A 47,748-nucleotide genomic window follows, 5' to 3' on the forward strand; every position below is an offset into this window, starting at 1 on the left:
GGTCGCACGAGGTGGAATCAACCAGGACGATGATTGACCGCGTCGAGCGGCGGCGTGATCTCAAACCTCGACGTCTTGCAGGCGACACCGCGTATGGCTCAGCGGCGATGCTTGCCTGGATGATCGAAGAGCAGGAAATTGCACCACATGTTCCGGTCTGGGATAAAACCGCACGCAAGGACGCGCTTATTTTCTGGACGCTCATATGAACAACCCCAAACGCATCGACCCGCGTCTGGTCCCGACCCACACGATCCGAGCACCGCGTAGCGCGAAAAAGACCTGCAAGACCTGAATCGCCGCAGCCGCGTCCCGCATGGTCCAGAACAGTCTGGACCTGGAAGTCGTTGAGCATCCGCACGCGGCGCTGGTCGAATACAGCGGCATTGGCCGTGCCGCAAGTAACTGGGATTGCTTCGATCGGACCCTCGCTTTATTGAAGGACCTGAACGAAGACGAGACGCTGCCGATTCAATCGGGCAAGCCGGTCGGTGTGTCCCGCACGCAGGCGGACGCACCGCGCGTGTTGCCGGTGAATTCGAATCTGGTGCCGCATCGGGCGACGTGCAAACACTTCTACGAACTCGACCGCAAGGGCTTGATGATGTACGGTTGGATGCCCGTCGATGAGCATCTCTCGCCAGGCTGCAGTTTGTCTTCGTTCATACCCAAGCATTGAGCAGCGGCTTTGGCGTGGTGACTCTCTGTCATTGACCCCAATGCAACGCTGGGGCTGCCGCTTTGTGCGGATCGCCTCGAGAACCGCAACGCGTAGTTCGATGCACGGCATAAACAGCCGAAGGGAATGGCCTCGATTCCGAAGCCTACCTACGCCACGTTATCGCTCGTATCGCTGAGCATCCATCAACCGCGTTGACGAATTGCTGCCATGGGTCGTTGCCGACCTGATCTACGTCGACGCCGCCTGAACTCAACACGCTGCCTTTAGCTGTTTAATATAAACACGCTATCGTTAACAATCGTGGGCGGACCGTTACGGCGCATCCCTAAGGTTCCCGTACCACCGTCCTTTCCTCAAAACAGGCTCTCACGGGTTGCCTCCCGTAGGTGCTGCGCGTTCGAGAGGCGTTGCTTTGCCTTATGCGGTCAATTCGCAGCATGTGGGTCGAATAATTTATTGACCGAAATAGATCGGCTTCATGCCGTCACAGGACGAAGTCGAGCAACTGGCGCCAGATGCTGATGAACCAGTGGCCGTTCCGCCGACGCCGCTGGTGTCAGCAACGCTCACGGCTGTTTCGTTTTGCTTGGCTACGCGTGCTTCAGCAGCCTGGATTTCAGCCGGATAGGTTGCGTCATTGCTGGCGCCCGGGTTATATCCTGCCTTTTCGAGCTGGACCAGTTCGGCGCGCACCTCAGCGCGGGTTTTCGGCGCATTCGACTGAGCAAACGATGTAAGCGGTGCGACAAGCGCTAGCGTGATAGCAACTGCTTGAATAAGGGTCTTCACGATGATTTACCTCGACGTTTCGGTTTTCTGCTACGAACAGCCCTGTTCGTAACCAGTGACGACAGTTTAGGTAAGTAAAAGCTTAAAATTAAGAGGTCTACGGGAAAAGCAGTTTTCCATTTTTTTACGGTAAAGCTCATCAGAATGAAGACCGATGGCGGGCCGACTTGATGTGCGCGCGTCACTGTTGTGGCCGGAGTCTTGGGCAGGAGGCGCGATGGCGAATGTGGATTTCCTCGGGATACCGACAGCCTATTGCGAGGGCGACAACGAGTTGAAATAAGCGCAAGCCAGAGTGCGCGGCTGTCCTGATTGCGCAGTTGATCTGGTCGCAGCCAGCCACGGGAAACGGATAAGGAAAAGCCAGTCGCGCGCGACGGGCTTCGAAAGAACATGCGAAAAGCGCAATAGCGCTCTTCTTATCAGCAGACAAAAATTAGAACTTGTGGCGCTGTCCGAGGCTAATGAGTTCCTGCGTGTTGGTGCCCGGGTAGCCGTACCAGCCCACCGAAGCCTGCGCATTGACTACGCCAGTACCGCCGTTAAGTGTTTCCCCACTGGCGTGCTGCCATGCACCGACCAGATAAACGTCCGAACGCCTAGCGCTGACCTCAGCTTCCCTCCCACTACCGCGTCAGCCGTTTAGTGCATTGGGCCGACTTTGAGCCGTTAGCAAAACTTCGCCACCTGAACTCCCTACGGGCGGATCGTCGGCCACGGCAATCCGGACCATGATGTCCAGGTGCACGCACGAATGAATGCCCGAGACGATCCATTGATTAATTTCGTATGACCATTGATAGGCTTATTTCACATCGTGCTCGACGAGGAAGATCGAGATCGTCTCGCGCAATGTCCGTGCTTCCTCGCGTAGGCTTGCCGACGCCAAAGCGACGCCCTTCACGTGCTGGACATCGCGCTCCAGCATCGCGTCCATCTTGTCCATGCCATGACTAAACTGATCGACTTCGCGGCTCTGAGCATCAGTTGACGTGCTGATATGCTCGATCAGGCTGGCGACGTCTCCCACATGGCCCACAACGTGCCGCATGGCCGTGCCGGCGCGTGTCGCGAGCGTCGAGCCGTGCTCGACGCGCTTCAAAGAATCGCCAATCAGGCCTTTAATTTCACGCGCAGCACTCGCGCTCCGATGAGCGAGCGTACGCACCTCCTCGGCCACCACCGAGAAACCTCGCCCCTGGCTACCCGCACGCGCGGCTTCGACCGACGCGTTGAGCGCGAGGAGGTTAGTCTGAAATGCTATGCTCTCGATCATCGCGATCATGTCACCCATCCGATGCACGGCCTGATCGATCTCGCTCATCTTGTCGACCACCTCGCTGACGATTTGTTCGCTTTGCTGTGCCGCAGTTGACGTTTTCCGCGCGAGACTGTTTGCCGATGCCGCATGTTCCGCACTTTGCCTGACCCGTTGCGCGATCTGCCCCATCGCAGTGTTAGTCGAGTTGAGCGTTTCGGCTTGTGTGGCGAACTCCTGCGACAAGACGTGGTTTTCCGCAGCGATGTTGTCCGATGAAGCAGCCATCTGGTCGATTGTCCGGGTAATTTCCCGCATCGCATCGTGGATTGCGTTGAGCGTGTCCTTGAATGTGCGACTACTGGTTCCCTCCAGCTTCATGGGCGGAAGGCGCAGGTCGAATTGGCCCTCTAGCAGGCCGTTGAAATATCCGTCGTTGATGCGCCCAGATCCATTACGACGGATGCTGGGTTCGCACTTTTGAAACGCGGAACACGTTTGCGGGCATTCGACGTTGCTCGCGGGTTCGCCATATCGATGTTATCCATTGCTTCCTGCCCCTTAACCGGCAAGTGTGCGCATACGCGTCAGGTTGTAGCCGACCTGCGTCAGCACGAAGAGCTGGTCTACGCGTTCAAGTCCTCGATACATCGCTTGTCGAATTCGTCCGACTGTCTTGCCCCATCCGAACACCTGCTCAATGCGTTTACGTTTTTGCTGGCTGACCGCGTAACCCGGCCAACGCGTAGTTCGCTCGTCAATTGCTGAGCCTCCTGGACGCCCATCGTTTTGCGCCACATGCGGCGTGACACGATTCGCGCGACAACTGCCGACGAAGCCGGCGGTGTCGTAGTTCTTGTCCGCGCCGACCGTGATGGCACGCGACGCAACACTCGCGGCATCAGCAAGCATCTGCTCGGCCGCGTCGCGCTCGGCGGTGCCCGTCGCCAGCGTCACCTGTGCGTTGACCACCAGGCCGTGCCGGTTGTCGGTCAGCACGTGGCCCATATAACAGAGCATCGCTCCGGTTCCTTTGCTCTTACGAAACAGGCGCGCCTGCTCGTCCGTCGTGGATTGGTGCGTCTCGTTACTGCGCTTCTGTCCATGCCAGTTGTCATTCGGCGCGGGCGGTTCGTCTGGAGGCGTGTCGTCTTTGTCCGGACTTGCCTTGGGCACAAAGCTCTTGTGCCCGGCCCATGCCTGAATCAACGTGCCGTCGACGCTAAAGTGCTCCCCAGAAAGATATCCGCGCTCGCGCGCGGTCTCGACTGTCTCGTTGAAGGTATCCGTCAGCGCATCCCGTCTTGAACGCGCGTACGTGCGGTGCGAAGGTTGTTGCCATCGTAACGACGGAGCAATGCGATGGACGATGCAACGGGAGAGGCCGTACCGACGGGCGCACGACGCCCCCGGCAAGGCGAAGCATTCTGGCGCGAGATGGTCATGGCATGGACCACAAGCGGACTGGGTCTTCGACGTTTCTGTCGTGAGCAGGGGCTCGCCGTTAGTACCTTCGGACTATGGCGCAAGAAGCTGTCGGGCGACGCAAGTGTAGAGGCGCATCCGCTTGCTGTCACGCCAGACGCGGCATTTATCGTTTCCCATCCGGACGCCGCACCGGTCACTCTGACGCAGCCACCGGCGCTGGATGCTTCTTCATCTTCACGTGATCGGGTGACGTTGTCGCTCGCCGGTGTTCGCATTGAACTGACTGGTGCTCACGCCGAACGCATCGTGCGTTTCGTGCTCGGACAGCTCGGTGGTGGTCGATGCTGATCGCAGCCGATGTCCGTGCGTATATCTGCCGTGAGCCGGTCGACATGCGCAAATCGATTGACGGGCTGTCGTATCTGGTCGAACCGTTGCTCGCCCAGAACCCTGTCTCGGGCAATCTGTTCGTGTTCGTCGGCCGGGACCGCTCGAAAGTCAAATGCCTTTACTGGGATCGCACCGGCTTCGCGCTCTGGTACAAGCGCCTTGAAAGGGGCCGCTTTCCCTCACCGCTGGCGCTCGCGCAACGCGGCTTCACGCTCGCCGAACTCAACGCATGGCTCGAAGGTATTGAGATCCCGGCGCGCGAGCCGCATCGCGCCGTCGCGGTGACGCGCGTGATCTGACGTTGCTGCCGCCTGCGTAGAGTCGCTGCTACCGACGCTTGTAAACATCGCGCGAGTTGGGCATCATGATAGCCATGCCGCCCACCGCCATCACTGTCGCGGAGTTGCCGGTCGAGCCCGACGCGCTGCAAGCCTTCGCGCTCGAACAGAACCGGCTGGCATGTGTGCTGTGGGAGCAACTGGAAACGCTGCAGCACCAGATTGCCCAGCTGAATCGCGCGCACTTCGGGGTGAGGTCCGAGCGGCTGGCGGGCCAGGCGGAACTGTTCGATGCCACCACGGAGTTGCCCACTCCTCCTGAGCCGGCGGAGGTCCCGGTCGCGGGTCACACCCGCAAAGGGCGTCCGGCTTTGTCGAAGGACCTGCCGCGCAAGCGGGTTGAATACGATCTGAGCGACGAACAGAAGGCCGCATTCGATGCGCTCGAGCGTATCGGCGAAGAGCGCAGCGAGACGCTGCACTACGAGCCGTCCAGGCTCACCGTCATCGAGCACATCCGGTTCAAATACGCGGCAAAGAAGGATGGTGAGTCGACCATCGTGACCGCAAGCGCCCAGCCTTCTCCGCTGCCGAAGAGCAATGCGAGCGCGAGCCTGCTGGCTAACATCCTGGTCAATACCTACGTCGATCATCTGCCTTTGAACCGGCAGGAAATGCGCTATGCGCGACGTGGTGTGCATCTGCCCCGGGCAACGCTGTGCGAATGGAAGCTGGCGGCAGCGGAACTGCTCGAAGTGCTGCTGCCACCGCTACGGTCTCACCAGTTGCAGGCCCCGCGCATGCACGTGGACGACACGACATTGCCGTTGCTCGAGAAGGGTCGCAAGGCGACGCGCACAGCGCGATTATGGGGCTATCTTGGCGCCGGCCAACGCGAGGAGAACGGCGTCTGGGTCGACCACCCGCCGGCGGTCGTGTTCGAGTTTGCCGAATCGCGCGCGGGCTCACATCCGCTGCGGTACCTGCAAAAGTACAAAGGTTATCTGCAGGCGGACGCGTACAGTGGGCATGGCGCGCTCTACGAAACGGGAGACATCGTCGAGGTCGGATGTTGGGCCCATTGCCGCCGACGCTTCTTCGAAATCGCGAAGGCGCAAAGCAAACCCGGACTGGCAGCGCAGGCGCTGCAATGGATCGCCCGACTGTATGCAATCGAGTCGCGGATCAGGGACCACACGCCCGACATCAAATATGCGGCGCGGCAAACCGAGGCGCTTCCGGTGCTCACGCAGTTCCGGCAATGGCTGGAGGGCAACGTCATCGGTTTGCTGACTCAGGCACCGCTCGCGAAAGCCTTCGGCTATGCATTACGTCATTGGCCGGCGCTCATTCGCTACACTGAAAACGGCATCCTGCTACCGGACAACAATGCGCTGGAGCGTCAGATTAGACCCATTGCAATCGGAAGGGCCAACTGGATGTTCGCCGGCTCGCCTCGTGGCGCTCGAGCGGCCGCCACAATGTATTCACTGATCGGTACAGCTCGCCTGAACGGGGTCGAGCCCTATGCGTGGCTTGAGCGCACGCTTGAGCAGTTACCATCGTATCCTGTCAACCGCGTGCACGAACTGTTGCCGCTCGCCCGATAAACACCTTACCGCCCATGGACATTCTCGACTCGCTTCGGCAGGCACCCAGCGCCGAGTTGTATCGCCTCTATCTAGCCATCGGCAAAATGCTGGACGACCCGCGCCGGATCCTCGAAGTACGTCAACGCTTGCACCTGGGAATGGAGGTCAGCTATATCGGGGGCGATCCGCTCGCACCACCTTCGCACGGAACAGTGGTGGAGTTGCGGCAAACCCAGGCGGTAATCCAGGACAACCAGAGCCGTCAGCGTTGGTCAGTGCTATACGCGGCGGTTATCCCTGACACGACGAGCGGCCCAACTCACGCGCCCGCGTCGCCACCACCGCGCGCGCAACGAGAGGAATTCTTCATTGGCGACACCGTTGGCTTCACCGACAAACATCTGAGCGAGCGCGTCGGCATCATCGTCCGGCTAAACGTGAAAACCGCGTCTATCGCCGTTAATGATTCGGAAGGCCATTGGCGAGTCTCATACGCTCTGCTGCGAAAGATTGTCGACATCTAACCGCGCGATACCGTCAACACGGGTTCCGCTGACGGATACCGTTGAAGAGCAACACCAGCACATCGTGTTCGAGCAACCGGTCGCGGTTCTTGCTGAACGTCGAGTGGTCCCACACGGTCCCGTCCATCGGCAGGCCGACGAACCAGCGGAACAACATGTTGTAGGAAATCTGTTCCACCAGCATGCGCTCGCTACGAATTGAGTACAGCACCTGCAGCAAAAGAGCTCGCACCAGCTTCTCCGGCGCAATACTCGGCCGACCTCCTTTCACGTCAGCCTCGTACATCCGCGCGAACACATCGTCCATGCGTTTAAGCGCGTCATTGAGCCAGGTGCGAATCGGACGCACCGGATGGTCCTTCGGCACAAAATCGTCCAGCTTCAACACCGTGAACATTGATTCGGTAAAACCATCTGGCCCACGCATCCGTTCCATCTCGCTCTCATTGATGACATACGTTCAACGTTTACGCCTGCGTTCCGGATGACCGCTACATGAGGTATTTCACCGGCCTGCTAGACGTGAAAGATTCTCGCCAAGAACGGCGAGTTCCAGGCCCGTTTGTGCGTCAGCCTTCATGTGATGCGCGATGAAGATCAACAACCCGGCCTGGACGACTACGTAGGCCGCATGTAACAGCACGGTCGACCATGCTGGCTCAGTGAAGCAATAGGTGTCCAATCCGGCGAGTTGGAGATAGTTGAACGTGAAGTGGTGCGCCGCAATAACGCACGCGGCACAGAAGATCGGTCGCCAGTCCCGATAGGCCAGCAGGAACGACATCAACACAAAGATGCCGAAGTGCAATTCAGTCAGGCCATGCTCCTGATGAATCTGCAACCCAGCGAATGTCATCAGGCTGGCAGCCAGGAAGAGCCGCGTCGCGAGTGCACCGGAGCACCAGTATGCCAGCATTGACGCGACGGCTGCGGTCGGCAATCCGACCCACAGTACGGCCTGCAAATCGTAGTCACGTAACGCCAGCAGGCAAGAGATTGCGAACAAGCCCCAAATGACAATAATCATGAGTCTGTCGGCTTTCACATAAACCGTGTGCAGCAGCTCGTTCGGTTGTTTCATGTGGGTCTCTCAGCTATTCGTTCTTATTGGTCTGCTACGGTGCGCCGTGTCTGCATCCCCTGGGGGGCCTCGCATGCGGTCTGCTGTCGCTTCTGAGAAGCGCCGGCGCGCGCTCCCGACACATTGAGAACAACCGTTTAAGCACGCACGATTGTCGACACGGACTTTTCCAGGAAATATGCATAACGGCGTGCACGAGCGCTTCTTTAGACAAGCAACAAGTGGCACTTCGTCGCTCGTCAGCGCACGTTCGCCAAGCCGACCGTGAAGGACCGTTCGTGGCCGACCTCTGCCCGACGCGAACGACCGCCCGCGATTTAATCCTCTCATCCGTGTCTCCGTGAAGCGGACCACTCGCGTACCTCGGCTAGTGTTCCGTTCCGCTGATTCGCGAACAAAGTCTGTGTAGTTTTTCGAGGATGGAATCAGCGGAAGCAGTCCACATGAATGGCTTGCAGTTTTCGTTGTAGTGGGAAACGAACTGATCGATACGCTTGATCAGTTGTTTGACCGAGCCAAACGAGCCCCTGCGGATGGCCTTGTCGGTGATCAGCGCAAAGAAGCGTTCGACCTGGTTAAGCCACGAACTGTAGGTAGGAATGAAATGCATGTGCCAGCGGGGCTTTGCTGCGAGCCACGCCTTGACTTTGGGATGCTTGTGACTGCCATAGTTGTCCACGATGCAGTGCACGTCGAATTCAGCCGGTACGGCCTTGTCGATTTCGCGCAGAAACGACAGGAACTCCTGATGCCGGTGACGCGGCTTGCAGGTCGCGAGCACTGCGCCGTTGAGTACGTTCAGGGCGGCGAACAGCGTGGTGGTGCCATGACGAACGTAGTCGTGGGTAACGCCTTCGACGTAGCCGAAACCCATCGGCAGCATGGGTTGCGTGCGTTCGAGCGCCTGACACTGGCTCTTCTCGTCCACGCACAGGACCAATGCATTCTCGGGCGGGCTCAGGTACAGGCCAACCACGTCGCGCAGTTTCTCGATGAAGAATTGATCGGTCGAGAGCTTGAAGCTTTCGCTGCGATGCGGTTGCAGGCCCAGCAGCTTGAAGTACCGGTGCACACTCGTGGGCGAGATAGCCGTTTCGGCGGCGATCGTGCGCACGCTCCAGTGCGTGGAGCCATCCGCTGGCTTGGTGTGCAGGGTCTTGTGAATCAGCTGCGCCAGCCGCTCATCGTCAATCGTGCGCGGCTTGCCGGGACGTACTTCGTCATACAGCCCGTTGATGCGATGCTCCAGGAACCGGAGACGCCACTTGCCCACCGTGGCACGCGTGAGCTGAAGACGCTGGGCAATGGCGCTGTTGGGTTCCCCGACAGCAGCAGCCAGCACGATGCGCGCACGCGTCACCAGCGCCGCCGAAATCGAGCGCGAACGCGCTATCGAAGTCAGTTGCGAGTGCTCATCTTCACTCAACACCAGTTCGGCCTTCGGTCGTCACATGGGCATGCTGGCATCTCCCGTTCCGTTGATACCAGCATGCTACGTGAACATAGATTAGTTAACAACAGAACGGCACACTAGGACTACGACGTGCGCCTGAAAACACCATGTATCCGGGGTCTGCCACTAGAAAACGGCGCAGCCTTGTGAGCTGCGCAGGTGAAAAACTCGAAAAGCAATCCGAGGGTGTAATGGAGCTCGAGAGATTTTTGCGAGTGTTGCTGTCATCCGACGTGCCGGTATCGCCACGCCGGCTGACGTCACTTCACGACACATTGCATTTCGGCATTGTTTTGCACTCCAACAGATATGGCAAGTACCTAACGACACCGTCAGATTCACGAAGTCTATTCTCTGTCTGTTTATTGACCTACTAAATATTGCCGCGCGCGTCGCATGTGCCACGCGCCACCGGCTAGCCGTATAGGGCATCGGCCAGCCATCCGCTTAGAACTTACCACCCGAGGTTGTCTACAGTTGGATCGTCAAGAAATGGTCCGTGCGTACGCCCGTCAGCTTCGATTGCTGCTCCCACACGACGCATCGTGACGATTCAGGCCGTCCCTCCCCCATCGACGCTGATGTTCTGTCCGTGGATATAGTGACCGGCCGGTGATGCCAGCAGCAACGCGAGGCCCGCGACGTCCTCTGGTTCGCCGATTCGGCCCATCGGGATGCTCGCGATGGCTCTCTTTTCACGTTCGGGATCTTCCCAAAGCACACGCGAAAAGTCGGTGCGCACCGCGCCTGGGTTGATCGAATTGACGTTAATGTTCGACGGCCCGAGTTCGAGTGCAAGATTACGCACCAGTTGGTCAATTGCAGCCTTCGACATTGCATACAAGCCGAGAAGTCCCGATCCACGCTTGGCCGCCCGGCTCGACATGAAGATGATCGACCCCTCTTTGCGCGCGATCATCTGAGGCGCCAACGCCGTGACGAGAGCGAAGCTGCCACGCACGTTGTCGACCATGACCTGGTCGAGTTGAGCAGCGGTATGCTCCAGAATCGAACCGGTTGGCGGGACGCCTGCGGCGCTCAGCACCAGAGTGTCGATGCGACCGAATGCCCGAAGTGCCCGTGCAGCGAACTGGTCAACACTCGCAGGATCAGTAATGTCACAGGCGATCGCCTTGACGTCGATGCCGTCCGCATCGCGCAGCTTAGCCGCAATCGAATCGGTGACTCCCTGGTCGCGACCGGAAATCACCACCTTCGCCCCGGCCGTGCCTAGTGCACGCGCGATCGACAGCCCCATACCCCTGGTTGCGCCGGTTACGACGGCCACGCGGCCGCTCAGATCAAAAAGATCATGCATGATTGTTACTCCATATTCCAGGTGTTGTTCACGTTGCGTCTCCTGCTCCAACCGCAGGTCACGCGAGCAGGTGTGGCTCGATTGCGGTCCGTCACAGATACCAGCCACGAAACCCATGGCCTGCCCGCAACAACGAAGAAAATTCCTATTGATACTTGTACCTGCGCAATCCCTGAAGCAGCAAAGCGGGCCCGGCGTGCAGCCTATAGATGGTCCTTGACGCGTTTACTCTGTCCAGGGTGCAAACCCGCTCTCGAGGACGGCGCGCAGCGCCTTACGCAAATCGGCGGCCTCACGCACGCCGTACGATGCTTCGAATTGCTCCTGCACGGCGCTCCATAAAGGCAACGCCCGTCGGAAAAGCGCGAGGCCAGAAACCGTAATGTGAGCCTCACGTGCCCGACGATCCTCGCCCGTCCGTACCTCAAGCAAACCATCGCGTTCAAGCGGTTTCAGATTGCTCGACAGCGTTGTGCGGTCCATCACAATCATCTCAGCCAACCTTCCGATCGCAAGCGGACCGTATCTCGACAGCTTGTAGAGGATCGAAAATTGCGTCGCCCGCAAACCGACCGGGCTCAGTGCCTGATCGTATGCGGCGGTGAGATAGCGTGTCGCTTGGCGAGCTGCCAGACAATTGCAGCGGCCTTCGATGTCTTCCACGGGTCTGCTACGCGTTGCCATTAGTAGTGGCTCACTCAAATTCGTAAACTAGCGAAAATACGAGTATATACTCCTTTTTACATGAAGAGGGTCTAGCATAGAACCTAGGCAGATCGCCGCCATGCGACGGCCCTTCGGCGTGCCTTGCACAATGCCGGCAACGTGTGCCGCGCAAGCTGCAGACTCTACGATTTCCACAAATTCCTGCTCAGTCCGACAAGCAGTGTGCGCATGAACCCTGCAGGAGGAAGTTGCGACCCGCCTCGCATCTCAACTACCCTTCGACGGCTTTGGCACCGGGCGCAAACATCCCTAACCGCCTCAAAGCGGCTTCTGCTAGATTACGTGTATATGCTCGCATATGCACGTACACTGCATTTAATAACGGAGGTATTGAACCGCCCCGGATTTGGTGGAGGCTCCAACTCTTGAGAGAATGGAGCTATGAACAAGTCGAACAAGTTTTCTGCTGAAGTCCGCGAACGTGCTGTGCGCATGGTGCAAGAGCATCGGGGCGAGTATGCCTCACAGTGGGCAGCGATTGAATCCATCGCCCCCAAGATCGGCTGTACGAGCCAGACGCTGCTGGGATGGGTCAAGCGAGAAGAAGTTGATAGCGGTGAGCGTGAGGGTGTCACCACGTCGGAACGTGAACGCCTCAAGGCACTGGAGCGTGAGGTTAAGGAACTGCGCCGTGCCAATGAGATTCTGAAGCTGGCGAGCGCATTTTTCGCCCAGGCGGAACTCGACCGCCGCCTGAAGTCCTGAAGGCCTTTATCGACCAGCATCGCGACACCTTCGGGGTCGAGTCGATCTGCAAGGTCTTGCGGATTGCCCCGTCGGGCTATCGGCGTCATGCCGCACAGCTTCGCGATCCGTCGCGGCGCTGTGCCCGAGCGAAACGCGATGAGTTTCTGAGTCCAGAAATCAAGCGAGTCTGGCAGGCCAACATGCAGGTCTACGGCGCGGATAAAGTCTGGAAGCAGTTGAACCGGGAGGGTATTGCGGTGGCACGTTGCAGCGTCGAGCGGCTGATGAAGCAACAGGGTTTGCGCGGTGTGAGGCGTGGAAAGCGAGTTCGCACGACTATCCCCGATGTATCGGCTCCACGCCCGCTCGACCGGGTCAACCGTCAGTTCAAGGCTGACCGGCCGAACCAGCTCTGGGTGTCGGATTTCACGTACGTCTCGACGTGGCAGGGCTGGCTCTATGTCGCATTTGTGATCGACGTGTTCGCTCGGCGCATTGTCGGCTGGCGCGTCAGCTCGTCGATGACCACGGACTTCGTTCTGGATGCACTTGAACAGGCGCTGTACGCTCGACGGCCGGACAATGACGGAACACTGATCCATCACTCCGATAGAGGTTCGCAATACGTCAGCATTCGCTACAGCGAACGGCTGACCGAAGCAGGCATCGAGCCGTCGGTTGGCAGCCGAGGCGACAGCTACGATAACGCGCTGGCTGAAACGATCAACGGCCTGTACAAGGCCGAACTGATTCATCGTCGTGCGCCGTGGAAAACGCGTGAGTCTGTCGAGCTGGCGACGCTGGAATGGGTCGCGTGGTTCAACCACCATCGGCTGATGGAACCTCTCGGCTATATCCCGCCCGCTGAAGCTGAGGCAAACTACTACCGGCAATTCAGCAATACCATCGCTGTGCCGGCATCAACTTAAACCAACCAGCCTCCACGATTCCCGGGGCGGTTCAGAGTGCTGTTCGGGCCAAGTGTGATCGTCAGTTATAAACCCGCGGCGCTAGTGCGACGAACTCAACAACGCCGTGTCGTGATGACTTGTGTCGATCTCCGGCAATGCGCAAAGCATGTGCCATGCGGCTAACGTTCTCTGGGCTCCAGAATCCGGCCAAGATATTGCTATCTAAGGACTGCAAATGCACATCGCCGTGAAGGCATGGCGCAACGCTATACGCTATTGATGTGGTAGTGAAACGTTATCGCAGGGGTCTTCGGTCTGGATTAAGATGCTTCGGCAGTGCTGCAGTGAAAAATTAGGCGTCCGGCTATGAGTGAAGGAGTGGTGCTTTGAGCAACAAAATGGTTTCGAAGGCAGCAGTGTGTCTGGTTATCGCACTGGTGCTGTTTACGGTGTTCAAGCAGTTCGACAAACCCCGTGTCCAGGAAGGCGTTTCCTATTCGCAGTTCATGGACGACGCGAAGAACGGCAAAGTCAAGAACGTCATTGTCCAGGGGCGGAACCTCACGGTCACTCCAGCAGACGGCCAGAAGTACCAGATCGTGTCGCCCGGCGACATCTGGATGGTTGGCGATCTGATGAAGTATGGCGTTCAGGTGAGCGGCAAGGCTGATGACGAACCGAATGCGCTGGTGTCGGCGCTGTACTACCTCGGACCGACGATCCTGATCATCGGCTTCTGGTTCTACATGATGCGACAGATGCAGGGAGGCGGGAAAGGCGGTGCGTTCTCGTTCGGTAAATCCCGTGCACGTCTGATCGACGAAAATAACAACGCTATCAATTTCACTGACGTCGCCGGTTGCGACGAAGCCAAGGAAGAAGTTTCCGAACTGGTCGACTTCCTGCGCGATCCGCAGAAATTCCAGAAGCTGGGCGGACGAATTCCGCGCGGCGTGTTGCTGGTCGGCCCACCGGGAACGGGTAAGACGTTGCTGGCGCGTGCTATCGCCGGTGAGGCGAAGGTGCCGTTCTTCAGCATCTCGGGTTCGGACTTCGTGGAAATGTTTGTGGGTGTCGGTGCGGCTCGTGTGCGCGACATGTTCGAGCAGGCCAAGAAGCATGCGCCGTGTATCGTGTTCATCGACGAAATCGACGCGGTCGGCCGTCATCGTGGCGCCGGCATGGGCGGCGGTAACGACGAACGCGAACAGACGTTGAATCAGATGCTGGTCGAGATGGACGGCTTCGAAGCGAATTCGGGCGTGATCGTGATCGCTGCAACGAACCGTTCGGACGTGCTCGACAAGGCGCTTCTGCGTCCGGGCCGTTTCGACCGTCAGGTGTATGTCGGTCTGCCGGATATTCGTGGTCGCGAGCACATCATGAAGGTCCACCTGCGCAAGGTGCCGATTTCGAACGACGTCGACGCAGCGGTGATCGCACGCGGCACGCCGGGCTTCTCGGGCGCCGATCTGGCGAACCTGGTCAACGAAGCAGCGCTGTTTGCGGCTCGCCGCGGCAAGCGCATCGTCGAAATGACCGACTTCGAAGACGCGAAGGACAAGATCTTCATGGGTCCGGAGCGCAAGTCGGCTGTGATTCGCGAAGAATCGAAGCGTGCTACGGCGTATCACGAGTCGGGTCACGCGGTCATCGCCAAGTTGTTGCCGAAGGCCGATCCGGTACACAAGGTCACGATCATCCCGCGTGGCCGTGCGCTGGGCGTCACGTGGCAGTTGCCGGAGCATGACAACGAAACGTATTCGAAGGACTACCTGCTGGGTCGTCTGACCATTCTGTGCGGCGGCCGGGTGGCGGAGCAGCTGTTCCTGAACCTGATCAGCACCGGCGCATCCGACGACTTCAACAAGGCAACGGCTATGGCCCGTGCCATGGTGGCCCGCTTCGGCATGACCGACGCGCTCGGAACGATGGTCTACGTGGACGACGAGAACGACGCTACAACCTCGGGCCGGGGCTTCATGCGGACCATTTCGGAAGCGACGCAGCAGAAGGTCGACGCGGAAATCCGCCGTATGCTGGATGAGCAGTACAACCTCGCGAAGCGTCTGCTGGACGAGAACCGCGACAAGGTCGAAGCGATGACTGCGGCCCTGATGGAATGGGAAACGATCGACGCCGATCAGATCAACGACATCATGGCCGGCCGTCCTCCACGCGCTCCGAAGACCACCTCGACGTCGCCTGCAAGCGACACGTTGTCAGGCGGCAGCGCAGGTATCGAGGTGAAGCCGGGCAATGCGCCTGCGCCGGCCTGAGCGGATCCGCGTCCCAAGCACGGGCCGGTGTGATTTCACTCCGACCCGGTTTGCATTCATCAGCATTTGTCTATCTGTATGTCCCGTCACATGTTGAACACCGCAACATCTTAGGTTGAGGCGCAATTTGCGCAGACGAGCGAGGAGATTACCTTCCTTTGTGGTCTTGACGAGCCGAAAGATACAGCGTCCAAATCGGGGGCGCAGAAGTATATTGGAGATGCGCTATTTTCAACTAGAGTACCGCCTAGCTCCGCTCATACATCTGTGAAGGTTCTACGTTCACGATGCGTTTGTTCGGTGCAATTCTGTAAGAGAGACGTAGCCATTTTTGGCACCACCAGGCTCTTTGACGGGAACGGAACAAGGGAGGAAAATCTGGAATCGTTCGCGACAGATATTCTCCCGCTATTTTCCGCATCGCAAATCAATTTCATGTCAGGGCAACGCGTCCAACTGGGAGACAACGACTACATGTCGAACCCCGACGGCGATGTTGTATATGACGATCATGCAAATGCCCGCCACGTTTATGGCCGGCTTTCAGGAACGAAGAACGGGCGCATGCCACAGCGTGGGGCTTACTGGTCCCTTGCGATGTTAAAGATCTTTAGCGATTGGATGAGGGATGGGCTCCAGCCATGAGACTTATCTTTGTGCGACGCCCCTACGTTCGGACAAGTCGCCACTCTTGCAGCGCGGCCGAAATCAACCGCCCTTTCTTCGCGGCTCAGCTCTCGAGTGTCGTAATGCTGTGCGCGCAAACCGCCGGTGTGAACATGTCACGAAAGATGTCGAATTCGCCGTTGCTGAGCGTATGTTGGGCGAGCGGGCGCGCTGCATGCACGCCGCTCGCCCGCATGCCGACCAGATCGAATACCCGCAAATATTCCGTGTAGGCGCCGGCAATCCCGCTGAGTTCGCCGAAGCCACACGTGAAGCGCAGTGCTGCTATGCCATGAATACGCGCATATCCGTTTGCGGGATACGCCGCGTTGAACTCGTGGCAACCGCCGATCCATCGCATCGTGTTGTCCGCATACAGTGCGCCCTCGATCCACAAAGCGTAGACGCCCACGAGGCCGAATACGCACTTGATGTCCAGCTTCTTTATGCGAAAAAACGTGCTGGATAACGGTCTTACTCACCTTTGCTCTCCTGTTGAGATCAATTTCGGCTCAACCGAGCTATAGTTGCGACATGCCGTTATATATCTGCAAAGCGCACCATAAACATAGGGGGCGCGCCTGGACCATCGAGGCCCGAGGATGGGCTTTCTTTGCGTCCGCGTGGCGGCATAAGACGATCGGCCGCCATTCCCACCGCACTCACACGCTCGTCCCTCGTTTGCCCGACAAACTGACAGTGCCTACCGCTCGACGACCAAGCCCTTGCGTGACGCAGCTGCGTCAATTTGCTTACTCAAGCGCCGCGGCGAGGATCATCTCTTCACAATTGACGGGACGAAGTCGACCCCGCCCGCGTGGTTTGAAGACCGCGTCCCCACTTTGAATGCGCTGGCCGGTCAATGCACAGTACCCGCTGCTGCGGGCCGTGACCCGGCTCCAAACCTGGTCGACGTAGTGACACATCGTAGGATCGCACCATGAAATCAGCACGCTAGTATCGTCCTGCCGTTCGATCGCCGTAATCTTGCTGCGGGGGGCTGGAACTAACGTAGTCTGATAAGGCGTGCCCGGCTTCCCTATCCGTGCTGCTTGTGCGCCGCGCCTGCAGGCGGCACGCCATGGCTCTCCAGCGGCGCTATCAACGCCGCTGGAGAGACGTGACAACAGCGAGACTACCTGACTCCAAGGGTTGACCTGTTCCATGTCGGCATGCCTCTCAGATAAGAAACGCTAACAAAATGAGCCGAAGAGGCTGCGAAACCGAGCCAAGCGTTATGAGGTCACGCAACTTCTGCGACTGATCGACTCTATTCGCCGGTGCGCGGCAAGTTCGTCCGACCGCTGCCGAAACCGCCAAACGCGCAAGGAGATCTACGACCACGACAAATGCGCTAGGCCGCCACATGCTACTAATATCGCGACCTAGGTGGCCCGTCGAGGTAAGCCCCACGGCGGTGGCCCTGGCAAAACTCGATGAATCGTTGAGCGCACAATCGCGTCGCTGCATAACATCAGTCGCCCGCGCATTCGTGTCGAACACTCCACCCTCAATCATGACGCGTTCGTGAACGTCGCCTGCGGCATCATCTGCTGGAGGCAACTCCAACTTTCATTGCACTAGCGCCTTTACTTGGCCGAGACGGAGGTGGCAGCTTGCTCGATGAGCTTGGCTGTTTCCTTCGGCTTGGACAAATAGGCCACATGGCTCGCCTTCACCTCGACGGTCGTGGCATTGGCACGCTTGGCCATCCTGCGCTCATTGTCCGGATTGATCGACCGGTCGTCGCTAGCCACCATGTACCAGCTGGGCTTGGTCTTCCAGGCGGGTGTCGTAATCTTGCCGGTGAAAGAATCGGTGGAGATCGGCACCTGCGACTGGGCCATCAGGTGCGACACGGACGGTGGAACGTCGGCCGCAAAGTCGGCCGCGAAATGCGCCTGGTCTATCCACCAGTTGCCGTTGCTGTCCGACTTGAACGCCTTGGAGGCCTGCGGCATGGCCTGTTCAATCGTCGCGGCGCTCTCACCCACATCAGGTGCAAAGGCAGCGATGTAGACCAGTCCCGAAACCTTCGGATCGTTACCGGCCTCGGTGATGATAGCGCCGCCGTAGCTATGGCCGACGAGGATCACCGGCCCATCCATGGCGTCGACGGCCGCCTTCGCATACTTCACGTCCTCGGCATAGGAAGTCTCGGGGGGCTGCGCTATCGACACCGTGTAGCCGTCCTTTTCGAGAATCCTGGCAACGCTCGCCCAGCCGGAGCCATCAGCAAATGCCCCGTGCACCAGAACGACATTCTTGACGCCGGCGGGCGATGCTGATTGCGCGGAGGCGACTTGCAGCGTTCCCCCCATCAACGTAGCTGCAAGCGCAGCAACCATGTAAATCTTCTTCATGACATTTGTCCTGTACAGAGTTCTAATGAACCGTCTCGAGTCCGACACGCACATAGATATCCTGTTAGCGCGTTGGCGTCTTGCCGAGACGGTTTCTTGTTCGAACGGCGGCGTTTTGACCGCTTGTGGAGCCGCCGGATCAAGCGTGTTCTGGAGATTCGGGCGACTCTTCGTCGCAGGGCTCTCTTGAGGCGTTACCCCGCGCTTTCTTCGAGCGTGAGCTTGACGTCGATGTTGCCGCGCGTCGCGTTCGAATACGGGCAGACAATGTGGGCCTTGTCGACCAGCGACCGGGCGACCTCAAGTGGCATACCGGGCAGCGAAATCTTTAATTCAACCTCGATACCAAAGCCAGTCGGAATCAACCCGATTCCCACGCTGCCGTTGACCGAAACGTCGGTCGGGATTGCGATCTTGTTCTGCGCAGCGACAAACTTCATGGCACCCAGGAAACATGCGCTGTAGCCCGCGGCAAAAAGTTGTTCAGGGTTGGTACCTTCGCCGCCTGCGCCCCCGAGCTCGCGCGGGGTGGTCAGCTTGAAGTCGAGCTTGCTTTCCGGCACAACCGCACGGCCGTCACGGCCTCCGGTGGCTTGAGCGTGAGCGCGGTAGAGAACTTTTTCGATGGACATGATGTATTTCCTATCTGGAGAGTTAAGTAAATTTATCTATCACTAGATCAACTTCTGTGCGGACTCCCCCGCACCCGGGAATCTGATATTATCCTGTTATGAATCTACCTGTAGATAGACAGAAGGATAAATGACAACAGGTTATGACCGCCTTTCGGTACTGCGTCACTTGCTGACCTTCCACGCGCTTTCGATATTCTCCAGACGCGATCTTGTTTGAAACAGACGGCTCGCCAGCGCACAGCCTTGATATGCTGCGAAAACCGTCCGGGCAGCGCACTCCGGCTTGCCGTTGAACGCTAGCGTACCTTCTTTGGCGCCCTGCGAGAGCACCTTGGCCAGCCAGTTTTCGTTGGCCTTAAAGAATGTCTGCACCGCGTGTCGTACGTTATCTGGTAGCGACTCGATATCGGCGGCGAGCATCCCGCATAGACAGATCCGATCGCCGTCGCCAAGAATCTTGCCAAACTTCTTCGTGTACTTCGCCAGTTTTGCATCGGCAGGCAACGATGCGTCGATCGAATGAACGTCGCCGAGCACCTCTTTACTGTACTCGTTAACTGCCTCCAGTACCAAGTCATCTTTCGCCGGAAAGTAGTAGTGGATGCTCGAGGTCTTCACGCCAACGAGTTCAGACAGATCACGATAGCTGAATCCGTTATACCCGCGCAACATCATCAGCGTGATAGCGTGCCGGACTATTTGCTCACGTACTGTCGATGTAGTGTTCATGTGCTGAACTTTATCTATCACTAGATAGACTGTCAATTGAAATTTCCAATCATGCCGATTGCTCAAACCATCGCCTGCTCTAGCTACACCCGTGACGTGGTTGCTAAAAGCAGCAGTCTACGGTGCCTACCGCACGTGGCCATCTCTCACATGCTACGCCCCGGCTATACGCTGGTGCCGTTGATGGGGCTCGCGTCTTTCACTAAGTGCGATGGATACGCAGCAACGACACCAGGAAACATGCGAACTGAAGCGTGATCGTCGATATGATGGTGATGGAGGGAGGCGAACACGCGCGACTGCGTTTCGGCTGTTGGCAGCGGTGTCGCGAACCCCTCGCGAGTCCCAATGCAGGGGCATCGCCTGCGGTTGCGGCGAAACGGCACAGATCGCCCCGACGTGCCTCAGCCGTGATGGTGGAAAACCCGAACGAGCCGACACGAGTACGCAAGACAGTGAGGCGCTGCATCAAGCCGGCACGTCAACGGCATCATTTTGGTGTGGCCCGCAATCGGATGAGAAATTCGCTTATCCGTGGCAGTACCGTGCCGTCCTCAGTAGAGGCGTGCGATTCGCACGCAGGTCTTCTAGACTTAGGAGCGCGTGACAGACGTTCGACTGCTAGAGAACATTTCCAATTAATTTAGGTATCCTTTCATAAATTTCGCATGGCATTCCATCCAACATCTGGATGTAAACGTGAAGGTTCCGTTTCGCTGCGTCAATATACTCGAGCGGCGGAAAGCCATACCAGACGACACACGGAGACAGCGTAGGGTGGTGGCACAGGGGCAAGCGGCGTTAGCGCACGGCCCATGCAGTAGCCCATCGAAGCTGTCCGGTCCGATTTCGTCCCGAGGTATTGCAGCGCGCCAGCAACATCCTGCGAGGTGACCTCCGCGAAGTCGAGTCTGTTCATCAGATGATTCGCCTCTTCTTCAATCGTCGTCTTGCCACGAAAGAGATCGGGAACGAGCGCGAAACTGCCTGCGCTCGCAACAAGCCGGTCCGCGACCCCGCGTATCTGGCCGATAAGCCCCCACCATGCCTGAAAAACGAGTACGGCGGGTGGGCCTGTCGGATCGTCCCGCACGGATAGATACCCGTCGAACTCGCGGCCCTCCGGGCGTTGAAAGTCGACCATTGAACAGCGTGATATTTCATCATCGGTGCTCCTCTGGCACATGCTGACGAGACCACATGCTTCCAGAGTAGTGGCCTCGCACCGTCACCGCCTCCTGTCGCGCTGAGAAGTCCTGAAATCTTCTGGTATCAGGCCGCGGCGTTATTCGCTCGCGATGCGATCGCAAGAAGCAGATCAATGGGTTCGTATGGCACTGGCAAAGTCGATTGCGACATGTTGCCCTGAACCGGCGATTTTCCGTTGAGTTTTCGTAACCGTTCGAGGTTCCCCTCACAGCGCACTTCCCAAGCAACGAACCCTCGACCGCACGCGACATACAATGTATTCAGCCAGATGCGCGATGGCGTCGGGCTTGCCCCGCAGAAGCATGATCTCTGCTTTCGCCCGCACCAGTTCTACCCAAGAAAATAGGTCCTTTACAGTTGCTGCCCTGCGATCGCGCGAGCGACCAACACGGTTGCATCGCGGGTTCGGCAGAACTTGAACTGCCCCCTAAAAGTTGGACGGTTTTTTGGGGGAATTTTTGTGAAATACAGCGAGAAGACAAAGCTGTCTGCGACGAAGGACTATTGCTCCGGGCATGATGGTTTGAAAAGGGTTGCCGAACGGCACCGTGTGGATGTCTCGTCACTTCGCAGGTGGATTGCGGCGTATCAGGCGCATGGCGAAGAAGGTCTGCAAAGAAGAACGAGCTGTGCGCGCTACAGCGTGAAGTTCAAACGTGCGGTTGTGAAACGGATGCGGAAGGAAGGCCTTTCATTCCGTCAGGTCGCAGCACTCTCCAACGTTCGCAATTTCAACATCATTGGGGTGTGGGAGCAGCAGTATGATGACGGCAGTTTGGCCGAGGGACGCTCACGGCCCGCAACTTCAACTGTCAGAATGCCAAAAAAACCGATATCGAAAAAGAAGCCGGCTGCGGATGCGGACCGCAACCACGAGGATCTGCTGGCCGAAGTGAAGCATCTGCGCATGGAGAGCGAATATCTAAAAAAGCTCAACGCCTTGGTTCAAGCGAATGCGAAAGCAGCGCGGCAGAAAAAGCGCAAATCGTGCTTGAGCTAAGGCAGCGTTACCCGCTCGCAGATCTCCTTAAGGTGGCCGGTTTGGCCCCCAGCACTTTCTATTACCAGCAGAAGGTACTGCAGGCCGGGGACAAATATGCGAGCTTGAAGGACCGCATCCGTGCGCTCTTTGAGCAGCACAAGGGCCGCTATGGGTATCGTCGAATCACGGCAGCTGTTCGGAGCCAGGGCGACAGAATCAACCACAAAACGATACAGCGTCTTATGGGCCAGTTGTCCCTGAAGTCGTGCATTCGACCAAAGAAGTATAAGTCGTTCAAAGGGAACGTCGGCAAGATAGCTCCCAACGTGCTGAAGCGAAAATTTGAAGCGTCACGTCCCAACCAGAAGTGGGTGACAGATGTGACCGAGTTTAACGTCGGTGGCCAGAAGCTCTATCTTTCTCCGGTCCTCGACCTCTACAACGGCGAAATCATTGCCTACGAGATGGCACGACGCCCGCTATTCGACATGGTCAACACGATGCTGAACAAAGCCTTCGCGAAGCTGGGGCCACGTGACAAGCCGATCCTGCATTCGGATCAAGGCTGGCAGTACCAGATGCCTGTCTATAGCCGTCGGCTGAAACAGCGGAAAATCAAACAAAGCATGTCGCGCAAAGGCAATTGCCTCGATAACGCTACGATGGAGAGCTTCTTCGGAACGCTCAAGTCCGAATTTTTCTACCTGAACAGGTTTCGCAACCTCGACGAGCTGCAAGCCGGCATCAAAGACTACATACACTATTACAACCACGATCGAATCAAGCTAAGATTGCGAGGACTGAGCCCAGTCCAATACAGAATGAAATATAAGCAGCACTAACGTCAACGTGTCCAACGTTCCGGGGTCGGTTCAATAGCCAGGTGGACACTATGGAAGCAAAGAGAATTCGTCGTACACATCGGGCAGAACTGAAGGCGGCGGTAGTCGACGCCTGCCGCCAGCCAGGTGCATCAATCGCGGCCGTGGCATTGGAACACGGCATCAACGCAAACCTCGTTCACCGCTGGCTGCGCCAGGCCGAGTGCGCTGTGAACGAGGCAGAGGTCGTTCCCGCACGTATGGAACTGGCCGGCGGCTTCATGCCGCTGTCGTTGCCCCAGTCGACGCCGGGCGATATTCGCATTGAAGTACGGCGTGGCGGCAGTGTCATCTCGGTGAGCTGGCCGGTGCAGGCAGCCAGCGAGTGCGCGACGTGGTTGCGCACCTGACTCAAGTGATCCGTATCGATGCGGTGTGGCTGGCGATCGATCCGCTAGGCGGTTATCGTCATTTTCTCGTGGTAAGCCGAGTCTGGCGGAACGTCCGGAAGATCGACCGCACGGCCATCGACGTCGAATTTCCAGCCATGGAACACACAACGCAGGCCACACTGCTCGTTGCGGCGTAGAACAGGTCGGCACCCCGATGCGGGCAGTGCGGTTCGACGAGACCGACCCGCCCGCCGGTGTCGCGGAAGGCGACCAGGTGCTCACCGAGAACCTGAACCCAGATCGGCGGTCCGTCGTTCTCCGGCAATTCCCGGGACAGGGCTACGGCTTGCCAGAAGCGACGGAACAGATCGCCCATCGATGTGCCGGGGCCCGCATGAGTCATGCATGTGATTGTCCTGCGTATTCAACATTTCTGGTTCGCTCTGTCAGTATTCAGATTGCTGGGTGCAACTTCGTCCGGTTACGGCGTTTGCGCGACTATCGTCCGATTTAGTAGGGCGCCGCCCAGTCCAGACATGCATCAGTGTCCGCTGTGGAAGGCGAGTACTCGCAACCGATCCAACCCTGCCAGCCGAGCCGTTTGATCTGTTCCAACAGGAACGGAAAACGGATTTCACCTGTGCCCGGCTCGCGGCGCCCGGGTACATCACCCGCCTGGATATGGCCTACAAGCTGGAAGACGGCCTCCAGATGTTCTGCAAGCGCGCCCTCCTCGCTTTGCACGTGGAACGTCGTAGCAAAGCTTGACGTTGGATCGGCCCACAGCCTCTATGACCTGCACCGCCTCGTCGAGCCGGTGATAGAAATAGTCGCGAAAGCGGACTCGGCAGCACGGTTCCAGGATGACCTGCGTCGACCATCTTTGCAGCCGCTTCCGAGCGCAAAGCCCGCAACAGCCACGATCACGGGCTTGCACACTCGTCGACGCTCGGTGCGTGATGAGTTGTACTTGTAGACGTCCGTCGTCGAGGTTTGAAGCGCTCAACGCAACTCAGGCACCCATGACTTCCGGAGGATGTTTCGCCACATAACGCCCCGGCGCCGGCTCGATCGGCTTGTACTTCGCGTTGCCCGGCTTCTTCGGTGCAGCGACCTGCTTGCCCGCATGCGCCTGCAACCAGTCGTTCCAGTGCGTCCACCAGCTTCCGGGTTGCGATTTCGCCGATTCCAGCCACGCCTGCGGATCGTCGCCGAGCGTGCCGTCGCTCCAGTAGCTGCGCTTGTTCTTCGATGCCGGGTTGATCACCCCCGCGATATGTCCGCTCGCGCCGAGCACGAACTGCGTGTCACCGCCGACGAGCTGCGTCGAACGGTACGCGCCCTTCCACGGCACGATGTGATCCTCCTGCGCGCCGAAGATATAGCTCGGCATATCGATGCTGCCCAGGTCCACCTGCATGCCGCACATCGAGAGGCGCCCCGCCTCGCACAGGCTGTTCTCGAGATACATGTTGCGCAGGTACCAGGCGTACATCGGGCCGGGCAGATTGGTGCCGTCGGCGTTCCAGTAGAGCAGGTCGAACGCTTGCGGCGCGCCGCCCTTCAGGTAGTTGTTCACGACATACGGCCAGATCAGGTCATTCGCGCGCAGCGTCTGAAACACGAAGCCGAGTTCGGCGCCGGAATAGATGCCACCCTTGCCGATCGTCTGCTCGCGCTGCGACACGCCCTGCTCGTCGATGAACACGCCGAGGTCGCCGGGATCGCTGAAGTCGAGCATCGTCGTGAGGAGCGTCACGCTCGCGACCGATCCGTCGCCGCGCGCCCGAAGCACCGCTAGTGCCGACGACAGGATCGTTCCGCCGACACACCAGCCGACCGTATTGACCTTGTCGGCGCCGCTGATTGCACGGCCAACTTCGATCGCCTTGATCGCGCCGCTCTCGACGTAATCGTCCCACGTGATGTGGCCAAGTTCCGCATCCGGGTTGCGCCACGACACAAGGAACACCGTCTGCCCTTGCTCGCACGCGAAGCGCACGAACGAGTTCTCGGGCTGCAGATCAAGGATGTAGAACTTGTTGATGCACGGCGGCACAATCACGAGCGGCCGCTCGGCGACCTGCTCGGTGAGCGGCGCGTACTGGATCAACTGGAACAGTTCGTTCTCGAACACCACCGATCCCTTCGATACCGCCACGTTCTTCCCCACTTCGAACGCGTTTTCGTCGGTGATGGAGATGCGGCCGCGTCTCAGGTCTTCGAGAAGGTTCGCAAAGCCCGCGCGCATGCTTTCGCCCTGCGTCTCGAAGGCGGTCTTCATCGCTTCGGGATTGGTCGCGGCGAAGTTGGCGGGGCTCATCGAATCGATGAACTGGCGCGCGTAGAAACGCAGCTTGTGCTTCTCCTTCTCGACGACGACCGCGGACTCGACCATGTCGTTGAGCAGGCGCGAATTGAGCAGGTACGTCTGCTTGAGCGCGCTGTACCACGGATTCTCGCGCCAGGCATCGGCACTGAAGCGACGGTCGCCGCGCTCGGGTTCGACGGCGGGCATGGGCTTTTGCCCAGTCGCGCTCGCCACCATCCCCATGTACAGCGCCATCTGCCGCTGCCAGTAATGCGCCTGTGCTTGTGCCAGCGCGAGCGCCGGCATAGTAGCGGGGGTCGAAGGCGCTTCGCCGATCTTGCCAGCCGTGCCGGTGTAGGCTTGCAGCAGCGTCTGCCCCGATTTAAAAAAACCTTGGACGAACTCGTCCGGCATGTTGAACGGTACGGCCATGCTGCCTCCTGAGAATTAAGATTACACGCTGCTGCCCGTCCCGCGATGACAACGCACCGCTCGCGCGACGGGCCATGGCACGCTAACTACGTATGGAAGTTAGCTGCTTACACTCACCCCGGGCGGGCACTCCCTGACGTCGGCATCACGAGCGTCGCCATCGATCACCACTTTTTCCTGCACTGCGCACACGGTCGTCGACACGGCGCCCGCTTAGTCCGAATCAGTTTCTTGACTATCACCGCGGTGCGCAAGGCGTCGCCCGACCGGTATATTTAAGATTGCCTCCTTCTGTCTTTATGCACACGAGCGATTCATCCCGTCCCCGATACAGGTCTACGGATGAGCACCACCGGCTTGCGTGGGACTAATATTAGCTTCGCTTGAGACATCGTCTAAATACCGATTTTTGATCGAGCCATACTACGGATTTATGGCTTGTCTCAAGGCCTGAGATCGGAAGGAGCCGTCGCCGCATTCCTTTCCGGAGGTTTAACCTGCACTTAAGCCTCAAAGGCGCTCGAACACCGCGGCGATTCCTTGGCCGCCGCCGATGCACATCGTCACAAGCGCGTAGCGGCCGCCGATGCGTTGCAATTCGTAGACCGCCTTGGTGGCGAGAAAGGCGCCCGAGCAGCCGATCGGATGACCGAGCGCGATCGCACCGCCGTTCGGGTTGGTCTTTTCCATGTCGAGTCCGAGCGCGCGCGCCACCGCGATGGCCTGCGCAGCGAACGCTTCGTTGCTCTCAATCACGTCCATTTGGTCAAGCGTAAGGCCGCCCTTCTTGAGCGCCAGCCTCGTCGCGGGAATCGGGCCTTCACCCATGATTTCGTTAGGCACACCGGCCACCGCGTAGGAGACCAGTCGTGCAATCGGCTTATGGCCGGCCGCTACCGCCACTGCTGCGTCGGCCAGCACAAAGAAGGCCGCGCCGTCGTTAATGCCCGAGGCGTTGCCGGCGGTCACCGAGCCGTCGTTCTTGAATGCTGGCTTCATCTTGGCCAGCGTTTCCATTGTCGTGTTTGGCTTCACATGTTCGTCGGTGTCGAATAACACGTCGCCCTTTTTCGTCTGCTTCACGATGGGAACAATCTGCGATTTGAAGCGCCCTTCGGCGATCGCCCGCGCTGCTCGACGGTGCGACTCTACGGCCAGCGCATCCTGCTGCTCGCGCGTAATTCCCCATTTTGTGGCCAGATTTTCCGCCGTGATTCCCATGTGACCTACACCGAACGGGTCGGTCAATGTGGCGACCATGGTGTCGATCAGCTTCGTGTCGCCCATGCGTGCGCCGCTGCGCATAGCGGTAGAGAGATAGCCGCCGCGGCTCATCACCTCGACCCCGCCGCCGACGCCATAGTCGCAATCGCCGAGCAAGATGTTCTGTGCCGTCGTCACGATGCTCTGAAGGCCGGACGAACATAGGCGATTTACCGACATCGCCACCGAATCCATAGGCAGCCCAGCTTGAATGGCTGCCACGCGCGCCACGTAGGCGAACCGGCTATCCGTGGGAATCGTGTTGCCTACTGTTACGTAGTTGATCGCTGTCGGGTCAACGCCGGATCGCGTGACCGCCTCCTTCATCACAATGGCTGCCAGCTCCGCCGGTTCAATGTCCGCAAGGGACCCGCCGAAAGTCCCAATAGCTGACCGGACCGCGCCCAGCACCACCACATCACGATTGCTCACGATTACTCTCCCAGACAATTGAATGACGAAAACTGACCCATGGCCTGATTAAGACGTCACGCCGCGCCAATGCCTTGAGGCAGAGCAGAGCTCAGCGACTGCGTCGCGAAGGCTGCCATACTTAGAACGGCGAGGGCGTGCTCCAGTGCAGGCGACCACCTTCGAAGAGCGCACAGAACCATCACCAAGGTTCTGGATCTTCGGCGTGCAATGACACCTTCCTTATCCCGACACGCCCCCTCCCGCGCGAACACTGGGGGGGACTGCTTCCGTCAAATGAGTCGGATGCCTCGACGTCAATCTCTGTGATAGATCGAGAATTCTTGTGCAGCAGCCCGCTCCGTCCGCAATTTATTTTCCTCGGCCGATAGGTCCTCATAGCCGAGCGCCATGCCGGAGAGCAGCATCTGGTTCTCTGGAATATTGAGAACTTCGTGCACGATGCCACCATACTCGCACCACGCCTGCTGCGCGCATGACGCAACTCCATAGCACTGTGCGGCGATCATCACGTTTTGCATAAACATCCCACTATCGAGCCAGGAGCCTGCGAGGAGATATTTGTCCATCGTGAAGAACAGGCCAACGGGCGCACCGAAGAACGTGAAGTTGCGAAGCATTGCCTCCTTTCTCGAGGCGTGATCTGAGCGTTGAATACCGTAAAGACTATAGAGATCAAAGCCGACCTTACGCCGTCGCGACAGGTGGGAACCACTACCCCCTTTGGCCGGCCTGTAGTCCCAGATGTATAGATGTGAATGAAAGGTGCATCCCCGCCGAGTGCTGCGGCGTTTACCGCTGCCGCCTCGGTGGTGAGGACCGATCGAAAGGTGGCGTCGTACGGATGCGAAATATCTCCTTCCGCCCCACCGATCACGACAACGCGCCAAGCGGGGTTTTCCGGCATGTCTTCGATGGAAGCTAATTTGGGGAGTTGTGCCAAATCGCAGATTACGACCTTCGCGCCGCTGCCAGTAAGCCTCAGCGCAATGGCCGGCGCCGCAAATGCTGTAAAAAGGGGCACGTGCACCGCCCCCAACCTCCAGATACCGATCAATGCGACGAGAAATTCCTGACTCTTGCCGGCAAGGGTTGCAACGCGATCTCCCTGCTTTACTCCGAGCGCCGCCAGACCGGCCGCAAACGCCTCAGATTGGCGCCGCAGCTCACCATAAGTCATTCGTGTTGTCTGAAGTTTGGCATCGACTATCTCATAGGCCACGCTCTGAGGATCGTGCCTGTCGCAAAGCAACCAGGCGACGCTGACAGCAGGATCCGCATACTGGTTTACCAGTTCGCTAACCCGCTTGTTCGGGTCGCAGGGGGATGCATTGAATTCCATACTTGTCTCCAGATGTTTCGCAAGACTTCGGTTGATCCAAACCCGGTTAAATAGAATTGTTATTCACTTAACATTAATGGTGCAGCCGCCCTGCTGTCAATCGCCGTGATGTAGGCATTAACACTGACGTCTCGAAGCTGTCGTCCGCTCAGAAGGGATTGACAGCCGACTGCGCGTGCAATAATGGGGGTGTTTGGCCGGACGTTGACCGGCCAGCCGGACCGCGTGCGAGATGCACATTGACCCAGGACTGAAATGGACGATCTACTTAGCGTACCGCGCGTTCGCATTCGCCGTCGTGGCGCCGACAAATATCCGCTGATTCTGGAAGCCGCGCGAGGGCTAGTAGCGGAATCTGGATTCCGTGAGGCACAGATGTCGTCAATAGCAGACGCTGCCGGGATCGCGATCGGAACGCTGTATCGCTACTTCCCGTCGAAAACCGAGTTGATGGTCGAGGTTGTAAAGACGACGGCGCAGCGAGAGGTAAATGTCGTCGCGGGAATTGCAATGCGTGATGGAACTGCGCGTGATCGACTCGGCGCGGCGGCATGGACGTTTGCGAGCAGAGCCTTGCGAGGACATCGCCTTGCTCATGCCCTCGTTGCCGAACCGGTGGAGCCGGATGTTGAGGCGGCTCGTCTGGTCTATCACCGCGCGTTGTCACGGGTCTTCAAGACGATCATTGAGCAAGGGGTTGCCGCTGGTGAGTTTCCCGTCCAAGATGCCGCTGCCTCAGCAGACTGTATCGTTGGCTGCCTATTTGAAGGCTTGGTGGCGCCGCTGACAAACGACCCGGCAAACCGTCCGCCACAGCAAACTACCCATGCGTCTGCGATCATCAGTTTTTGCTTGCGGGGAGTTTCCGGAAGTTTGCTGCCGTTCGCCCCTCCCAGTCATTGACGTCAATGGGCTTCGAGTCGATCACCTTCCTGTCCGCCAAAACTCGATAAATCCGCCAAACGCGCCTTTGGCAGTACGCTGTGGACGCCGGTACAAACCAAGCCGATGATTCCAAAAATAGGTCGTTTGCCGCCGCCTTAATCGGGGGCACATTAATCACCACGAGTTGCGACCCCATTACTTAGAGAATACTTCTAAGTAGAATTCGCGTTCTCTTAAAGCCTCCAAAGATCTGGCTTCTACGCAGGGTTCTGGTGCAAATGGAGGATGTGAATGGGTTAGAGTCGTCGAATTACACGAACTGATGACGGACGATGAGTAAGCTGAAGAGGAGCCTGCACAAGCTGCTCGATGGGCGACACTTTGATCGCGAGATCATCCTTCTGTGTATTCACTGTGATGGTTCGCGGACCGATACACTGGCGATAGCCCCGGTCGAACGCTGGTAGACGCCTCGAGCTTCAAGTGACGGATGGAGTCGCGAAATTTAGTAACCCTTCGATCGGAGTCTGGAACCGCAGCCGTCAAGCCACCGCGGCTAGATTCGCCAGTGGCTGCTTCGCGAGCGCCGATACACGCGCGCCATGCTTATGGGCATTGACCGCTTGCCGTTCGGGACGCAGACCACGCATTGCGTGCTTGACCCGTCGAGACTGTTGCGAGCGCCAAAAGGGGCTCGTATCAGACCCGGAGCCAGCCCTGCGCGGCCTGCTGGGCGGAAGCACATCTTATAGCATCAGATGATGCTATAATTTAAGCCTAGATTGCGGAGGCATTTATGCGTACTACGATTGCCCTGGACGACGACCTGATCGCCAAGGCGCAAGCCTACACGGGGCTGGACGAAAAGGCCGCGCTGGTCCGGGAAGCACTCAAAGCCCTAATTCAACGTGAGGCCGCACGTCGGCTGGCAAACCTCGGCGGCAGCCAGCCGGGGATTCAAGGGACACCGCGTCGTCGGCAGGATGTTGAATGATCCTGGTCGACACGTCCGTGTGGATCGACCACATTAACGCGTCTGACTCGATGTTGGTGACCCTGTTGTCAGAGGAACGCGTACTCGCCCACCCCTACGTGATTGGCGAGATATCTCTTGGCAGCTTGCGCAACCGCGACGTCGTCCTTGGTGCGCTGCTGGATCTTCCGCGCGCCCTCATCGCCACGCCAGAGGAGGTTGCCTATCTCATCCAGAGCGAGCAACTCTTCAACCGCGGAATTGGATATGTCGATACTGCACTGCTTGCGTCCGCGCGGTTGCAGCCGGGCGTAACGGTCTGGACGCGCGATAAGCGACTTAAGAAGGTTGCCGACGAACTCGGGCTGAGCGCGATGCTGGGACACTAATGGCGGCTCAAACGATACGGTATCGGTCGCGATAGTCTGTCCCGCCGTCCGACCGCCGCCTTGGCGCGGTCGGACGGCGGATCGTGGAGCAAGCCTCCCCAGCGCCATGAATAGATGCAGTTCCCCCGGCCGCCATCATCAAAGACATGCAGATGCTTTTACAATACCCGAACCGCAGCGCTGGTAATGCAGAGAGCGTCGAAGCCGACCCGCGCACAGTCCGAGACCAACTGCCTGATAGCTTCAAGAATCTTCCATAAAAGGAATTATCAACATCATTGGTGTCAGAGCTTTTTAGTAATGTCTGGTTCTGGCTCATTAGAAATGTCCGGTTCCCGGCTCCGGACCGGCGGCTGTGGCGCATGCTGCGGCATGAGCACAGCCCGGGAGCCGGACATGAACGGACGTGGATTGATCACGATCAGCATGCACGAGCTCGAGCGCGTGAAGATCATCGAAGCGGTCGTCCAGCATCGCCTGACGATCGTGCTGGCGGCGGAACGGCTGCAGCTGTGTGAGCGTCAGGTCAGCCGGCTGGTGCGGCGCTACGAGGCTGCCGGACCGGCCGGGCTCGTCTCGGCGCGGCGTGGGCAACCGGGCAACCGCGAACTGCCGGTGGATCTCCGTGCGCGGGCCATGGCGCTGGTGCGTGAGCGTTACGCCGATTTCGGGCCGACACTGGCGTGCGAGAAGCTCGCCGAGTGTCATGGCGTGGTGCTGGCGAAAGAAACCGTGCGGCGCTGGATGCGTGAGGCCGGGCTGTGGATTCCCCGCCGGCAGCGACCGCCGAAGCTGCATCAGCCGAGAAACCGCCGAGCATGCCTGGGCGAACTGGTGCAGATCGACGGCAGCGATCACCGCTGGTTCGAGGGCCGCGCGCCAGCCTGCACGCTGCTGGTGTTCATTGACGATGCGACCAGCCGGCTGATGGCGCTGCATTTCACGGCGACAGAGTCGACCTTCAGCTATTTCGAGGCGATGCGCGCGTACCTTGAACAGCATGGCAAGCCGGTCGCGCTGTACAGCGACAAGGCGAGCGTATTTCATTGCAACAGCCATTCGGTGACGCCTGGCAAGGGCGTGACGCAGTTTGGCCGCGCGCTGTACGAACTGAATGTGGATACGTTCTGTGCCAACAGCAGTCAGGCGAAGGGGCGCGTCGAGCGCGCCAATCTGACGTTGCAGGATCGCCTCGTGAAGGAATTGCGGCTACGCGGCATCAGCACGAAGGAGGCGGCCAACGCTTATGCGCCCCACTTCATCGCTGACTTCAATGGCCGGTTCGGCAAGGTGCCCAGGAGCGCGTTCGATGCACACCGGCCGTTACGGGCCGATGACGATCTCGACCTGATCCTGACGTGCCGGGTGCCGCGGCGCGTGTCGAAGGTGCTGACGGTGCAGTACGACCGGGTGATCTATCTGCTTGAAGACACGGCGGCAAACCGCAGCCTCATTCACAACTATCTGGACGTGTTCGAGTATCCGGACGGACGCATCGAGATCCGGGTCAATGGCGCTGCCCTGCCCTGTGTGCCGTATGACCGGCTCTCGGAGATCGACCAGGCGGCGGTGGTCGATAACAAGCGGCTGGGACACACGTTGCAGATGGCGCAGGTGATCCAGGCGCAGCGCGATGACCGGCGTGCGTCAGGCTCGCCGTCGAGAACGAATCAGGGCGAAGCGCCGCGGCCGAAGGAGCGCAAGGTGGGCACCTGCAAGCAGCGCGAACTGACGCTTGAAGACCTGAATGCAGCGGTCCTGGGAACTGCCGGAACGCGGGCAGGCTCGGTGCTTGAAAGCCCTCTAACATAGAGATTTCTGAACCTTAAAACCGGACATTTCTAAAAAGTCCAAACCCGGACATTTCAGAATGGCCTCGACAATTGGTGTCAGGGCTTTTTAGTAATGTCCGGTTCTGGCTCATTAGAAATGTCCGGTTCCCGGCTCCGGGCCGGCGGCTGTGGCGCATGCTGCGGCATGAGCACAGCCCGGGAGCCGGACATGAACGGACGTGGATTCATCACGATCAGCATGCATGAGCTCGAGTGCGTGAAGATCATCGAAGCGGTCGTCCAGCGGCGGCTGACGGTCGTGCTGGCGGCCGAACGGCTGCAGCTGTGTGAGCGTCAGCGCAGCCGGCTGGTTCGGCGCTACGAGGCTGCAGGACCGGCCGGGCTCGTCTCGGCGCGGCGTGGGCAACCGGGTAACCGCGAACTGCCGGTGGATGTCCGTGCGCGGGCCATGGCGCTGGTGCGTGAGCGTTACGCCGATTTCGGGCCGACACTGGCGTGCGAGAAGCTGGCCGAATGTCATGGCGTGGTGCTGGCGAAAGAAACCGTGCGGCGCTGGATGCGTGACGCCGGGCTGTGGATTCCACGCCGGCAGAGACCGCCGAAGCTGCATCAGCCGAGAAACCGCCGAGCATGCCTGGGCGAACTGGTGCAGATCGACGGCAGCGATCACCGCTGGTTCGAGGACCGCGCGCCAGCCTGCACGCTGCTGGTATTCATTGACGATGCAACCAGCCGGCTGATGGCGCTGCATTTCACGGCGACCGAGTCGACCTTCAGCTATTTCGAGGCGATGCGCGCGTACCTTGAACAGCATGGCAAGCCGGTCGCGCTGTACAGCGACAAGGCGAGCGTATTCCATTGCAACAGCCATTCGGTGACGCCTGGCAAGGGCGTGACGCAGTTTGGCCGCGCGCTGTACGAACTGAATGTGGATACGTTCTGTGCAAACAGCAGTCAGGCGAAGGGGCGCGTCGAGCGCGCCAATCTGACGTTGCAGGATCGCCTCGTGAAGGAATTGCGGCTACGCGGCATCAGCACGAGGGAGGCGGCCAACGCTTATGCGCCCCACTTCATCGCTGACTTTAACGGCCGCTTCGGCAAGGTGCCCAGGAGCGCGTTCGATGCACACCGGCCGTTACGGGCCGATGACGATCTCGACCTGATCCTGACGTGCCGGGTGCCGCGGCGCGTGTCGAAGGTGCTGACGGTGCAGTACGACCGGGTGATCTATCTGCTTGAAGACACGGCGGCAAACCGCAGCCTCATTCACAACTATCTGGACGTGTTCGAGTATCCGGACGGACGCATCGAGATCCGGGTCAATGGCGCTGCCCTGCCCTGTGTACCGTATGACCGGCTCTCGGAGATCGATCAGGCCGCGGTGGTCGACAACAAGCGGCTGGGACACGCACTGCAACTCGCCCAGGTGATCCAGGCGCAGCGTGATGACCGGCGGACGTCGGGCTCGCCATCGAGGACCAATCAGGGTGAAGCGCCGCGGCCGAAGGAGCGCAAGGTGGGCACCTGCAAGCAGCGCGAACTGACGCTTGAAGACCTGAATGCGGCGGTCCTGGGAACTGCCGGAACGCGGGCAGGCTCGGTGTTTAAAAGCCCTTCCAGATAGAGATTTCTGAACCTTGAAACCGGACATTTCTAAAAAGTCCAAACCCGGACATTTCAGAATGGCCTCGACAATTGGTGTCAGGGCTTTTTAGTAATGTCCGGTTCTGGCTCATTAGAAATGTCCGGTTCCCGGCTCCGGGCCGGCGGCTGTGGCGCATGCTGCGGCATGAGCACAGCCCGGGAGCCGGACATGAACGGACGTGGATTCATCACGATCAGCATGCATGAGCTCGAGCGCGTGAAGATCATCGAAGCGGTCGTCCAGCGGCGGCTGACGGTCGTGCTGGCGGCCGAACGGCTGCAGCTGTGTGAGCGTCAGCGCAGCCGGCTGGTTCGGCGCTACGAGGCTGCAGGACCGGCCGGGCTCGTCTCGGCGCGGCGTGGGCAACCGGGTAACCGCGAACTGCCGGTGGATGTCCGTGCGCGGGCCATGGCGCTGGTGCGTGAGCGTTACGCCGATTTCGGGCCGACACTGGCGTGCGAGAAGCTGGCCGAATGTCATGGCGTGGTGCTGGCGAAAGAAACCGTGCGGCGCTGGATGCGTGACGCCGGGCTGTGGATTCCACGCCGGCAGAGACCGCCGAAGCTGCATCAGCCGAGAAACCGCCGAGCATGCCTGGGCGAACTGGTGCAGATCGACGGCAGCGATCACCGCTGGTTCGAGGACCGCGCGCCAGCCTGCACGCTGCTGGTATTCATTGACGATGCAACCAGCCGGCTGATGGCGCTGCATTTCACGGCGACCGAGTCGACCTTCAGCTATTTCGAGGCGATGCGCGCGTACCTTGAACAGCATGGCAAGCCGGTCGCGCTGTACAGCGACAAGGCGAGCGTATTTCATTGCAACAGCCATTCGGTGACGCCTGGCAAGGGCGTGACGCAGTTTGGCCGCGCGCTGTACGAACTGAATGTGGATACGTTCTGTGCCAACAGCAGTCAGGCGAAGGGGCGCGTCGAGCGCGCCAATCTGACGTTGCAGGATCGCCTCGTGAAGGAACTGCGGTTACGCGGCATCAGCACGAAGGAGGCGGCCAACGCTTATGCGCCCCACTTCATCGCTGACTTCAATGGCCGGTTCGGCAAGGTGCCCAGGAGCGCGTTCGATGCACACCGGCCGTTACGGGCCGATGACGATCTCGACCTGATCCTGACGTGCCGGGTGCCGCGGCGCGTGTCGAAGGTGCTGACGGTGCAGTACGACCGGGTGATCTATCTGCTTGAAGACACGGCGGCAAACCGCAGCCTCATTCACAACTATCTGGACGTGTTCGAGTATCCGGACGGACGCATCGAGATCCGGGTCAATGGCGCTGCCCTGCCCTGTGTACCGTATGACCGGCTCTCGGAGATCGATCAGGCCGCGGTGGTCGACAACAAGCGGCTGGGACACGCACTGCAACTCGCCCAGGTGATCCAGGCGCAGCGTGATGACCGGCGGACGTCGGGCTCGCCATCTAGGACCAATCAGGGTGAAGCGCCGCGGCCGAAGGAGCGCAAGGTGGGCACCTGCAAGCAGCGCGAACTGACGCTTGAAGACCTGAATGCGGCGGTCCTGGGAACTGCCGGAACGCGGGCAGGCTCGGTGTTTAAAAGCCCTTCCAGATAGAGATTTCTGAACCTTGAAACCGGACATTTCTAAAAAGTCCAAACCCGGACATTTCAGAATGGCCTCGACAAGAACTGTAGCGGCAATATGAGGGTTTTGTCGCGATAAGGTTGACAGAGCGAACGGGACCGGCATGATGAGGAATGCTTACATCGCCAACGAATAGAACTGCTCGGCGGGAGTTTGGCCGCTACCACTGTCTTTCACCTGCCCCTTTGCAATCATGTGCATGTATATGAACGCCTCCCGTTTGCGAAGCAATTTTTCCTGCTTTGACGTACAGAATTGGTTGCTGCTGTATATACGGCCTTACTGCAGCCGATACGGCCGCTGCGGGCCCCTATGAAATCCGCTGACTCGCACCTCATTGAGCTCACGAGCTCGAGGCTCTTATGCACATTCAGGTTTAGCGAGTCCGGGTCCAACCTGTCTTGTCATCACACTCGATTGCCGACGCAACCTTTCGACGTACCATCCTGTGTAAAGCGTTAATCCTCTACGCAGCGCTAAACCGTTCAGGCTGGCTTCGCGCTCACGTACCCCTTCTGGTACGGTTGATCGTGGGCGAGGATTGCCCAGATCGTCCGCGCTATCTTGTTGGCCAGTGCTACGATTACCACGTTCGGCGGTCTGCGCTTTCTGATCTGCTCGACCCAGGGACCGGGTTCTCTAACGTGGTGCAGCACGCTGCGCGCACCGTGAATCAGCAGCGTGCGCAGATACGTATCACCGCGCTTGCTGATACCCAGCAACGTCACTTTGCCTCCCGAGCCCGTTTGCTTCGGCACAAGACCGATCCAGGCCGCGAACTCGCGCCCTGATCTAAACGACTTCGCATCGCCCATTGTCGCCACCGCAGCGGTCGCCGTGAGCACACCAACGCCTGGGATCGCGGTAATCGCCTTGACCGCCTTGTCCTCCAGCATCCACTGGCGCAGCCGCCGCTCAATCACGGCGATCTGTTCATCGAGCTTCGTCAACCCGTCCCACTGCTCTCGCAACGTATCGATCAACACCATAGGTAGGCGATCCGATATCCTGGCCAGCACCGCGGGTATTGCCTTGTCGAGCGCAGCCCGGCCCCTGCCCATCACTTCGCCGTATTCGGTCAACAGTCCGCGTAGGCTGTTGATCTGCATCGTACGGAACTTGACGAGCTGCTGACGCATCCGGTGCAGCGCCAGCACGGCCTGCTGCGCTTCGGTCTTTATCGCTACCGCCTTGCTGGGCTGCTGCACGGCCAGCCAGACCGCCCGGGCGTCGGCCGCATCGTTCTTGTTGCGGATGTTGAACGCCTTGACGAACTCTGCAGGCATCAGCTTTACCTGATGCCCCATTTTTATCAGCTCCCGTGCCCAGTGCTGTGCACCGCCACACGCCTCCATCCCTATCAGGCAGGGCGCCCGGTTCGCAAAGTATTCGAGAAACCTGGCTCGCTTGACCGGCCTGTTCACGATTTCACCTGTCCCGGCGTCCACGTAGTGAAGCTGGAAGACGCTCTTTGCAATATCGATCCCTACTGGCGTAAGGTTCATTTCGGACACCTCCGGTTTTGCCTGGGAAGACCTGTATGATCCTCCATCCTAGGCACTTTGATGCCCGTCGGCGCGTGAGGGTCCACCTTCATTGCTGAAACCCATCGCTCACGGGTGGGAGGCGTTCATTCCATTGAGCTCGATACCGCCCAGCAAAATTCGGGCACAACGAAAGGTCTTGAACCCGAGCATCGGTCGGGTACGGCGCTTGATAGCCCGGTGGTCCTGGTCGGGTAGCAGCAGCGCATTGCTGCGCTGCTGCCCCCTAAGAACCGTACGTGCGCCTTTAGGAGCATACGGCTCAAGCCTCTGCAAAGGCATCTGTCGACACCCGGTAGTACAACTTTATTTTCTGGCGTACTGCGGATTTCTACGGCAATTGAGATGGTTAACCTGGAGGTTGCTTGCTGCATCCGTGCCGCCGTCAGTTTGCTTCACAATATGCGTAACATCCCAGCGGGTGTTCATTGTGATGGGCTGCTGACAGTTGGAACACATGCCATCTTGCCTTACCCAGACACGGTACAGCTTACGGCGACCGCGCGTCGAGTTCAGCATCTTCTGGCCCCATCGGGATTCGAAGTATGGTGCCCATTGCGGATCGTGCGGATTTGCGCCCGCTCGGATCTTGATGTGCCGTTTTATTGGCGTGGCCGATTCCTTCAGCAAGGTGACCTCTCTTGTCGTGCCATCCTCTTTTTTTTCTGTGGCGGCAAATACCCAGTCCCGCAAACCTTTGGCCCTGAAGTATTTGTTTTTTATCCATCGGGCGCCTTTTTTAGGGTGCCTTCTTGCCGCCCATCGCCATAGCATTGACCAGACCTCGTGATCAACCTGGATAGCGTCAAGCAGGACGTCCGGTTTACCGACAAACATCTTGGCCGGTCGGCCGAGGTGATTGTCGCTGTTTAGCTGGCCATGGTTGTCGCTCCGTTCGGGTTGTCAGTGGGTAATTGACGGCGGCGCTCTTTCTGTTTGTCGCTGGCTGTGCGGCGCCGATAGCTTTCGACATTCAGCTCGAAGATCGTCGAGTGATGGACGAGCCGGTCGATGGCGGCCACCGTCATGCCGGGGTCAGGGAAGACGTCATTCCAGCCGGAGAATGGCTGGTTGGCCGTTATCAGAAGACTTTTCCGCTCGTATCTTTCGGCTATCAGCTCGAATAGCACGCTGGTTTCGGCCTGGTCCTTCCTCACATACGACAGATCGTCCAGGATGATCAGGTCGAACCGGTCGAGTTTGGCGAGTGCCGACGGCAATTGCAAACTCTGACGCGCAACCTGGAGCTTCTGCACAATTTCGCCGGTCCGGGTGAACAACACACGATAGCCGGCATCGATCAGGGCATGTCCGATTGCGCTTCCAAGATGGCTTTTCCCGCCGCCAGGCGGCCCGAACAGGAGAATCGTGGCGCCTTTCTCAAGCCACGAATCGCCGGTGGCCAGCGCCATCACATGCGCCTTCGAGACCATAGGCACAACACCGAAGTCGAAGGTGGCGAGCGTCTTGGTCGGGTCCAGATGCGACTCGGCACGATGACGTTCGATTCTTCGTTTGGCGCGCTCGGCGAGTTCATGTTCAAGCAATGCACCGAGTAGCCGGGACGCCTGCCAGCTTTCCTTGTCCGAGCGTTCAGCGAAGTCCGGCCACAACCGGCCGATCGTTGGCAGGCGTAGTTCGTTGAGCATAAGTGCGATACGGCCAGCATCGTAGGCGGCGTTCATGCGAGCACCTCCTCATCGAGCAACGTGTCATAGAGCGCGGCGGACGGCATCTCGACGACAACCACTGGACACTCGGCCTGGCGCGGCGCGAACTCATCGAACAACGCCTTCAGATCGGGCAGTTCACCGAGTTCGAGCAATGCATCGAGCCGCTCGGCCAGTTGCGCCTCGACGCCGTGGTGCCCGGCGAGCTCGAGCAGGCCCACCATGGTCTTGCAGGCGCTACGCGGCGTCAGTGCCTGATCCAGTCGTTCCCAGGTGCGACGATAGGCTTCACGCGGAAACAGATCGTCACGGAACGCGAGACCCCTGAAGGCCTGCGGCTTGCGTTTGAGCGAATCGATGAAGTGCCGGTAGTCGATGCCGCGACCGCGCCGCTTGCTCGTGTGCGTGGCTCTCGCCGCGCTGTGCACGAGCGCGCCAGACAGATAGCAATCGAGCCGGTCACTGTAGAGGCGTACCTTCAGGCGATGACCGATCAGCCGCGAGGGGGCGCTGTACAGGACACACCGCACGGTGAACGTGCCGCAGCGTGTCACGCGTGCCTCTTCCTCGGCAAAGTCGCTGGTACGGTGCTCAGGCAGATCCAGCAGGTGCTCGCGCTCGATCTGGAACGCTGCAGCATTACGCCGGTTGCGGCGCATCACCACCCCGCGCACGAACCCGTCGTAAGCGGCCCGGTCCGCGAAGTCTCGGTGACCGCGCAACTCCAGGGCCTGATCGACCTGATCCTTCAGATAGCGATGCGAGGATTCGACGCTGCCATTCTCGTGATTATGGGCTCGAGCCCATAAAAACGAGTATGGTGTGGTAAAAAAAATGTGCTGGTCGATAACCAACGAGGCCAAGGCAGCGTCTTTGCGGAAATCGAACAGCACATATTATTCGGCTACAGGGTGCGGAGGAAGGCCATCAGGTCGGGCTGATCACGCCATTGTTTTTGTACTTCGGCATTGCCTTGCACTTCGCATGTCGCCAGCGCCCGCGCCTTTGTTTCCAGGTTGATCTCGGCATAGATGTTGGTCGTCTCCAACGACACGTGCCCAAGCCAGCCGCGTATCGTATTGATGTCGACACCGGCCTGCAGTAGTAGCGAAGCGGTTGTATGCCGAATCACATGTGGGTGCACATTCTTGCCGGCGAGTGACGGCGCGCTGGCTGCAGCACGAATAGCGCAGCGCTTCACCAGAGCATGAATGCCGGAGCGCGTCATCGTCTGGTGGAACCGGTTGAGGAACACAGGTTCGGCGGGCCCTGCCTTCAGTCTGTGAGCGCAACGCCTCGATTGTGGATTTCCAGAGCGGGCAGCGGCGATGTTTGTTCCCCTTGCCGACGATGCTGGCCGAACGCGTGTGCCAGTCAATGTCGCCAATCCTGAGCTGCGCGGCTTCGCTTGCACGCGCTCCTGAATTAAACATGAAGAGCAGTAACGCATGTTCGCGCTGCCCCTGTGCTGTATTCATGTCAGAGGCTGCGAGCAGGGCGTCCATTTCCTGCCTGCTAAGGTAGCTGATCTCCGGCCGACTGGTTCTCTTGACGGGAATCAGATGAATCTGTGCCCACCATTCGACGTATTCCGGTGCATGTTCGCCGATGAAACGAGCCAGCGCATGGATGCCGCCGAGCCGCTGATTTCGTGTGCTGACCATACAGTGGCGCTGTTCTTCCATGTGCGTCAGGAACAGGCGGACCATTTGCGCGGAGAGATCATCAACGCTCAGGCGGTCGATCCGTTTGTCGACCTTGGCCAGATACGGAAGCAACAGCATGAGCATGTCGCGGTAACTTTTTTGCGTATTGATGGCAAGGTTACGTTCGCCCACCAGATACTCGATCAGGAACCGCCGGATCCACGGACCCAGCAGAGATGAGTTATTCATGATGCACCTCAAGGAAGTAAGTTTCAAAGCGCGTGCCCGCTTCATTCAGCAACTCGGGCGTCAGAGTGAGGTAGCGCTGGGTGCTCGCGAGATCGATGTGGCCGAGATAGGTGGCCAGTTGCGGTAACAACAGTTGCAACTCCACGCCACCGCGATACCAGGCGATTAGCCGGTGCACTGCGCCTGAGTGCCGCAAATCATGCAGCCTCGGCTGGCAGGACGCACAGCCTTCGCGTTGGATGTTTGCCAGGGCGCGCTGTCGCTGAAAGGCCTTGCACACAGCTTTCTGGGTCACAGGGCGACCATCGCGGAAACAGAAGAACGGCGCAGCCGGTGCCTGCCCAAATCTCTGGTTGCGTTGCCGGGCATAGGTTCGCATCGCACTATTCAGATCTGCGCCTAGCGGAACCAGCCTCGATTTATAGAATTTGCTCTCGTGCACATGCAGGACGGCTTCGTCGAGATTGACGTCCTGCATGGTTAGCCGCAAGGCTTCGCCATGGCGCAGGCAAGCGCCATACAGAATCAGAATGAGTGCACGCAAAACATATGCATCCAGCAGACCGTATGGACTGCATGCCGCCGGAGCCACGTCGAGCAGGTGCTTTAATTCCTGCTGCGAATAGATATAGGGTATCAGCGGTGGCGGCAATTCCGGACTGTAGGGAGAAAGTGGAGAAGCCGAGACATGCCCACGCGAGAGGGGCAAAACGAAACAGGCAGTCAAGTACCGACCTTCTCTTGCGCCAATGGTTAGTCAGCGGCCTGTTGCCAGTCAGGAAGTCATGTACATGCCTGAGCGTGACCGACGTCACATCAATGTTGCCATCAACCCGGCGGCAGAATGAGGCAAGCGTGGCCGCTTCGGAATCAAAGCGCATGCCCAACGCCCGTTTGTGGCTCACGTATTGGGCGACAACTTCGGAGAGCGTCATAGCAAACTCCCCAGATCGATTTCGGCCACACGCCTCAGTCCGCTCAGGTCAACCTTCGCATAGGTTCTCGTCGACGAAGCGCTGCGATGGCCGAGATGATCGCCGATCTCCTTCAGGGCAAAACCAGCATCGAGTAAGTGCCGGGCATTGGCATGCCTCAGGCAATGTGCGCCACGCCGCGGGATGTCGATGCCAAGCACTGCGAGACGCGATCGGACAATGTCGCTTACGCGCGCAGGTGACAACGGTCGGATCGGCGCCTCAACCGACAGGAACAGCTCACGATGAGCGCTTCGTGGACGCGCCTCCTTCAAGTAACGCAGAATGGCATTCCCAACTGTTGCCACCAGCGGATATTGCTGTGTGCAACGCTGCTTGGGACGATGGACATGAAGGATCTCGCCGCACCAGTCTATATCCTCCAGACGGAGCAGTACCACCTCGCCGCGCCTCAGTCCGTAGACAACCAGCAGCATGATCATCGCACGGTTGCGTAGATCGATCGCACTGTCGCCGACAAAACTGGCGACGAATCTTTGCACGTCATCCCAATCTGGCCCGAGCGGCAAACCCTCCTCCCTATACACCACGGGTGCTTCAATGCCGCACGCAACGTTGGTGGCCCAGCCTTGTCCTTCTGCATACCGGAAGAAATTGCGCAGCGTGCTCGCAAGCGCGTGCAATGACACTCTGGACCAGCCATGGTTGCCCTGGTACGCGAGGTAGGTGTCGACGTCGTGGATAGTGAGAGCATCAATTGCCCTGTCAGGGCGGCAGACCATCGCCAGAAAATGACCGATCTCATCACGACAGTTTGAAATCGTAGCAGGAGAGAGTCCTCGCTGGTCGCGCATGAAATCGACGTAGTGTTCGACATAGCAAACAAATGGTTCTCTCGTGGGATGCCGTTCCTCCAGACGCCCCAGAAAACACAGCCAGGCCGTGGCGGTATGGATGAACAGAAGCCGCGAGCTGCGGGACTCGTTCGTGCGCTCACTTCGAACGAGACGAATCCGGTGGTCAACCGCAAACGCGATTTCCTCGTGCGTTATTAACCGCGGGCGGGACAGATCCATGCTCTGCGAAAAAACCAGCAGGACCCACGCGATCTTGCGGATCGACTTAGGCGGATAACCCAGTTCCTGACAATGTACGAGGAAGCGTTTCCTGGATTCCACGCAGGGTGCGAGCGTGTGGGCAGCAAGAACATGCGGACGCGTAAAGAGAGTCTCAAACATGATATTCCCCCAATGTTGATCAGTGGAATATCAGTATCAGCCTGAAATTATGTCGCCATAGACGCGTCAACCTGACAGGCAATACAGGGTCATTAAGAGGCACCGCGACATTTTTTTTACCACACCATACTCGTGACCCATGCCACGGTTGTTGCGTGTGCCTTCCATCCCGTAGTGCTCGAGTAGCGCCGCATAGCGAACCGTGAAGTCTTCCTCTTCCTGCAGATTCCTGAAGGCCGCTGACAGGCTGTCGGAGCGGTGTTCGCGTGGGCAGCCGCCGGCCTGCCACAGCGCATTCTGCAATCCCGTCGCGAGCGCCTGGAAGCTCTCACCACCATCGACAACACCGGCGTATTCCCAGCGCGAGAACGCCAGCACGAAGTGATACAACAGGTGGTTAAACGGGACGCCGCCAATCGTTACGCACAACTTGTCCATGTGCGTGAAGTCCGACAGGCCTCGCGCGCCTGGCTGATACGTTTGAGGGAAGAACACTTCCTGGTTCGGCCCTTCGAGCGCGCGCCACTGGCTGACATGTCGCTCAAACGTGCGCCGCATGCTGTCCGGAAAGCGCTCGGGATGGTCCTCCTGCAATTTGCGCAGCAGGGTGATCGCCTTCAGCTTTGGCGCAGCGCGTAGCAATGGGACCACTTCGCTCTCCCAGACATCGGCGAACGGATCCGGGCGCGAGCGCCAGTAGCGCCGGGGCTGCTGTGACGGTAGTCCGGCTTCGTGTTCGACACGCCGCGCCGTGCGCTCGCTCATGCCTGACTTCGCCGCAGCGAGCTTCTGCGGATGGTGTTTGCGATGGTTCATGTAGAGGCGGACCTGCTGGTCGGTAATGCGGCTTCCAGACATGGGCTGACCGCCTCTTTTTAGGTTCAGTCAGCCATCCTAAGCCTCGCCGATCCGGCGCCGCCGGCAGTTCGTCGTCTCCGGCGGCTACGCCGCCTCCGACTCCTCACTACCGGCCAAGATGAATGTCGCAACACCGGACGTAGTCATTGTCGCCCCCCAATCAACCCGATCGAAGGCTTTCTTGGCGACGACATGGCTATGGTAATTCGCCCATCCTCGTAAAACAGGATTGAGCAGCTTCACCAGGTTCGCCTGTTTAGCCGTCTTGTTGGCCTTGATGATTTCACGAATTTTGTCAAGATGTGCCTTGACGTTCGCTTTCGACGGCTTCATCAGTAGCTTGCCGTTGTACTTGCGAATGTTCCATCCGAGGAAATCAAACCCATCCTTGATGTGCGTTATCCTGGTCTTTTCTGGTGATAGGACCAGCCCGCGTTCCGCCAGGAATTCAGCTACTGCCGGCCTGACTTCATGTTCCAGCCACTCCTTCGAGTGGCCGGTAATAATGAAGTCGTCCGCGTAACGCACCATGTTCATTTTCAGTCCTCTCGGCTTCGCCCGCGGGAATTTTTCCGCTAGCATAGCTTCGAGGCCATCGAGCGTCATGTTGGCTGCCACCGGGGAAATAATTCCCCCTTGCGGGGTGCCGGCGTCAGTGGGGAAGAGTTCGTGTTGATACACGTATCCCGCTTTGAGCCACTTCTTTAGAACCACCTTGTCCGTGGGGATATTGGCAATCATCCAGTCGTGGGAAATTTTGTCGAAACAGCCTTGAATGTCGGCCTCCAGCACCCATTCCGCACTCGCCTTTTTTGCCAGAGAAATGAAGCATTGTCCCCCAGCGTCAGCAGTAGAGCGTTCCGGTCTGAACCCATAAGAGTTCAGATCGGCGGTGGTTTCCGCAACGGGTTCCAACGCCAGCAGATGTAACGCCTGCATGGCGCGGCATTTCATCACGGGTATGCCGAGCGGCCTCGTCTTGCCGTTTTTCTTCAGAATAAAAACTCTCCGAAGTGGAAGGGGCGAATAATCCCGCCTCTTCAACGACGCAATCGCGTTGGCCTTTGCCGCCGGTGTTTTCCACGTTACCTTGTCCACACCGGGGGTGTTCCTGCCTTTGTTTTCAGTCACCCGCTTCACGGCTAATGCACGGCCGCTGAACGAATGGGTCAGCAGCCATTGCAGTGCTTTCACCCTGTTATGGCGGCCGGCCTGTACCGCCTTCACCATACGCGATTGCAGCCTCCTTACCTGACGTTGAACATCGGCCCAATTGATGCCGGTCCACGCCACGCCCGAAGGTGCACGCGCCCGTGTTGCTGCGCTCATTTGCTTTCCTTCCGTTTAGATGGTTCTGCAAACTCTCTGGTGAGGAGAGACCACGAGGAAGTCTGCCCGCTTTCGCGTCGGGTGATGTTGCAACGGCGTTGTCAGGTTGTTGGGGTCGTCGCGTAAGATGGCGCGATGAAGAAATCAAAATCGCTGTATCACGGTCACCGTTTCCCCGCTGGTGTTATCAGTTGCGCCGTGCGTTGGTATTTTCGCTTCCAGTTGAGCTTGCGCGACATTGAGGAGTTACTCTTCGAGCGCGGCGTGGTCGTGACGTACGAGACGATCCGATGCTGGTGCGACAAATTTGGTGCAGGCTTTGCTCACCGCGTGAAAGCGGCCCGACGCAAGACAGGCAGCACCTGGCATCTCGACGAGATGTTTGTGACGCTGCGCGGGGAGCCTTACTTGCTTTGGCGCGCGGTTGATGAACATGGCGCCGAGCTCGACATCCTGTTGCAGAAGCGACGCGACAAGGCCGCCGCCAAACGCTTCTTCAAGCACCTGCTTCGTTCGTGTCCGGTGCCACGCAAAATCGTCACCGATCAGCTGCGCAGCTACCCGGCCGCGAAGGCGGACATCCGCGAACTGGCCAACGTCAAGCATGTGTTCGTTAAGGCGTCGGCCCGGTTAAACAACCGAGCCGAGAACAGTCATCAGCCCACGCGCGAACGTGAGCGTCGCATGCGGGGCTTTCGTGAGCATAAACGCATGCAGGCATTTCTATCGAGCTTTGGTCCGATCCGGCAGCACTTCGCGCTCAAGCGACATCTGCTGCGTGCTTCGCTGTACCGCAAACAACTCAGCGAACGCTTTGCCGCGTGGCATCGATTCACTGAGCTCACCCAAAATCCGTCGACTGGTTTCTGAGCGATTGCCAGTTATCCTGAAGTCCGCCTGAATACGGCAAGTTGACAAAGCCGGAGATAGTGCTGCCCGAGCCCAGCGCATTACCCGTTGCTCCTGCGTCGCACCAAGCGTACGTGGGCGGCCTGTGCCCTTGGTCGATCGTAGCGCTCCCACGGCCTCGCGCCTGCGCCCTAATCTCGTACGCCCACGAGCGATTCATCCCAAACGACGCGGCAACTTCATTTGGATCCTCGCCTTCAGCCATACGCTGAAGTGCAAGGATAGGCGTCTCTTCGAGCGTATTGTGAGCCAGGCTCCGGCCATCTCGTTTCATGGGTGATGTTCTCAATAGCGATCGCTCAGGCACAGACCATCTGTCCGCAAATTCCTGACTTATGAGTAAGAATCCAGTTCGCGACGTTAGAACGGTCGCCTGAATCCCTGCCAGGGTTGAGAAGCGCCCCTAGGGTATTCGGCAGGATTTGCAGCACAGCGGTCATTGGAATGGCCGCGATGCGGGAAGCACGGACGGTAGCAGATGGCCGATCCAGGAAGTCCGAAGCCTCTCCGTGAGCACGCGTCGCTGCGCCAGTCCCCGACTTTCGCGGTCGGTCCCGAGCGGTCTCTCGACAGGTTCCACAGCGGTCACTGGTTCTTAAATCAGCAGAACTGACCTTATGCGTTCGGCCATTTGGTTGAGGATCAACCATTGGCGACTCACTTCGCACGTGTTCGCGTCATCGCGCGCCACGTGTGCTTCGTTCCCCGCTGTTCAATCGCTGTTTTGGAGGGAATTAGCGACTAGCGAACACGTCGATCGCAGCCATATGTGCAAGAGCCCATATCTCTCGGAAGAGAGCGACCGGGTTGGCAATGCGTCTGTGGACGGTCCTTCGATGGAGCGGATCAACTCTTCCGCTACGGGCTGTTTAAAACAGCCGGCGCTTGCGCATACAGAGGACTGGCCGAACCCGGAAGTACTGACTTCGCCAGTTTCCTCCTTATTCCACCCTGATGTCGTCCGCCGGACGAGGCATCTTAGGCGAAGTTGACAACTGCGCGTCCGCCTCGTGGCCGATGCCCCGACTTCCCGAGGCCGTTGAACAATGCGGCGGATCCGTGCGCCAGCGTAATCACGATCACACGCCGCACTTACGT

39 protein-coding genes, 11 pseudogenes and 1 other annotated feature (1 of these 51 only partly in view) are annotated in these 47,748 nt (G+C 58.8%); of the genes and pseudogenes, 18 read left to right on the forward strand and 32 right to left on the reverse strand.

The window, feature by feature from the left end:
- From PQR27_RS38960 to PQR27_RS38970, 3 pseudogenes are all read left to right on the forward strand, one after another.
- Positions 1-182 (forward strand): annotated as a pseudogene (locus PQR27_RS38960) (IS1182 family transposase); its annotated part reaches 754 nt to the left of the window's first position; the annotation flags it as partial.
- Positions 183-205: 23 nt separating this feature from the next.
- Positions 206-619, forward strand: a pseudogene (locus PQR27_RS38965) (urocanate hydratase); the annotation flags it as partial.
- 173 nt (positions 620-792) lie between these two features.
- A pseudogene (locus PQR27_RS38970) lies at positions 793-929 on the forward strand (transposase domain-containing protein); the annotation flags it as partial.
- Between the two features lie 206 nt (positions 930-1,135).
- On the opposite strand, the gene PQR27_RS38975 reads toward PQR27_RS38970, so the two are convergent.
- The 3 genes and pseudogenes from PQR27_RS38975 to PQR27_RS38985 form a co-directional block, all read right to left on the reverse strand.
- Complete coding sequence (locus PQR27_RS38975; protein ID WP_408528939.1) at positions 1,136-1,471, reverse strand: DUF4148 domain-containing protein; 336 nt, start codon at positions 1,469-1,471, stop codon at positions 1,136-1,138.
- 805 nt (positions 1,472-2,276) lie between these two features.
- On the reverse strand, positions 2,277-3,110 hold the full coding sequence (locus PQR27_RS38980; RefSeq protein ID WP_408528940.1) for a methyl-accepting chemotaxis protein: 834 nt from the start codon (positions 3,108-3,110) through the stop codon (positions 2,277-2,279).
- Between the two features lie 180 nt (positions 3,111-3,290).
- Positions 3,291-4,013 (reverse strand): annotated as a pseudogene (locus PQR27_RS38985) (IS5 family transposase); the annotation flags it as partial.
- Positions 4,014-4,091: 78 nt separating this feature from the next.
- Between PQR27_RS38985 and tnpA the strand changes: the two are divergent.
- From tnpA to PQR27_RS39005, 4 genes are all read left to right on the forward strand, one after another.
- Entirely contained in the window at positions 4,092-4,505 is a 414-nt protein-coding gene (tnpA, locus tag PQR27_RS38990; protein ID WP_408528941.1) for an IS66 family insertion sequence element accessory protein TnpA, read from the forward strand.
- Positions 4,499-4,846: an IS66 family insertion sequence element accessory protein TnpB gene (gene tnpB / locus PQR27_RS38995; RefSeq protein WP_408528942.1), complete on the forward strand. Its 348-nt coding sequence runs from the start codon at positions 4,499-4,501 to the stop codon at positions 4,844-4,846. The genes tnpA and tnpB overlap by 7 nt, the downstream gene beginning before the upstream one ends.
- A 65-nt stretch (positions 4,847-4,911) precedes the next feature.
- On the forward strand, positions 4,912-6,435 hold the full coding sequence (gene tnpC / locus PQR27_RS39000; protein ID WP_408528943.1) for an IS66 family transposase: 1,524 nt from the start codon (positions 4,912-4,914) through the stop codon (positions 6,433-6,435).
- Positions 6,436-6,449: 14 nt separating this feature from the next.
- Positions 6,450-6,941, forward strand: coding sequence for a hypothetical protein (locus PQR27_RS39005; protein WP_408528944.1), 492 nt, complete (start codon positions 6,450-6,452; stop codon positions 6,939-6,941).
- A 40-nt stretch (positions 6,942-6,981) separates the two neighbouring features.
- On the opposite strand, the pseudogene PQR27_RS39010 reads toward PQR27_RS39005, so the two are convergent.
- From PQR27_RS39010 to PQR27_RS39030, 5 genes and pseudogenes are all read right to left on the reverse strand, one after another.
- A pseudogene (locus tag PQR27_RS39010) lies at positions 6,982-7,368 on the reverse strand (transposase); the annotation flags it as partial.
- A gap of 78 nt (positions 7,369-7,446) precedes the next feature.
- Positions 7,447-8,022 carry a hypothetical protein gene (locus PQR27_RS39015; RefSeq protein WP_408528945.1) on the reverse strand — a complete coding sequence of 192 codons (576 nt, stop codon included), beginning with the start codon at positions 8,020-8,022 and terminating at the stop codon, positions 7,447-7,449.
- A 367-nt stretch (positions 8,023-8,389) separates the two neighbouring features.
- The gene (locus PQR27_RS39020) at positions 8,390-9,454 is read right to left on the reverse strand and encodes an IS630 family transposase (protein ID WP_408528992.1); all 1,065 of its coding nucleotides are present in this window, start codon (positions 9,452-9,454) and stop codon (positions 8,390-8,392) included.
- Positions 9,455-10,028: 574 nt separating this feature from the next.
- Complete coding sequence (locus PQR27_RS39025; protein WP_408528946.1) at positions 10,029-10,793, reverse strand: SDR family NAD(P)-dependent oxidoreductase; 765 nt, start codon at positions 10,791-10,793, stop codon at positions 10,029-10,031.
- A 225-nt stretch (positions 10,794-11,018) separates the two neighbouring features.
- A complete protein-coding gene (locus PQR27_RS39030; RefSeq protein WP_408528947.1) occupies positions 11,019-11,456 on the reverse strand; it encodes a MarR family winged helix-turn-helix transcriptional regulator in 438 nt (145 codons plus the stop codon).
- A gap of 444 nt (positions 11,457-11,900) precedes the next feature.
- On the opposite strand from PQR27_RS39030, the gene PQR27_RS39035 reads away from it, so the two are divergent.
- A protein-coding gene (locus tag PQR27_RS39035) for an IS3 family transposase (RefSeq protein WP_408242455.1) occupies positions 11,901-13,135 on the forward strand; the annotation gives its coding sequence in 2 pieces (ribosomal slippage) (positions 11,901-12,189 and positions 12,189-13,135; 1,236 coding nt in all).
- Positions 12,179-12,295 (forward strand) — a sequence feature (AL1L pseudoknot). Its footprint overlaps the gene before it by 117 nt.
- 368 nt (positions 13,136-13,503) lie before the next feature.
- On the forward strand, positions 13,504-15,396 hold the full coding sequence (gene ftsH / locus PQR27_RS39040) for an ATP-dependent zinc metalloprotease FtsH (RefSeq protein WP_408528948.1): 1,893 nt from the start codon (positions 13,504-13,506) through the stop codon (positions 15,394-15,396).
- A gap of 730 nt (positions 15,397-16,126) precedes the next feature.
- Here the strand turns inward: ftsH and PQR27_RS39045 are convergent.
- From PQR27_RS39045 to PQR27_RS39070, 6 genes are all read right to left on the reverse strand, one after another.
- On the reverse strand, positions 16,127-16,510 hold the full coding sequence (locus tag PQR27_RS39045; RefSeq protein ID WP_408528993.1) for a thiamine pyrophosphate-binding protein: 384 nt from the start codon (positions 16,508-16,510) through the stop codon (positions 16,127-16,129).
- 304 nt (positions 16,511-16,814) lie between these two features.
- Positions 16,815-17,228, reverse strand: coding sequence for a DUF3331 domain-containing protein (locus tag PQR27_RS39050; protein ID WP_408528949.1), 414 nt, complete (start codon positions 17,226-17,228; stop codon positions 16,815-16,817).
- 423 nt (positions 17,229-17,651) lie between these two features.
- Complete coding sequence (locus PQR27_RS39055; RefSeq protein WP_408512248.1) at positions 17,652-18,425, reverse strand: alpha/beta fold hydrolase; 774 nt, start codon at positions 18,423-18,425, stop codon at positions 17,652-17,654.
- A 194-nt stretch (positions 18,426-18,619) separates the two neighbouring features.
- Entirely contained in the window at positions 18,620-19,057 is a 438-nt protein-coding gene (locus tag PQR27_RS39060) for an organic hydroperoxide resistance protein (RefSeq protein ID WP_408528870.1), read from the reverse strand.
- A 165-nt stretch (positions 19,058-19,222) separates the two neighbouring features.
- Positions 19,223-19,789: a TetR/AcrR family transcriptional regulator gene (locus PQR27_RS39065; RefSeq protein WP_408512250.1), complete on the reverse strand. Its 567-nt coding sequence runs from the start codon at positions 19,787-19,789 to the stop codon at positions 19,223-19,225.
- 721 nt (positions 19,790-20,510) lie between these two features.
- The gene (locus tag PQR27_RS39070) at positions 20,511-20,933 is read right to left on the reverse strand and encodes a dienelactone hydrolase family protein (protein WP_408512251.1); all 423 of its coding nucleotides are present in this window, start codon (positions 20,931-20,933) and stop codon (positions 20,511-20,513) included.
- Positions 20,934-21,452: 519 nt separating this feature from the next.
- Between PQR27_RS39070 and PQR27_RS39075 the strand changes: the two genes are divergently transcribed.
- Together PQR27_RS39075 and PQR27_RS39080 are read left to right on the forward strand one after the other, a co-directional pair.
- Positions 21,453-22,822, forward strand: a protein-coding gene (locus PQR27_RS39075; RefSeq protein ID WP_408528994.1) for an IS3 family transposase whose coding sequence is annotated in 2 segments (ribosomal slippage) — positions 21,453-21,941 and positions 21,944-22,822 — 1,368 coding nt in all. Because the reading frame shifts where the segments join, the coding sequence is not laid out codon by codon here.
- Positions 22,823-22,872: 50 nt separating this feature from the next.
- Positions 22,873-23,211, forward strand: a complete 339-nt coding sequence (locus PQR27_RS39080; protein WP_408528950.1) for a transposase — start codon at positions 22,873-22,875, stop codon at positions 23,209-23,211.
- Positions 23,212-23,269: 58 nt separating this feature from the next.
- Here the strand turns inward: PQR27_RS39080 and PQR27_RS39085 are convergent, their stop codons facing one another.
- From PQR27_RS39085 to PQR27_RS39110, 6 genes are all read right to left on the reverse strand, one after another.
- A complete protein-coding gene (locus PQR27_RS39085) occupies positions 23,270-23,569 on the reverse strand; it encodes a Rieske 2Fe-2S domain-containing protein (protein ID WP_408528951.1) in 300 nt (99 codons plus the stop codon).
- Positions 23,570-23,703: 134 nt separating this feature from the next.
- Positions 23,704-23,937 (reverse strand): TIM barrel protein, encoded by a 234-nt coding sequence (locus PQR27_RS39090; protein ID WP_408512260.1) that lies wholly within the window; start codon positions 23,935-23,937, stop codon positions 23,704-23,706.
- A 268-nt stretch (positions 23,938-24,205) separates the two neighbouring features.
- Positions 24,206-25,936 carry a class I poly(R)-hydroxyalkanoic acid synthase gene (gene phaC, locus PQR27_RS39095; RefSeq protein ID WP_408528952.1) on the reverse strand — a complete coding sequence of 577 codons (1,731 nt, stop codon included), beginning with the start codon at positions 25,934-25,936 and terminating at the stop codon, positions 24,206-24,208.
- Between the two features lie 510 nt (positions 25,937-26,446).
- The gene (locus PQR27_RS39100; protein ID WP_408528953.1) at positions 26,447-27,631 is read right to left on the reverse strand and encodes an acetyl-CoA C-acyltransferase family protein; all 1,185 of its coding nucleotides are present in this window, start codon (positions 27,629-27,631) and stop codon (positions 26,447-26,449) included.
- A 296-nt stretch (positions 27,632-27,927) separates the two neighbouring features.
- Positions 27,928-28,251 (reverse strand): nitroreductase, encoded by a 324-nt coding sequence (locus tag PQR27_RS39105; RefSeq protein WP_408528954.1) that lies wholly within the window; start codon positions 28,249-28,251, stop codon positions 27,928-27,930.
- Positions 28,140-28,973, reverse strand: coding sequence for an AMP-binding protein (locus PQR27_RS39110; RefSeq protein WP_408528955.1), 834 nt, complete (start codon positions 28,971-28,973; stop codon positions 28,140-28,142). Before PQR27_RS39110 ends, PQR27_RS39105 begins: the two co-directional genes overlap by 112 nt.
- A 255-nt stretch (positions 28,974-29,228) precedes the next feature.
- On the opposite strand from PQR27_RS39110, the gene PQR27_RS39115 reads away from it, so the two are divergent.
- The 6 genes from PQR27_RS39115 (at position 29,229) to PQR27_RS39140 (ending at position 36,242) form a co-directional block, all read left to right on the forward strand.
- On the forward strand, positions 29,229-29,876 hold the full coding sequence (locus tag PQR27_RS39115; RefSeq protein ID WP_408512265.1) for a TetR/AcrR family transcriptional regulator: 648 nt from the start codon (positions 29,229-29,231) through the stop codon (positions 29,874-29,876).
- A 778-nt stretch (positions 29,877-30,654) separates the two neighbouring features.
- Entirely contained in the window at positions 30,655-30,852 is a 198-nt protein-coding gene (locus PQR27_RS39120; protein WP_408512266.1) for a type II toxin-antitoxin system VapB family antitoxin, read from the forward strand.
- A complete protein-coding gene (locus tag PQR27_RS39125; RefSeq protein ID WP_408528956.1) occupies positions 30,849-31,220 on the forward strand; it encodes a type II toxin-antitoxin system VapC family toxin in 372 nt (123 codons plus the stop codon). Before PQR27_RS39120 ends, PQR27_RS39125 begins: the two co-directional genes overlap by 4 nt.
- 396 nt (positions 31,221-31,616) lie before the next feature.
- Positions 31,617-33,032 (forward strand): ISNCY family transposase, encoded by a 1,416-nt coding sequence (locus PQR27_RS39130; protein ID WP_408525451.1) that lies wholly within the window; start codon positions 31,617-31,619, stop codon positions 33,030-33,032.
- 189 nt (positions 33,033-33,221) lie between these two features.
- Positions 33,222-34,637, forward strand: coding sequence for an ISNCY family transposase (locus PQR27_RS39135; RefSeq protein ID WP_408528957.1), 1,416 nt, complete (start codon positions 33,222-33,224; stop codon positions 34,635-34,637).
- A 189-nt stretch (positions 34,638-34,826) separates the two neighbouring features.
- Positions 34,827-36,242: an ISNCY family transposase gene (locus PQR27_RS39140; RefSeq protein ID WP_408528958.1), complete on the forward strand. Its 1,416-nt coding sequence runs from the start codon at positions 34,827-34,829 to the stop codon at positions 36,240-36,242.
- A 147-nt stretch (positions 36,243-36,389) separates the two neighbouring features.
- Here PQR27_RS39140 and PQR27_RS39145 read toward each other — a convergent pair.
- From PQR27_RS39145 to ltrA, 11 genes and pseudogenes are all read right to left on the reverse strand, one after another.
- A pseudogene (locus tag PQR27_RS39145) lies at positions 36,390-36,473 on the reverse strand (IS6 family transposase); the annotation flags it as partial.
- Between the two features lie 284 nt (positions 36,474-36,757).
- Entirely contained in the window at positions 36,758-37,777 is a 1,020-nt protein-coding gene (locus tag PQR27_RS39150) for an IS110 family RNA-guided transposase (protein ID WP_408528542.1), read from the reverse strand.
- A 126-nt stretch (positions 37,778-37,903) separates the two neighbouring features.
- Positions 37,904-38,008, reverse strand: a pseudogene (locus PQR27_RS39155) (IS6 family transposase); the annotation flags it as partial.
- Between the two features lie 114 nt (positions 38,009-38,122).
- On the reverse strand, positions 38,123-38,653 hold the full coding sequence (locus PQR27_RS39160) for a group II intron maturase-specific domain-containing protein (RefSeq protein WP_408528959.1): 531 nt from the start codon (positions 38,651-38,653) through the stop codon (positions 38,123-38,125).
- 32 nt (positions 38,654-38,685) lie between these two features.
- Positions 38,686-39,501 (reverse strand): IS21-like element helper ATPase IstB, encoded by an 816-nt coding sequence (gene istB, locus PQR27_RS39165; RefSeq protein ID WP_408528960.1) that lies wholly within the window; start codon positions 39,499-39,501, stop codon positions 38,686-38,688.
- Positions 39,498-40,286: pseudogene (locus PQR27_RS39170) on the reverse strand (Mu transposase domain-containing protein); the annotation flags it as partial. The pseudogene PQR27_RS39170 and the gene istB, both read right to left, overlap by 4 nt.
- A gap of 104 nt (positions 40,287-40,390) precedes the next feature.
- A pseudogene (locus PQR27_RS39175) lies at positions 40,391-41,426 on the reverse strand (tyrosine-type recombinase/integrase).
- The gene (locus PQR27_RS39180; RefSeq protein WP_408528961.1) at positions 41,374-42,108 is read right to left on the reverse strand and encodes a tyrosine-type recombinase/integrase; all 735 of its coding nucleotides are present in this window, start codon (positions 42,106-42,108) and stop codon (positions 41,374-41,376) included. The pseudogene PQR27_RS39175 and the gene PQR27_RS39180 overlap by 53 nt, the downstream one beginning before the upstream one ends.
- A gap of 204 nt (positions 42,109-42,312) precedes the next feature.
- Positions 42,313-43,554, reverse strand: a complete 1,242-nt coding sequence (locus tag PQR27_RS39185) for a tyrosine-type recombinase/integrase (RefSeq protein WP_046564875.1) — start codon at positions 43,552-43,554, stop codon at positions 42,313-42,315.
- 96 nt (positions 43,555-43,650) lie between these two features.
- A pseudogene (istA, locus tag PQR27_RS39190) lies at positions 43,651-44,412 on the reverse strand (IS21 family transposase); the annotation flags it as partial.
- Positions 44,413-44,496: 84 nt separating this feature from the next.
- Positions 44,497-45,741 carry a group II intron reverse transcriptase/maturase gene (gene ltrA, locus PQR27_RS39195; RefSeq protein WP_459251670.1) on the reverse strand — a complete coding sequence of 415 codons (1,245 nt, stop codon included), beginning with the start codon at positions 45,739-45,741 and terminating at the stop codon, positions 44,497-44,499.
- Between the two features lie 135 nt (positions 45,742-45,876).
- Here ltrA and PQR27_RS39200 point away from each other — a divergent pair, with 135 nt between their 5' ends.
- Positions 45,877-46,611 carry an IS6 family transposase gene (locus tag PQR27_RS39200; protein WP_408528962.1) on the forward strand — a complete coding sequence of 245 codons (735 nt, stop codon included), beginning with the start codon at positions 45,877-45,879 and terminating at the stop codon, positions 46,609-46,611.
- 72 nt (positions 46,612-46,683) lie between these two features.
- On the opposite strand, the pseudogene PQR27_RS39205 reads toward PQR27_RS39200, so the two are convergent.
- A pseudogene (locus tag PQR27_RS39205) lies at positions 46,684-46,924 on the reverse strand (IS630 family transposase); the annotation flags it as partial.
- Positions 46,925-47,748: the final 824 nt, after the last annotated feature.

Source organism: Paraburkholderia fungorum (assembly GCF_046027215.1).
In the GTDB taxonomy this organism is placed as follows: Bacteria; Pseudomonadota; Gammaproteobacteria; order Burkholderiales; family Burkholderiaceae; genus Paraburkholderia; species Paraburkholderia fungorum_D.

What these genes read in the sequence shown, in the direction of transcription:
- PQR27_RS39025 (WP_408528946.1), bottom strand. Translation starts at nt 10,793, where the DNA reads ATGCATGATCTTTTTGATCTGAGCGGCCGCGTGGCCGTCGTAACCGGC.
- PQR27_RS39115 (WP_408512265.1), top strand. Translation starts at nt 29,229, where the DNA reads ATGGACGATCTACTTAGCGTACCGCGCGTTCGCATTCGCCGTCGTGGC.
- tnpA (WP_408528941.1), top strand. Translation starts at nt 4,092, where the DNA reads ATGGACGATGCAACGGGAGAGGCCGTACCGACGGGCGCACGACGCCCC.
- PQR27_RS39005 (WP_408528944.1), top strand. Translation starts at nt 6,450, where the DNA reads ATGGACATTCTCGACTCGCTTCGGCAGGCACCCAGCGCCGAGTTGTAT.
- PQR27_RS39050 (WP_408528949.1), bottom strand. Translation starts at nt 17,228, where the DNA reads ATGGAACAGGTCAACCCTTGGAGTCAGGTAGTCTCGCTGTTGTCACGT.
- ltrA (WP_459251670.1), bottom strand. Translation starts at nt 45,741, where the DNA reads ATGAGCGCAGCAACACGGGCGCGTGCACCTTCGGGCGTGGCGTGGACC.
- PQR27_RS39150 (WP_408528542.1), bottom strand. Translation starts at nt 37,777, where the DNA reads ATGAACCTTACGCCAGTAGGGATCGATATTGCAAAGAGCGTCTTCCAG.
- PQR27_RS39110 (WP_408528955.1), bottom strand. Translation starts at nt 28,973, where the DNA reads ATGGAATTCAATGCATCCCCCTGCGACCCGAACAAGCGGGTTAGCGAA.
- PQR27_RS39080 (WP_408528950.1), top strand. Translation starts at nt 22,873, where the DNA reads ATGGAAGCAAAGAGAATTCGTCGTACACATCGGGCAGAACTGAAGGCG.
- PQR27_RS39160 (WP_408528959.1), bottom strand. Translation starts at nt 38,653, where the DNA reads ATGTTTGTCGGTAAACCGGACGTCCTGCTTGACGCTATCCAGGTTGAT.
- PQR27_RS38980 (WP_408528940.1), bottom strand. Translation starts at nt 3,110, where the DNA reads ATGAAGCTGGAGGGAACCAGTAGTCGCACATTCAAGGACACGCTCAAC.
- PQR27_RS39120 (WP_408512266.1), top strand. Translation starts at nt 30,655, where the DNA reads ATGCGTACTACGATTGCCCTGGACGACGACCTGATCGCCAAGGCGCAA.
- PQR27_RS39060 (WP_408528870.1), bottom strand. Translation starts at nt 19,057, where the DNA reads ATGTCCATCGAAAAAGTTCTCTACCGCGCTCACGCTCAAGCCACCGGA.
- PQR27_RS39125 (WP_408528956.1), top strand. Translation starts at nt 30,849, where the DNA reads ATGATCCTGGTCGACACGTCCGTGTGGATCGACCACATTAACGCGTCT.
- PQR27_RS39185 (WP_046564875.1), bottom strand. Translation starts at nt 43,554, where the DNA reads ATGTTTGAGACTCTCTTTACGCGTCCGCATGTTCTTGCTGCCCACACG.
- tnpB (WP_408528942.1), top strand. Translation starts at nt 4,499, where the DNA reads ATGCTGATCGCAGCCGATGTCCGTGCGTATATCTGCCGTGAGCCGGTC.
- PQR27_RS39135 (WP_408528957.1), top strand. Translation starts at nt 33,222, where the DNA reads ATGAACGGACGTGGATTCATCACGATCAGCATGCATGAGCTCGAGTGC.
- phaC (WP_408528952.1), bottom strand. Translation starts at nt 25,936, where the DNA reads ATGGCCGTACCGTTCAACATGCCGGACGAGTTCGTCCAAGGTTTTTTT.
- PQR27_RS39130 (WP_408525451.1), top strand. Translation starts at nt 31,617, where the DNA reads ATGAACGGACGTGGATTGATCACGATCAGCATGCACGAGCTCGAGCGC.
- PQR27_RS39140 (WP_408528958.1), top strand. Translation starts at nt 34,827, where the DNA reads ATGAACGGACGTGGATTCATCACGATCAGCATGCATGAGCTCGAGCGC.
- PQR27_RS39070 (WP_408512251.1), bottom strand. Translation starts at nt 20,933, where the DNA reads ATGGTCGACTTTCAACGCCCGGAGGGCCGCGAGTTCGACGGGTATCTA.
- PQR27_RS39015 (WP_408528945.1), bottom strand. Translation starts at nt 8,022, where the DNA reads ATGAAACAACCGAACGAGCTGCTGCACACGGTTTATGTGAAAGCCGAC.
- PQR27_RS39055 (WP_408512248.1), bottom strand. Translation starts at nt 18,425, where the DNA reads ATGAAGAAGATTTACATGGTTGCTGCGCTTGCAGCTACGTTGATGGGG.
- PQR27_RS39065 (WP_408512250.1), bottom strand. Translation starts at nt 19,789, where the DNA reads ATGAACACTACATCGACAGTACGTGAGCAAATAGTCCGGCACGCTATC.
- istB (WP_408528960.1), bottom strand. Translation starts at nt 39,501, where the DNA reads ATGAACGCCGCCTACGATGCTGGCCGTATCGCACTTATGCTCAACGAA.
- PQR27_RS39200 (WP_408528962.1), top strand. Translation starts at nt 45,877, where the DNA reads ATGAAGAAATCAAAATCGCTGTATCACGGTCACCGTTTCCCCGCTGGT.
- tnpC (WP_408528943.1), top strand. Translation starts at nt 4,912, where the DNA reads ATGATAGCCATGCCGCCCACCGCCATCACTGTCGCGGAGTTGCCGGTC.
- PQR27_RS39085 (WP_408528951.1), bottom strand. Translation starts at nt 23,569, where the DNA reads ATGGGCGATCTGTTCCGTCGCTTCTGGCAAGCCGTAGCCCTGTCCCGG.
- PQR27_RS39105 (WP_408528954.1), bottom strand. Translation starts at nt 28,251, where the DNA reads ATGCTTCGCAACTTCACGTTCTTCGGTGCGCCCGTTGGCCTGTTCTTC.